This window comes from Streptomyces sp. NPDC030995 (genome assembly GCF_055571215.1).
Map to the genome: position 1 here is coordinate 1 of NZ_JBVIFS010000040.1, position 51,223 is coordinate 51,223.

49 protein-coding genes and 3 pseudogenes are annotated in these 51,223 nt (G+C 72.9%); 30 read left to right on the forward strand and 22 right to left on the reverse strand.

Annotation, left to right across the window (positions count from 1 at the left end):
* Positions 1–116: 116 nt before the first annotated feature.
* Positions 117–896: a DeoR/GlpR family DNA-binding transcription regulator gene (locus ACZ45T_RS34565; RefSeq protein ID WP_468448093.1), complete on the reverse strand. Its 780-nt coding sequence runs from the start codon at positions 894–896 to the stop codon at positions 117–119.
* A 157-nt stretch (positions 897–1,053) separates the two neighbouring features.
* Here ACZ45T_RS34565 and ACZ45T_RS34570 point away from each other — a divergent pair, with 157 nt between their 5' ends.
* From ACZ45T_RS34570 to ACZ45T_RS34580, 3 genes are read left to right on the forward strand one after another with little or no spacing between them, the layout of a single operon-like run.
* Positions 1,054–1,956: an SIS domain-containing protein gene (locus tag ACZ45T_RS34570; RefSeq protein ID WP_468448094.1), complete on the forward strand. Its 903-nt coding sequence runs from the start codon at positions 1,054–1,056 to the stop codon at positions 1,954–1,956.
* Positions 1,953–2,789, forward strand: a complete 837-nt coding sequence (locus ACZ45T_RS34575) for a class II fructose-bisphosphate aldolase (RefSeq protein WP_468448095.1) — start codon at positions 1,953–1,955, stop codon at positions 2,787–2,789. The genes ACZ45T_RS34570 and ACZ45T_RS34575 overlap by 4 nt, the downstream gene beginning before the upstream one ends.
* A 19-nt stretch (positions 2,790–2,808) precedes the next feature.
* The gene (locus tag ACZ45T_RS34580; RefSeq protein ID WP_468448096.1) at positions 2,809–3,336 is read left to right on the forward strand and encodes a hypothetical protein; all 528 of its coding nucleotides are present in this window, start codon (positions 2,809–2,811) and stop codon (positions 3,334–3,336) included.
* A gap of 68 nt (positions 3,337–3,404) precedes the next feature.
* On the opposite strand, the gene ACZ45T_RS34585 is transcribed toward ACZ45T_RS34580, so the two are convergent.
* On the reverse strand, positions 3,405–3,956 hold the full coding sequence (locus ACZ45T_RS34585) for a DinB family protein (protein WP_468448097.1): 552 nt from the start codon (positions 3,954–3,956) through the stop codon (positions 3,405–3,407).
* A gap of 121 nt (positions 3,957–4,077) precedes the next feature.
* On the opposite strand from ACZ45T_RS34585, the gene ACZ45T_RS34590 reads away from it, so the two are divergent.
* A complete protein-coding gene (locus ACZ45T_RS34590) occupies positions 4,078–5,268 on the forward strand; it encodes an acyl-CoA dehydrogenase family protein (RefSeq protein ID WP_468448098.1) in 1,191 nt (396 codons plus the stop codon).
* On the opposite strand, the gene ACZ45T_RS34595 is transcribed toward ACZ45T_RS34590, so the two are convergent.
* Both ACZ45T_RS34595 and ACZ45T_RS34600 read right to left on the reverse strand, forming a co-directional pair.
* Positions 5,265–6,173: an ADP-ribosylglycohydrolase family protein gene (locus ACZ45T_RS34595; protein WP_468448099.1), complete on the reverse strand. Its 909-nt coding sequence runs from the start codon at positions 6,171–6,173 to the stop codon at positions 5,265–5,267. The genes ACZ45T_RS34590 and ACZ45T_RS34595 overlap by 4 nt on opposite strands.
* A gap of 51 nt (positions 6,174–6,224) precedes the next feature.
* On the reverse strand, positions 6,225–6,656 hold the full coding sequence (locus ACZ45T_RS34600) for a CBS domain-containing protein (protein ID WP_468448100.1): 432 nt from the start codon (positions 6,654–6,656) through the stop codon (positions 6,225–6,227).
* A gap of 34 nt (positions 6,657–6,690) precedes the next feature.
* Between ACZ45T_RS34600 and ACZ45T_RS34605 the strand changes: the two are divergent.
* The 3 genes and pseudogenes from ACZ45T_RS34605 to ACZ45T_RS34615 all read left to right on the forward strand — a co-directional run.
* Positions 6,691–7,158, forward strand: a pseudogene (locus ACZ45T_RS34605) (zinc-binding dehydrogenase); the annotation flags it as partial.
* Positions 7,159–7,288: 130 nt separating this feature from the next.
* Positions 7,289–8,212 (forward strand): ABC transporter ATP-binding protein, encoded by a 924-nt coding sequence (locus ACZ45T_RS34610; protein WP_468448101.1) that lies wholly within the window; start codon positions 7,289–7,291, stop codon positions 8,210–8,212.
* Positions 8,209–9,030, forward strand: a complete 822-nt coding sequence (locus ACZ45T_RS34615; protein ID WP_468448102.1) for an ABC-2 transporter permease — start codon at positions 8,209–8,211, stop codon at positions 9,028–9,030. Before ACZ45T_RS34610 ends, ACZ45T_RS34615 begins: the two co-directional genes overlap by 4 nt.
* Here ACZ45T_RS34615 and ACZ45T_RS34620 read toward each other — a convergent pair.
* Positions 8,994–9,197 carry a hypothetical protein gene (locus tag ACZ45T_RS34620; protein WP_468448103.1) on the reverse strand — a complete coding sequence of 68 codons (204 nt, stop codon included), beginning with the start codon at positions 9,195–9,197 and terminating at the stop codon, positions 8,994–8,996. The two genes, ACZ45T_RS34615 and ACZ45T_RS34620, sit on opposite strands and share 37 nt — an antisense overlap.
* 102 nt (positions 9,198–9,299) lie before the next feature.
* Here ACZ45T_RS34620 and ACZ45T_RS34625 point away from each other — a divergent pair, with 102 nt between their 5' ends.
* On the forward strand, positions 9,300–9,737 hold the full coding sequence (locus ACZ45T_RS34625) for a hypothetical protein (RefSeq protein WP_468448140.1): 438 nt from the start codon (positions 9,300–9,302) through the stop codon (positions 9,735–9,737).
* Positions 9,691–10,017 (forward strand): annotated as a pseudogene (locus tag ACZ45T_RS34630) (universal stress protein); the annotation flags it as partial. The gene ACZ45T_RS34625 and the pseudogene ACZ45T_RS34630, both read left to right, overlap by 47 nt.
* A 170-nt stretch (positions 10,018–10,187) precedes the next feature.
* Here the strand turns inward: ACZ45T_RS34630 and ACZ45T_RS34635 are convergent.
* Together ACZ45T_RS34635 and ACZ45T_RS34640 are read right to left on the reverse strand one after the other, a co-directional pair.
* Complete coding sequence (locus tag ACZ45T_RS34635) at positions 10,188–11,435, reverse strand: MFS transporter (protein WP_468448104.1); 1,248 nt, start codon at positions 11,433–11,435, stop codon at positions 10,188–10,190.
* Between the two features lie 5 nt (positions 11,436–11,440).
* Positions 11,441–12,802 carry an FAD-dependent oxidoreductase gene (locus ACZ45T_RS34640; protein WP_468448105.1) on the reverse strand — a complete coding sequence of 454 codons (1,362 nt, stop codon included), beginning with the start codon at positions 12,800–12,802 and terminating at the stop codon, positions 11,441–11,443.
* Between the two features lie 245 nt (positions 12,803–13,047).
* Between ACZ45T_RS34640 and ACZ45T_RS34645 the strand changes: the two genes are divergently transcribed.
* On the forward strand, positions 13,048–13,206 hold the full coding sequence (locus ACZ45T_RS34645; RefSeq protein ID WP_468448106.1) for a DUF6126 family protein: 159 nt from the start codon (positions 13,048–13,050) through the stop codon (positions 13,204–13,206).
* Between the two features lie 151 nt (positions 13,207–13,357).
* On the opposite strand, the gene ACZ45T_RS34650 is transcribed toward ACZ45T_RS34645, so the two are convergent.
* On the reverse strand, positions 13,358–13,693 hold the full coding sequence (locus ACZ45T_RS34650) for an ArsR/SmtB family transcription factor (RefSeq protein WP_468448107.1): 336 nt from the start codon (positions 13,691–13,693) through the stop codon (positions 13,358–13,360).
* A 181-nt stretch (positions 13,694–13,874) separates the two neighbouring features.
* Here ACZ45T_RS34650 and ACZ45T_RS34655 point away from each other — a divergent pair, with 181 nt between their 5' ends.
* Positions 13,875–14,243, forward strand: a complete 369-nt coding sequence (locus ACZ45T_RS34655) for an ArsR/SmtB family transcription factor (protein ID WP_468448108.1) — start codon at positions 13,875–13,877, stop codon at positions 14,241–14,243.
* Between the two features lie 108 nt (positions 14,244–14,351).
* On the opposite strand, the gene ACZ45T_RS34660 is transcribed toward ACZ45T_RS34655, so the two are convergent.
* Positions 14,352–14,600 carry a hypothetical protein gene (locus ACZ45T_RS34660; RefSeq protein WP_468448109.1) on the reverse strand — a complete coding sequence of 83 codons (249 nt, stop codon included), beginning with the start codon at positions 14,598–14,600 and terminating at the stop codon, positions 14,352–14,354.
* A 225-nt stretch (positions 14,601–14,825) separates the two neighbouring features.
* Between ACZ45T_RS34660 and ACZ45T_RS34665 the strand changes: the two genes are divergently transcribed.
* Together ACZ45T_RS34665 and ACZ45T_RS34670 are read left to right on the forward strand one after the other, a co-directional pair.
* Entirely contained in the window at positions 14,826–15,374 is a 549-nt protein-coding gene (locus ACZ45T_RS34665; RefSeq protein WP_468448110.1) for a DUF11 domain-containing protein, read from the forward strand.
* A gap of 91 nt (positions 15,375–15,465) precedes the next feature.
* Positions 15,466–16,137 carry an HAD family hydrolase gene (locus ACZ45T_RS34670; protein WP_468448111.1) on the forward strand — a complete coding sequence of 224 codons (672 nt, stop codon included), beginning with the start codon at positions 15,466–15,468 and terminating at the stop codon, positions 16,135–16,137.
* Here ACZ45T_RS34670 and lysA read toward each other — a convergent pair.
* Complete coding sequence (gene lysA / locus ACZ45T_RS34675) at positions 16,110–17,444, reverse strand: diaminopimelate decarboxylase (RefSeq protein ID WP_468448112.1); 1,335 nt, start codon at positions 17,442–17,444, stop codon at positions 16,110–16,112. The two genes, ACZ45T_RS34670 and lysA, sit on opposite strands and share 28 nt — an antisense overlap.
* Before the next feature lie 13 nt (positions 17,445–17,457).
* The gene (locus ACZ45T_RS34680; protein ID WP_468448141.1) at positions 17,458–17,802 is read right to left on the reverse strand and encodes an SAV_915 family protein; all 345 of its coding nucleotides are present in this window, start codon (positions 17,800–17,802) and stop codon (positions 17,458–17,460) included.
* Positions 17,803–17,941: 139 nt separating this feature from the next.
* Between ACZ45T_RS34680 and ACZ45T_RS34685 the strand changes: the two genes are divergently transcribed.
* From ACZ45T_RS34685 to ACZ45T_RS34700, 4 genes are all read left to right on the forward strand, one after another.
* Entirely contained in the window at positions 17,942–18,943 is a 1,002-nt protein-coding gene (locus tag ACZ45T_RS34685; protein WP_468448113.1) for an oxygenase MpaB family protein, read from the forward strand.
* A gap of 26 nt (positions 18,944–18,969) precedes the next feature.
* Positions 18,970–21,045: a serine/threonine-protein kinase gene (locus tag ACZ45T_RS34690; RefSeq protein WP_468448114.1), complete on the forward strand. Its 2,076-nt coding sequence runs from the start codon at positions 18,970–18,972 to the stop codon at positions 21,043–21,045.
* Positions 21,042–22,604: a phytoene desaturase family protein gene (locus ACZ45T_RS34695; protein WP_468448115.1), complete on the forward strand. Its 1,563-nt coding sequence runs from the start codon at positions 21,042–21,044 to the stop codon at positions 22,602–22,604. Before ACZ45T_RS34690 ends, ACZ45T_RS34695 begins: the two co-directional genes overlap by 4 nt.
* A gap of 95 nt (positions 22,605–22,699) precedes the next feature.
* The gene (locus ACZ45T_RS34700) at positions 22,700–23,704 is read left to right on the forward strand and encodes an alpha/beta fold hydrolase (protein WP_468448116.1); all 1,005 of its coding nucleotides are present in this window, start codon (positions 22,700–22,702) and stop codon (positions 23,702–23,704) included.
* Positions 23,705–23,804: 100 nt separating this feature from the next.
* Here ACZ45T_RS34700 and ACZ45T_RS34705 read toward each other — a convergent pair whose 3' ends face one another.
* Complete coding sequence (locus ACZ45T_RS34705) at positions 23,805–24,254, reverse strand: nitroreductase family deazaflavin-dependent oxidoreductase (RefSeq protein ID WP_468448117.1); 450 nt, start codon at positions 24,252–24,254, stop codon at positions 23,805–23,807.
* Between the two features lie 39 nt (positions 24,255–24,293).
* Positions 24,294–25,496, reverse strand: coding sequence for an FAD-dependent monooxygenase (locus ACZ45T_RS34710; protein WP_468448118.1), 1,203 nt, complete (start codon positions 25,494–25,496; stop codon positions 24,294–24,296).
* 77 nt (positions 25,497–25,573) lie between these two features.
* On the opposite strand from ACZ45T_RS34710, the gene ACZ45T_RS34715 reads away from it, so the two are divergent.
* Positions 25,574–26,206 carry a TetR/AcrR family transcriptional regulator gene (locus ACZ45T_RS34715; protein WP_468448119.1) on the forward strand — a complete coding sequence of 211 codons (633 nt, stop codon included), beginning with the start codon at positions 25,574–25,576 and terminating at the stop codon, positions 26,204–26,206.
* Positions 26,196–26,573 (forward strand): VOC family protein, encoded by a 378-nt coding sequence (locus ACZ45T_RS34720; protein WP_468448120.1) that lies wholly within the window; start codon positions 26,196–26,198, stop codon positions 26,571–26,573. The genes ACZ45T_RS34715 and ACZ45T_RS34720 overlap by 11 nt, the downstream gene beginning before the upstream one ends.
* Positions 26,574–26,590: 17 nt before the next feature.
* Here the strand turns inward: ACZ45T_RS34720 and ACZ45T_RS34725 are convergent, their stop codons facing one another.
* Complete coding sequence (locus tag ACZ45T_RS34725; RefSeq protein WP_468448121.1) at positions 26,591–26,908, reverse strand: ArsR/SmtB family transcription factor; 318 nt, start codon at positions 26,906–26,908, stop codon at positions 26,591–26,593.
* 90 nt (positions 26,909–26,998) lie between these two features.
* Here ACZ45T_RS34725 and ACZ45T_RS34730 point away from each other — a divergent pair, with 90 nt between their 5' ends.
* Positions 26,999–27,997, forward strand: coding sequence for a zinc-dependent alcohol dehydrogenase family protein (locus ACZ45T_RS34730; RefSeq protein WP_468448122.1), 999 nt, complete (start codon positions 26,999–27,001; stop codon positions 27,995–27,997).
* 56 nt (positions 27,998–28,053) lie between these two features.
* On the opposite strand, the gene ACZ45T_RS34735 is transcribed toward ACZ45T_RS34730, so the two are convergent.
* Positions 28,054–29,904 (reverse strand): serine hydrolase domain-containing protein, encoded by a 1,851-nt coding sequence (locus ACZ45T_RS34735; protein ID WP_468448123.1) that lies wholly within the window; start codon positions 29,902–29,904, stop codon positions 28,054–28,056.
* A 225-nt stretch (positions 29,905–30,129) separates the two neighbouring features.
* On the opposite strand from ACZ45T_RS34735, the gene ACZ45T_RS34740 reads away from it, so the two are divergent.
* Together ACZ45T_RS34740 and ACZ45T_RS34745 are read left to right on the forward strand one after the other, a co-directional pair.
* Positions 30,130–31,248: an NAD(P)H-dependent flavin oxidoreductase gene (locus ACZ45T_RS34740; protein WP_468448124.1), complete on the forward strand. Its 1,119-nt coding sequence runs from the start codon at positions 30,130–30,132 to the stop codon at positions 31,246–31,248.
* Between the two features lie 5 nt (positions 31,249–31,253).
* Positions 31,254–32,810, forward strand: a complete 1,557-nt coding sequence (locus tag ACZ45T_RS34745) for an acyl-CoA synthetase (RefSeq protein ID WP_468448142.1) — start codon at positions 31,254–31,256, stop codon at positions 32,808–32,810.
* A gap of 69 nt (positions 32,811–32,879) precedes the next feature.
* On the opposite strand, the gene ACZ45T_RS34750 is transcribed toward ACZ45T_RS34745, so the two are convergent.
* Positions 32,880–33,641 (reverse strand): hypothetical protein, encoded by a 762-nt coding sequence (locus ACZ45T_RS34750; protein ID WP_468448125.1) that lies wholly within the window; start codon positions 33,639–33,641, stop codon positions 32,880–32,882.
* Positions 33,642–33,913: 272 nt separating this feature from the next.
* On the opposite strand from ACZ45T_RS34750, the gene ACZ45T_RS34755 reads away from it, so the two are divergent.
* Positions 33,914–35,026: a calcium:cation antiporter gene (locus ACZ45T_RS34755; RefSeq protein ID WP_468448126.1), complete on the forward strand. Its 1,113-nt coding sequence runs from the start codon at positions 33,914–33,916 to the stop codon at positions 35,024–35,026.
* A 28-nt stretch (positions 35,027–35,054) separates the two neighbouring features.
* Here the strand turns inward: ACZ45T_RS34755 and ACZ45T_RS34760 are convergent, their stop codons facing one another.
* The gene (locus tag ACZ45T_RS34760) at positions 35,055–37,493 is read right to left on the reverse strand and encodes a penicillin acylase family protein (protein WP_468448127.1); all 2,439 of its coding nucleotides are present in this window, start codon (positions 37,491–37,493) and stop codon (positions 35,055–35,057) included.
* A gap of 157 nt (positions 37,494–37,650) precedes the next feature.
* Here ACZ45T_RS34760 and ACZ45T_RS34765 point away from each other — a divergent pair, with 157 nt between their 5' ends.
* The gene (locus ACZ45T_RS34765) at positions 37,651–39,168 is read left to right on the forward strand and encodes a fatty acyl-CoA synthetase (RefSeq protein ID WP_468448128.1); all 1,518 of its coding nucleotides are present in this window, start codon (positions 37,651–37,653) and stop codon (positions 39,166–39,168) included.
* 6 nt (positions 39,169–39,174) lie between these two features.
* Here the strand turns inward: ACZ45T_RS34765 and ACZ45T_RS34770 are convergent, their stop codons facing one another.
* On the reverse strand, positions 39,175–40,029 hold the full coding sequence (locus tag ACZ45T_RS34770) for a YhjD/YihY/BrkB family envelope integrity protein (RefSeq protein WP_468448129.1): 855 nt from the start codon (positions 40,027–40,029) through the stop codon (positions 39,175–39,177).
* 92 nt (positions 40,030–40,121) lie between these two features.
* Positions 40,122–41,429, reverse strand: coding sequence for a phenylacetate--CoA ligase PaaK (gene paaK / locus ACZ45T_RS34775; protein WP_468448130.1), 1,308 nt, complete (start codon positions 41,427–41,429; stop codon positions 40,122–40,124).
* Between the two features lie 107 nt (positions 41,430–41,536).
* On the opposite strand from paaK, the gene ACZ45T_RS34780 reads away from it, so the two are divergent.
* Complete coding sequence (locus tag ACZ45T_RS34780; protein ID WP_468448131.1) at positions 41,537–42,388, forward strand: alpha/beta fold hydrolase; 852 nt, start codon at positions 41,537–41,539, stop codon at positions 42,386–42,388.
* Positions 42,389–42,706: 318 nt separating this feature from the next.
* On the opposite strand, the gene ACZ45T_RS34785 is transcribed toward ACZ45T_RS34780, so the two are convergent.
* Entirely contained in the window at positions 42,707–44,338 is a 1,632-nt protein-coding gene (locus ACZ45T_RS34785) for an acyl-CoA synthetase (RefSeq protein ID WP_468448132.1), read from the reverse strand.
* Positions 44,339–44,526: 188 nt separating this feature from the next.
* Between ACZ45T_RS34785 and ACZ45T_RS34790 the strand changes: the two genes are divergently transcribed.
* The 5 genes from ACZ45T_RS34790 (at position 44,527) to ACZ45T_RS34810 (ending at position 49,127) form a co-directional block, all read left to right on the forward strand.
* Positions 44,527–45,327, forward strand: a complete 801-nt coding sequence (locus ACZ45T_RS34790; RefSeq protein WP_468448133.1) for a crotonase/enoyl-CoA hydratase family protein — start codon at positions 44,527–44,529, stop codon at positions 45,325–45,327.
* 215 nt (positions 45,328–45,542) lie between these two features.
* On the forward strand, positions 45,543–46,502 hold the full coding sequence (locus ACZ45T_RS34795; protein WP_468448134.1) for a Zn-ribbon domain-containing OB-fold protein: 960 nt from the start codon (positions 45,543–45,545) through the stop codon (positions 46,500–46,502).
* On the forward strand, positions 46,502–47,572 hold the full coding sequence (locus ACZ45T_RS34800) for a thiolase domain-containing protein (protein WP_468448135.1): 1,071 nt from the start codon (positions 46,502–46,504) through the stop codon (positions 47,570–47,572). Before ACZ45T_RS34795 ends, ACZ45T_RS34800 begins: the two co-directional genes overlap by 1 nt.
* Positions 47,569–48,744, forward strand: a complete 1,176-nt coding sequence (locus ACZ45T_RS34805; RefSeq protein WP_468448136.1) for a thiolase domain-containing protein — start codon at positions 47,569–47,571, stop codon at positions 48,742–48,744. Before ACZ45T_RS34800 ends, ACZ45T_RS34805 begins: the two co-directional genes overlap by 4 nt.
* Positions 48,745–48,899: 155 nt before the next feature.
* Positions 48,900–49,127: a DUF397 domain-containing protein gene (locus ACZ45T_RS34810; protein WP_468448143.1), complete on the forward strand. Its 228-nt coding sequence runs from the start codon at positions 48,900–48,902 to the stop codon at positions 49,125–49,127.
* Positions 49,128–49,259: 132 nt separating this feature from the next.
* Here ACZ45T_RS34810 and ACZ45T_RS34815 read toward each other — a convergent pair.
* A pseudogene (locus ACZ45T_RS34815) lies at positions 49,260–50,081 on the reverse strand (IS5 family transposase); the annotation flags it as partial.
* Positions 50,082–50,257: 176 nt separating this feature from the next.
* A partial coding sequence (locus ACZ45T_RS34820; RefSeq protein WP_468448137.1) for an FG-GAP-like repeat-containing protein occupies positions 50,258–51,223 on the reverse strand: 966 nt, incomplete at its 5' end.

Consider the following 51,223-nt stretch of genomic DNA (forward strand, 5'->3'; position numbering starts at 1 on the left):
CATCGGGTTCGCTGGGGGGGAGTGGCTCTACCAGGGCAAGTTTTGTCTCAATCCACGCTGTTTCTTTGGATCCTCTTGGGGGTGGGGGGCCGGGTCCCCCCCCACCCACCCGCCCCTCACACCCTCAGCACTTCCACCCCCGCCGCGGCGAAGGCCTCCGCCACGCCCGTCGCCAGGCCCGTGTCCGTGACCAGGACGTCCACCGACGAGGTCGCGCAGATACGGGCGAAGGCGCGCACGCCGAGTTTGCTGGAGTCGGCCGCGATCACCACCCGGCGGGCCCGCTCGCACAGCAGGCGGTTGATCGACGCCTCGTCCTCGTGCCGGGTCGCCGCGCCGTCCGCCGGGTCGAAGCCGTCCACGCCGACCACCGCGGTGTCCACCGCGAGCTGCCCGAGCACCTGCTCGGCCAGCGGGCCGGTCAGCTCGTACGACTGGGGGCGGGCGACACCCCCCGTCAGCACGATCTTGAACTGCGGCCGGATCACCAGCTCGCCCGCGATGTTGAGGGCGTTGGTCACCACCGTCAGCGCCGGCGAGCCCGAGGCCAGGTCCGGGCGCCCGGCCAGGGCCCGCGCCACCTCGGTGGTCGTGGTGCCGCCCGTCAGGCCGATCACCTCGCCCGGGGCGATCAGGGCGGCCACCGCCTCGCTGATGCGGCGCTTCTCGGCCGCGCGCCGGGAGGTGCGGTAGCGCAGGGGGAGTTCGTACGAGACCCCGTGCAGCACCGCCCCGCCGCGCGTGCGGACCAGCAACTGCTGTTCGGCGAGCTGGTCGAGGTCGCGGCGGATGGTCGCGGCGGACACGCCGAGGGTCTCCGCCGCCGGTTCCACCTCCAGCTCGCCCCGCTCCACCAGCAGGTCCAGCAGTGCCTGCCAGCGCTCCTTGCGGGTCATCGGCCGCCCCCTTCGGTGATCCATCGGCCTACCTGGCGACACTAACCCAGGTGGTCATTCCCGTGGCTGCTTGAAGTTGCTTGAAAGTGCCAGCTATCTTGCAGGAAAACGCATGAGGGAACGCATTCAGATCAGCCTGCCGCACGAGGGAGCCTGTATGAGTCACGTCGCGTACGAGTTGGGCACACAGCCCGCATGCTGGGAGCGGGCCGCCGAACTGGCCCCGGCCCAGCGGGCGGTGCTGCCGCAGCCGGGGGAGCGTACCGCGATCGTCGGGTGCGGGACCTCGTACTACATGGCCCAGGCGGCCGCCGTGTTGCGCGAGGAGGCCGGGCAGGGGGAGACCGACGCCTTCCCCGCCTCGGAGTTCCCGCGCCACCGCCGCTATGACCGGGTCGTCGCCCTGACCCGCTCCGGCACCACCACCGAGGTGCTGGACCTGCTGGCCGCACTGCGGGACGCCCGAGTGCCCACGACCGCCGTCATCGGCGATCCGGCGACCCCGGTGATGACCCTCGCGGACGAGCTCGTCGTCCTGGACTTCGCCGATGAACAGTCCGTCGTGCAGACCCGCTTCGCGACCACCGCCCTCACCCTGCTGCGCGCCCACGTCGGGCTGCACACCGCCGCCGTGGTCGCCGACGCCCGCACCGCCCTCACCGAGCCGCTCCCCGCCGAGCTGGAGAGCCGGGGGCAGTTCACCTTCCTCGGCCGCGGCTGGAGCGTCGGACTCGCCCACGAGGCCGCGCTGAAGATGCGCGAGGCCTCGCTGTCCTGGGCCGAGTCCTACCCGGCGATGGAGTACCGGCACGGGCCGATCAGCATCTCCGGGCCCGGCACCGTCACCTGGTCCCTCGACGAGGCCCCCGACGGGCTCGCCGAACAGGTCCGGGGCACCGGCTCCCAGTGGGTGGCCGGAGGGCTCGACCCGCTCGCCGAACTGGTCCGCGTGCACCGCCTCGCCCTCGCCGTCGCCGCCCACCAGCAGCTGGATCCGGACGCGCCGCGCAACCTCACCCGCTCGGTGATCCTGACCACCGGCGAGGAGGCGGTCCGATGAGCCTCGTACCCGCGGGTCCGCTCGTCCTGGAAGCGGCCCGCGCGGGCCGCGCCGTCGCCGCCTTCAACATCATCACCCTGGAGCACGCCGAAGCCGTCGTCGCCGGGGCCGAGGCGGCCGGGCTGCCCGTCATCCTGCAACTGAGCGAGAACGCCGTGAAGTTCCGCGCCGGCCGGCTGCTGCCCATCTCCCGGGCCGCCGCCGCCTGCGCGGAGGCCGCCGGGGTCCCGGTCGGCCTGCACCTCGACCACGTCAAGAGCCCCGAGCTGCTGCGCCAGGCCTGCGACGCGGGGTACAGCTCGGTGATGTACGACGCCGCGCAGCTCCCGTACGCCGAGAACCTGGAGGCCACCCGCTCCGCCGCCGACTGGGCGCACGCCAACGGGCTGTGGATCGAGGCCGAGTTGGGCGAGGTCGGCGGCAAGAACGGCGCCGCCCCGCTGGACCCGCACGCACCCGGCGCCCGTACCGACCCCGACGAGGCGCGGCGGTTCGTCGCCGACTCGGGCGTGGACGCGCTGGCCGTCGCCATCGGCAGCAGCCACGCGATGACCAGCCGGACCGCGGCCCTGGACCACGTGCTGCTGGCCCGGCTGGCCAAGACGGTGGACGTGCCGCTCGTCCTGCACGGCTCCTCCGGGCTGCCGGACGCCGAGCTCGCGGCGGCCGTCGCGGGCGGCATCCGCAAGGTCAACATCGGCACCGCGCTGAACGTGGCCATGACCGAGGCCATCCGCACCCACCTGACGCCGGCGGATCCCCGGCCGTACCTGACGGCCGCCCGTACGGCGATGACGGCGACGGCCGCCGCTATGATCAGCGCCTTGAACTGACCGGTACCGGGGGGCGATCGTGGACACGCAGCGGGGGCGTACGAACCGGCGGCGGTTCCTGCTGATCGCCGGCCTCCCGCTGCTGACCCTGGGCGGCGGCCTGACGTACCTGCTGTGGCCGCAGCCGTACCGGAACCCGGTCCGCACCGACCTGGAACCGCTGAACGAGCGGCTGCGGCCGCACCTGGGCGAGCTGACCGACGCGCACTGGCTGGGCTACGACGTCGACGAGGAGGCGGGCGGCGGGCGGAGCATCCCGAGCCCGGACTCCGAGATCCGGCTCGTCGGTGTCGCCCACCTGCCGCCCGGGGGCGCGTCCGCGATCGTCCGTGCCCCCGGCCGTACCTTCGCCTCCGCCGCGCCGTCGGCGCTGCCCGGCGCGCTGGAGCCGTACCTGCCCGCCGCCGCGGCCTGGCAGCACAGCCCGGAGTTCGACGCGTACGCGAACCGCGAGGCGCCGGACGCGGCCGTGTCCGCCTCGGGCGCGTACCTCTTCGACGTGGCGCGCGATGTCGTCTGCTTCGACGTGCTCTACCGCTACGCCTGACGGCGGGCGGCGGCGGGCGGCTGTCGGCCCTCGGCGCCGGGCGCCGGGCGCCGGGCGGCGCGTGGGTCTCAGATGCCCATCGCCCCGTCGATGCGCTCGCGCAGCAGGTCGGCGTGCCCGTTGTGCCGGGCGTACTCCTCGACCATGTGGATCAGGACCCAGCGCAGCGAGACCTTGCCGCGCCACGCGTCCACCGCATGTATGTCGAGGCCGGGCGCCTCGGTGACGAAGCGTTCGGCGAAGGCCACCTCGTCGTGCCAGGCCTCCCAGGCAGCCGCCACGGCAGCGGGGTCGGACACGGCGCCGTCGAAGTCCCCGTCGGGATCGGAGGGGGAGGAGAAGCGCGGAGCCGCGTCCTGGCCTGCCAGCACCTGCCGGAACCAGCGGCGCTCCACATCGGCCAGATGCCGGACCAGGCCGAGCAGGGAGAGGGTGGACGGCTCCACCGACCGCCGGTCCAACTCCGCTTCCAGACCCGCGCACTTCAGCTCCAGGGTCGCGCGCTGGTCCGCCAGGAAGGCGACCAGCATGCGCCGCTCGTCGCCGGTCGCGGGGCCGGTGAAACGGTCGTCCTGCTCCGGGTCGACGAAGAATTCGGCCCTGCTGCGTGGGTTCGTCATGGCCAAGATTATTTCTCGGCCGCCACCGGGTTTCCGACCCCTTCCAAATTTTTGTAACAGGTTCTAGTGTGACCGCCGCCGCCACAGCGACCGGCTGGACCGCGAGACTCCCGGAGGGGCCGTGCACCTCGAATACACGCCTGAGCAGCAGCAGTTGCGCACCGAGCTGCGTGCCTACTTCGCCGAGCTGGTGCCGGACGACGTCTACGCCCGCTACGAGGACCCAGCCGCGCAGAAGCGGTACTACCGGGAGACCATCCGCCGGCTCGGCGCGGACGGCTGGCTCGGGGTCGGCTGGCCCAAGGAGTTCGGCGGCCGCGGGATGTCCCCGATGGACCAGTTCATCTTCTTCGACGAGGCCGCGCAGGCCGTCGTACCGCTGCCCCTGATGGCGCTCAACACGGTCGGGCCGACCATCATGCAGTTCGGCACCGACGAGCAGAAGGCGTACTTCCTGCCCAAGATCCTAGCGGGGGAGATCGACTTCGCCATCGGCTACAGCGAGCCCGACGCCGGCACCGACCTCGCGGCGCTCAAGTGCAAGGCCGTGCGCGAGGGCGACGAGGAGAGCGGCACCTACGTCGTCAACGGGCAGAAGATCTGGACCACCAACGGCGACACCGCCGACTGGGTCTGGCTCGCCGTCCGCACCGACCCGGACGCCCCCGCGCACAAGGGCATCACCATGCTCCTCGTCCCGACCGCCGACCCCGGCTACTCCTGCACCCTCATCAACACCCTCGCCTCGCACGACACCACCGCCAGCTACTACGAGAACATCCGCGTCCCCGCGAACCGCCGCGTCGGGCAGGAGAACAAGGGCTGGCGCCTGATCACCAACCAGCTCAACCACGAGCGCGTCACCCTGGCCGCGCACGGCACCATGGCCATCCGGGCCCTCCACGACGTCCAGCGCTGGGCCGCCGAGACCAAGCTCGCCGACGGCCGCCGGGTCATCGACCTCTCCTGGGTCCGCGGCCGCCTCGCGCGCACCCACGCCCGGCTCGACGCGATGAAGCTGCTCAACTGGCAGATGGTGGGCGCGGTCCAGGAGGGCACCCTCACCCCGCAGGACGCCTCCGCGGTCAAGGTGTACGGCTCCGAGGCACGCCGGGACGCGTACGCCTGGCTCATGGAGGTCGTGGGCGCGGCCGGCTCCCTCAAGAACGGCTCGGCGGGCGCGGTCCTGCACGGCGAACTCGAACGCGGCTACCGCAGCGCCGTGATCTTCACCTTCGGCGGGGGCAACAACGAGATCCAGCGCGAGATCATCTCCTGGATCGGCCTCGGCATGCCCCGCGTCCGCCGCTAGGTCATGGCCGGGGGCAGCGGTTCACGGGCTGCGTGCCAGGCGGGCGGAAGGGTGGCGACGCCCGTGCGAGCGGCGATGACCCCGCCCACGATGGCGCACGTGGTGTCGATGTCGCCGCGCCCGGCGACGGTGGACCACAGGCCCTCGTGCAGGTCGTCGAGGTGTCCCGCCGCGCACCAGAGGGCGTAGGGCACGGTGTCGGGTCCGGACATCCGGTAGCCGGAGCCCAGCACCTCCGCGGCGTGTCGGACCGAGGTGTGCTCCGGCATCCGGGCCGCGATCCGCACCCCGGACCGGACGTCGCCGACGGGTAGCCGTTCGGCGACGGCCCGGAGGAAGTCCGGCCGCGCCGGGGCGGCCCCGCCCCGGCTCCGCGTGGCCAGCGCCGCGGCCACGGCGACCGCCACCGCCGCGGAGGCGGCCTCCGGGTGGTGGTGTGAGACCGCGCTCTGCCCGGCGGCCTGCGAGGCGACGGCGTCGAGGTCGGCGGCGTGCCAGGCGCCGAGCGGGGCGACGCGCATGGCCGCGCCGTTGCCCCAGGAGCCCTGGCCGCCGAACTGTCCAGAGACCACTTCCCGCCAGGGCTCGCCCGCGCCGATCCGGCGGAGCACATCGTGCATCGAGGCTCCGTAGCCGCGGTGCGTGTCGTCGGCGTAGGCCTCGGCGAGGCGCAGGGCGAAGCGGTCCTGGTCGACGGTGCCGCCGCCCTCGGCGAGTTCCCGGACGAGAACGAGCGCCTGGGCGGTGTCGTCGCTCCACCGCCACAGCGGCTCCGGGGGCAGGAGCCGTGCCTCCAAGGCTGCCGGGCCTTCGCGGCGCAGGATGCCGAACCAGCGGTCACCGAAGGCATCACCGAAGGCGAGCCCGGACAACGAGTCCAGCGCAGCGGTAGGCAGGTTGATCATCGGAGCAGTATGGCAAGGCCACTGTGCCCCCGGCACTCCGATTTCCACGCCTCATGCGGCGGTGGGCGTACGGAGCCGGCAGTGGACGTCGACGATGCCCTCGACCGGGTGGGCGAGGCGTTCTGCCAGGGGGATCAAGTGGCTGTCGCGGACCTGGCCGCTCAGGGTGGCGATCCCTTGGGACACGGTCACTTCGACGGCCTCGTGTGAGAGGGGGAACAGGCGCTCGACGACGGTGCGGCGGATCTCGGTGGTGAGTTCTTCGTCAGTGCGGAGGAAGACCTTGAGGAGGTCGGCGCGGCTGACGATGCCCTTGAGGGTGCCGTTGGCGTCGACGACCGGGAGGCGCTTGATGTGACGGTCGGCCATGAGGCGGGCGGCCTGGGGGAGTGTGGCGTCGGGGCGGATCGTGACCGCGGGGGAGGTCATCATGTCCTCGGCGCGGCTGGAGCCGGCCTTGGCGGTGTCCCCGAGGCGGCGCATCTGTTCGATCAGGCCCGGGGGGTGCTCGTGGAACCGGCTCGCTGCCGCGCGCGACCTCGGTGCCGATGCCACCGCGAGCGCGGAGGAGGAGCCCGAGCGGCTGGTGGAGGACCTGACCGACGGGCTCGGGGCGGACGTGGTCATCGAGGCCGTCGGCGTGCCCGAGGCGTTCGAGATGTGCACCCGTATGGTCCACCCGGTCGGCCGGGTCGCCAACATCGGCGTCCACGGCAAGCCCGCCGTCCTCCACCTCGAAGACCCGTGGATCAAGGACGTCACCATCACCACCGGCCTCGTCGACACCCACTCCACCCCCATGCTGCTGCGCATGATGGCCGCCAGCCGCCTGCCCGGGGCCGAGATGATCACCCACCGCTTCGAGCTGGACCAGATGGAAGCGGCGTACGACGTCTTCTCCCGCGCCGCAGACACCGGCGCCCTCAAGGTCGTGCTCGGTGGACCGCAGCACGACACGGTCGCCGTACCGCCCCAGGAGCAGTGAGTGCCGTGAGGGAGCATGCCGAGCCCCCGCCCGGCGCGACACCGCGCTGGCAAGCGCCATGGGGGCGCCCTCCCAAGGGCTCACCCCGAGTGCGGGGGCGGGGCTCCGGCCGCGGGACCAGACTGGACGCATGGGCGACGGACCGGGACCGACGATCGAGCTGACCGGCCTGACCAAGAGGTACGGGCCGGTGGTGGGGGTCGACCGGTTGAGCCTGACCGTGAGATCGGGTGAGGTGTTCGGATTCCTCGGGCCCAACGGAGCGGGGAAGACGACCACGTTGCGGTGTCTCACCGGGCTGCTCCGGCCGAGCGAGGGACGCGTGCGGGTGCTCGGGCTGGACCCGATCGCCGATCACCGCCGGGTGGCCCCGGATCTGGGGTATCTGCCCGGTGAACTGCGCTTGTACCCGGAGCTCTCCGGAGCGGAAACGCTCGATCTGCTGTCCGCGCTGCAGGGCGCCCCCGTGCCCCGCCGCGGCGAGCTGTGCGACCGGCTGGGGCTGACGCCCGCGATCCTCACCCGCCCCGTCGGAGGTTACTCACGCGGGATGAAGCAGAAGCTCGGCCTGGTGCAGGCGATGCAGCACGATCCGCGACTGGTGGTACTCGACGAACCGACCGAGGGGCTCGACCCGTTGGTCCAGGAGACGTTCTTCACGTTGCTGGGCGAGGCGGCCGCCGCCGGACGCACCGTCCTGCTCTCCAGTCACATCCTGCCGGAGGTGCAGCGTACGTGCGGGCGTGTGGCGATCATCCGGGACGGACGGCTGGTGACGGTCCAGAGCGTGGCCGGCCTGCGCGAGGCCCGTGCCAGGCGGATCCGGCTGTCCTTCGCGGACGGACAGGGGGCACGGCCGCTGGGCGGCGCGGAGCGCTGGGCCCCGCGCTGGCAGGGGGACCGGGTGGAACTGCTCGTGCCGCCGAGCGAGGTGGTGGGCGCGCTGCGCGCACTGCTCGGCCTGGCGGTGGCCGACGTCACCGTGGAGGAGGCCGGGCTGGACGAGGCCTTCATGGACCTGTACCGCGACGGCGCCGGGCGGGAGGAGCCGTGAGACGGCGCTGGCCCCTGTTGTGGCTCGCCCTGTACCGGCGGCGCCGGATGCTGGTCGCCCTGCTCGTCGGGATGGTCGTCTTCGAGGCCCTCATCGTGGTGGTCGCGAACGCGATTCCTCCGGGGCAGCTGTTCTCCGCGGGCGGGAAGGGACCCCCCTCGGCCTACCGGGCGTTCAGCGGTTCCAGCGGCGACGTGTCGATCGCCAGCTACCCCGGCCTGCTGGGTGCCGGCCTCACCCACCCGTTCTGGATCGCCATGCAGCTCACCGCGATCGGTTCGCTCGCTGCGGCCGCCGTGGCGGCGGACGTGGAGTCCGGGACGGTGGAACTGGTGATGGTGCGTCCCGTCAGCCGTACCCGTCTGCTGGCCGAGCGGACCGCGGCACTGGTGCTCGTGGCGCTGGCCCTGAACGTGGCAGCGACCCTCACGGTAGCGGTGGGGGTGGCCCTGTCACCGGACATGCACCACGCGGTGCCGATCGGCGGGGTGTCCGCCGCAGGGGTGATGGGCCTGGGCTTCTCCCTGTGCCTGATCGGGCCGGCGCTGGCCGTGTCGGCGGCGGGCCGGCGGCGCGCCCAGGTGGTCGGCGCGACCATCGCGATCGGAGCCGTGGGTTTCGCCGTCAACTTCATCGCGCTGGCATGGGAGCCGGCGGCCCCGCTGAGGTTCCTCAGCCCGTTCCACTACTACGCCCCGGGCGACGCCCTGGCTTCGGGCGGCGTGCTCTGGCCCCAGCTCGGGATTCTGGTCGGCACGGGTGCGCTGGGCATTCTGTTGGCTCATCTGGCGCTCCAGCGCCGAGACCTCGCGCCCTGAACGGCGCCCGTACCGGCGGTGAGGGAGACGGTGAGGTCCGCCTTGACGTCCACCTTGACGTCCACGACGCCCGGTACGGTTCCGGCGGCGCGCACGACGACGTCTTCCTGGAGGATGGGGACCTTTGGTCCCGGCGGTGGTCCCGGGCGGCCCTCTTCCCCGAGCATCGACGGTGCCAGCGTGAGGGGTGTCCCTCATCGGCTTCTCGGTTGGGAGCGATCGTGGAAAGCACCTTCCGCACCCCGGACACCAGCTCGGTCGTCGTCGGCGTGGACGGTTCGGAGCCGGCGCGCAGCGCCGCACTGTGGGCGGCCCGGGAGGCCGTACGCCGCGGCCGTCCCCTGCACATCGTCTACGGCGCCGACACCGACGGCAGGGCCTTGTACCTCTCGGCGGAGACCATCGAACGGGTCCACGTCAACGGCCGAGTACCCCGGCCTGCACGTGACCACCGAATCCAGCCGCGCGGACGCCGTCAGCAGCCTGCACCGGGCCGGCGGGCGCCACGGCACGGTCGTGGTGGGCAACCGCGGCCTGGGCGGTTTCAACTCCCTCATGCTCGGCTCGGTCGGGCTGGGCACCGCGGCCATCGCCGTGACCCCCGTCATCGTCGTCCGAGTCACCGACGGGGCCGAGGAGACCGGCACCGTCCTCGCGGCCGTGCGCGACGAGCACGACCTCCTGATCGCCCGGTACGCCGCCCGTGAAGCCGGGCTGCACAAGGCCTCCCTGCGGCTGCTGCACGTGTGGAACGTGCTCCGGTCCGTCGGCGAGGTGGTCGGCATGCTCGACGGCGTCGAGGAGATCGCGGGCGGGCACGAAGAGACCTTGCGGGCCGTCACGGACGTGATCCGCGACGAGTTCCCCGACCTGGACGTGCGGGCCGATGCGGAGAAGAGCATCTCCGTGGCCGGTGTCCTGGTCGAGGCGTCCCGCCACGCCGACCTGCTCGTCATGGGCGGCCGCCGCGTCCCCGGGCCCCTCGGACTCGCCCCCAACCTGGGCAAGGCCGCGCACAGCCTGCTGCACCACGTCCACTGCCCCGTTGGCTGGGCGGCCGGATGGAGGCCGCAGCGCGGGGCGACGGGGAGCGGGGCACCCGTCTGGACTGGAAGGTACCTCTGGTCCCACCACCGGCGTGAGCTGACGGATGGCGGTTACGCGGATGCTTCGCCGGCCCGGGGAAGCGCCGAGCCGGGTGAGGCCTTGCCCGAGGCCCCCGCGGCGAGGCAGGCGGCCACGACGGAGAGCGCGGCGAGGCCGGCGAAGAGGTGGGGGTTGCCGCCGAGCGGGCCCACGAGGGCGGCTCCGGCCCAGGGGGCCAGGGCTGCCGCGATGTGGGCGGGTGCGCCGAGGAGTCCGGAGAGGCGGCCGTAGTGGGCGGTGCCCCAGCGGTCGGTGACGGCGGTGGCCTGCAGCAGGGTCAGGTTGCCGCGTACGACACCGGCCAGGACCGCGAGCGCGACCAGCACGGGCATCGGGCCGGGGACCGCGGCGAGGGCTGCCGCGGTCGCGCCGCCCAGGGAGATCAGGACGACGGTGCGGGCGGTGACCGAGGTGCGGGCGGACAGGCCGGCGTAGAGGGTGCGGCCGAGGGTCTGGCCGGCTCCGCCGAGCCCGAGGGCCCAGGCGGCTGTCGACGGGCTGGCGCCGCGCTCGGTGAGGAGTGGGATGAGGCCCATGACGACGGCGTACGTGGCGAAGCCGGACAGGGTGAAGGCCGCGGCCAGGAGGAGGAAGGGGCGGCTGCGGGTGAGGGGGGTGCGGTCGATGGCGGGTGGCGGCGGTGGTGAGGCCGGCCATGGGGCGCGCAGGGCGAGGGCGTGCGCGGGGATGGTGACGGCGGCCAGGATCACGGCGAGGACCGCGTACGTCGTGCGCCAGCTCAGGTGTTCGGCGAGCAGGGCGGTCAGGGGCGCGAAGACGGTGGAGGCGAGCCCGCCGGCGAGGGTGACGATGGTCAGGGCCCGGATGCGGTCGGGTCCCCACCAGCGGGTGAGGGCGGCGAAGGCGGGCGGGTAGAAGGTGGCGGCCATGGCCACACCCGCGAGCAGCCAGCCCACGGTGAAGACGGCCGGATTCGGGGCGGCGGCGATGACGAGGAGGGCGAGGGTCCCGAGAACGGATCCTGCCGTCATCACCGCGCGCGGACCTCGGCGGTCGAGGATCCGGCCGATCGGGATGCCGGCCACGGCGGAGACGAGGAGCGCGAGGGAGAAGGCGGCCGTGGCGGCGGTGACGGACCAGCCGGTGGCGGCCGTCAGCCGCGGGAGCAGGACGGGGAAGGCGTAGTAGAGGATGCCCCAGCCGGTGATCTGCGTGGCGCACAGGGCGGGCAGCGCGGCGCGGGGCCGCGACCGGACCCCCGTACCGGTCGCGGCCCCGCTGCTCCGAAGGTCGCTCACCCCGGTCAGCAGCCGCCGGAGGAGACGGGGGCGCCGACGCCGACGGTGAGCGTGGCGGGGGCGGCGCAGCATCCGCCGCCGGTCTCTTCGGCGGCCTGGGGCTGGTCGAAGAGGCCGGCGCCGCCGCAGACTCCGGTCTCGGGCAGGGTGAGTTCGACCCGCTCGGCGGCTTCGCGGTCGCCGGCGAGGGCGGCGGCGATGGAGCGGACCTGTTCGTAGCCGGTCATGGCGAGGAAGGTCGGGGCGCGGCCGTAGGACTTCATGCCGACGAGGTAGATGCCCTGCTCCGGGTGGGAGAGCTCGTTCACCCCGTGCGGGTAGACGGTGCCGCAGGAGTGCTGGTTGGGGTCGATCAGCGGGGCCAGCCGGACCGGGGACTGGAGGCGCTCGTCCAGGCCGAGGCGGAGCTCGTTCAGGAACGACAGGTCGGGGCGGAAGCCCGTCAGGACGATGACCCTGTCCACCGCGTCGAGACGGCGGCCGTCCTCACCCACGAGCACCAGGCGGCCCTCGTCATCGCGCTCGATGGCGTCGGTGCGGAAGCCGGTGACCGCGTCGGCGTACCCGCCGTCGACAGCGGCCTTCGCCGCCAGGCCGAGGGCGCCGCGGGCGGGGAGCTGGTCGGCCTCGCCGCCGCCGAAGGTGGAGCCGCTGATGCCGCGCCGCAGGATCCACACCGCGTGCGTGCCGGGGGAGTCCTTCGCGAGTTCGGCCAGGTGGGCGAGCGCGGTGAAGGCGGAGGCGCCGGAGCCGATGACGGCGGTGCGCTTGCCCGCGTAACGGGCCCGGACCGCCGGGTCCTTGAGATCCGGGACGCGGTAGGAGATCCGGTCGGCGGCGGCCTTCTCACCGAGGGCGGGCAGGCCGTCGCCGCCGGTGGGGCCGGGGGTGGACCAGGTGCCGGAGGCGTCGATGACGGCGCGGGCGGTGACCCGCTCCTCGGTGCCGTCGGCGTTCAGGATGCTGACCGTGAAGGGCTGCTGTTCGCGGTCGGCGTCGACGATCCGGTCGCGGCCGAGTCGGGAGACGCCGGTCACCGTGGCTCCGTAGCGGACCTTGTCACCGAGGACGTCGGCGAGCGGCTGGAGGTACTTCTCCGCCCAGTCCGCACCGGAGGGGTAGGTCGCGCCGTCGGGGGCGGTCCAGCCGGTAGGGGCCAGAAGCTTTGCGGCGGCCGGGGCGACGACCTCGGACCAGGTGGAGAACAGCCGCACGTGGCCCCACTCGCGGACCGCGCTGCCGGCGGCCGGTCCGGCTTCCAGGACCAGGGGTGCGATGCCGCGCTCGGTGAGGTGCGCGGCGGCGGCGAGGCCGGCCGGGCCTGCTCCGATCACGACGACGGGCAGGGCTTCGGTGGATGCGTTCACGACGGGCTCCCCTATTGATTCGACGTCTGTCGATGTCCTGGTGCCTCAAGCGTGGCACTTGTATCGATGTTCGTCAACATAGACAGCTGTCGAAGTGTGCCGGGTGGGCTAGACTTGCAGAGTTATGCAATTCATTAGTTCGGGGAGGTGGCGGCCGCCATCGAGCACGCAGGCGAGCGAGGGATGCAGGTCCCGGTCCGCCCCTGCACCCGCCCGCACGGGGAACCTGGGAAGGATGACGCGTCATGACGCACGACACCTCTGGCGAAGAGCAGGCTGCCGACCACGAGCGGTGGAAGGAGAAGGGCGTCGCCTTGCGCGCCTTCTTCTACATCTTCGGCACCCACGTGTTCGCCGGGTTCGTCTGGCTGCTCTTCTACCTGGGCCAGCACGCACAGAAGTGAGAAGCGGCCGTCCTGTGGTGTCAGAAGCGCGATGAATCCGCACCAGCGGAAGACGGCCGCCGTATGTGGGGCGCGGCCCGGTGGACCTGCACCGCAATGCGCCGCCCGGACAGGGCGGGCCTAGGGCCCGGCCTGATCCCAAAGACACGCCCTAGCTGCCGCTTGTGGCGCGGAGGTCGGCCAGGAGTTCGGCCTGGCCCTCCAGGACGCCGGACAGGATGCCGCGGGCGACCCGCAGCAGTTCCGCGATCTGCGGGTGGGTGAGCCGGTAGTGCACGTTGGAGCCCTCGCGGCGGGTGATCACCAGGTTGGCCTTGCGCAGGACGGCCAGCTGTTGGGAGAGGCTCGCGGCCTCCACCCCGACCTCCGGCAGCATCTCGGCGACCGCGTGCTCGCGCTCGGCCAGGAGTTCCAGGACCCGGATGCGGACCGGGTGCCCCAGCGTCTTGAAGAACTCCGCCTTGAGCTGGTAGAGCGGCGTGCTCACCTGGGTACCCCTGCCTTGACTGCCCATCTCATCCACCCGGACCGTTCCTTCGCAGGGGCATCCAGTCGCCCCTCCTCGCACCTTGTGACCTCCAGAATTGCAGATCCCTGCAACTCCGGGGGGTCGGGTGGACCGTCTCCGGTACCTGCCGCCTTGCTTCGACATGTGTCAACATAGACGCATGTCGAATGCGAAGGTTTTGCCGCTCCTGGAAGCCGATCAGGCCATCGCGCTGTGCTGCCCGCCGCTGACCGAGCGTCCCATGTCGGCGGACGAGGCGGAGGTCGCGGCGAAGATGTTCAAGGCCCTCGGCGATCCGGTGCGCCTGCGGCTGTTCTCCTCCGTCGCCTCTCACGAGGGCGGCGAGGCGTGCGTGTGCGACATCTCCGATGTCGGCGTCTCGCAGCCGACCGTCTCCCATCACCTGAAGAAGCTGAAGGATGCCGGGCTGCTGTCCTCCGAGCGGCGCGGGACGTGGGTGTACTACCGCGTCGAGCCGTCCGTGCTCGCCGCGATGGGCGCCCTGCTGGCCGGAGCCGCCCGCAGCTGACCCGCCCCCGCAGGGCGCTCACCCGCTGACCCCGCTGACAGGGCCTCATCCATCGGCGCTGTCGCCGGTTGACGCGGATGAGGACGCCTGCGCGGGGCGGCCGCCGGATCAGCCGGGGCCGATCCAGTCCGTCTCCGGGTCCGGGTCCGCGTCCGCGTCCGTCTGCGCGTCCGGGCCCGCGTCGGTCGGGGCCGCGCTGGGGCCGACCCAGTCGGTGTCGGGGTCGGCCGGGGCGGCGGTGGGGCCGACCCAGTCGGTGTCGGGGTCGGCCGGGGCCGCGGTCGGGCCGAGCCAGTCGGCGTGCTGGACGTTGTCCGTTTTCTGGGCGGCCGGTTCTGTGGAGTCGTTCTCTCCCATGGTTACCCCTTGGGTTCGATTCCGTTGTCCTGCACAGAAGATGACGTGCCGCGCGGCCCAAGGGTTCCCCGCGGACGTGCCCGGCCGGGAACACTCCCCTGGCCGTCATCCTGTTGGCCCACGGGTGCCTGACATGCCGTCACCCGGAGGCCTACGCAGCAACCGCTGTCGCGACCTCACGCGCCGCCCGGCAGCTCTCAGACCCGTCGGCGAGGTCCCGCCCGCATGGCGAGCCTGCCCCCGACCTCCGGCCGAAAGGTCTGCACGACCACCGGGCAGATCGACGAGTACCCCCTGCCCACCACCGGCAACTTCCCGGTGAGCATCGCGGCCGGGCCCGACGGCAATCTGTGGTTCACCGAGCTCTTCCGCGACCACATCGGGCGACTGGAGGTCGGCGCCGATCCGCCCACGGCCGACCTGGCGGTCCGGCTGAGCGCACCGGTCACCGTACGGGGCGGCGCCGCGTACGGCTATGACATCACGGTGACCAACTCCGGGCCCTTCAGCGCCGCCGACCTGGCCGTCACGCTGACCCGGCCGAGCGGGGTGCCGGTCACGAGCGCGTCTCCCGGCGCCGACCGGCGCCATCCCACCCAGGTGACCTGGCGGGTCAAGGCGCTGGGCGCCGGACAGCAGCGGGTCTTCCACGTCACCGTGCGAGCCACCCAACGTCCCGGCATCACCGCCACGGCCGCCGTCACCTCCCGTACCCCCGATCCCAACCAGGCGAACAACACCGCCTCGGCCACCACGCGGGTCACCGGCCGCTGACACCGCACCGCTGAAGGGCCGCACCACCTGCCCGGAGCGGGCTCCGGGCCGGACCGCGGCGTCCGCGGCGACGAATGGCATGATCGATGGCGTGACCAGTGAACTTCCTCGGCCCCGCCCCCGGCGGTACGTCCTCTTCGACGTCGACGGCACCCTGATCGACGCCGTGGACAACCAGCGCCGGGTCTGGGGCGCGTGGGCGGAGCGGTACGGTCTGGATCCCGCCGCGGTCCACCGGGTGGCGCTGCGGACCAGGCCTCTGGAGACCTTCGCCGAGGTAGCGCCGGACCGCGATCCCCACGAGTGCCTGGCCGCGCTGCACGAGCTGGAGGACGAGGACGTCCGGTCCGGCGTCTACGGGGCCTTCGACGGCGCGGCGGAGCTCCTGACCGGCCTGCCGGCCGGCTCCTGGGCCCTGGTGACCTCGAACTACGAGCACCGGGTGCGCGGACGCTTCGCCCGGACCGGCCTGCCCTTCCCGGATCTGATCGTGGACGCCGCCGCCGTCGACGAGGGCAAGCCGTCGCCCGTCCCCTATCTCCGGGCCGCCGCCCGCCTCGGCGCGGATCCGGCGGACTGCCTGGTCATCGAGGACGCCCCGTCGGGAGTACGGTCCGGACTCGGCGCCGGCATGACGGTGTGGGGGGTCAACGCCCCGGTCGCGGTGGAAGGCGTGCACCGGCACTTCGGCAGCCTGCGCGAAGCGGCCCGCGACATCCTCGCCTTCGTGAGCCCTCAGCCACCGATGTCCCGGCCGCGGTAGTCGTCCAGCGTCTCGCGCCGGACGAGCAGCCGGACCGCGCCCTCGTGGACCGAGACCACCGGCGGGCGGCCCACGAGGTTGTACCCCGAGGCCATGGACAGCTGGTAGGCGCCCGCGACCGGTACCGCGAGGAGATCGCCCGGCCGGACGTCCGCGGGCAGCGGCACGTCCGCGGCCAGGATGTCGCCCGCCTCGCAGTGGCGGCCGACGACCGTGGCCGTACGGGACCCCGCGGCCGACTGGCGGCCGACGAGGCGGGGCGCGTAGCGGACCCCGTACAGTGCGGGCCGCGGGTTGTCGCTCATGCCCCCGTCCACGGCGACGAACAACCGCTCCCCGGTGTGCTTGACGGCCAGCACCCGGTAGAGCGCCACCCCCGCCGGGCCCACGATCGCGCGCCCGGGCTCGATGGCCAGCCGGGGCACGGGCAGCTCGGCGGCGGCGCAGGCCGCGGCCAGTTCCGCACGGAGCCCCCGCGCGAGGGCGTGGAGGTCGAGCGCGGCCTCGCCGGGCCGGTAGGCGACCCCGTGGCCGCCGCCCATGTCCAGCTCGGGCAGCGTGACGCCGTGGCTCTGCCGGACCCGGGCCATCAGGCCCACCATCCGGCGTACGGCGGTCACGTACGGCTTGACCTCGGTGATCTGGGAGCCGATGTGGCAGTGCAGGCCGGTGAGTTCGAGCTGCGGCTGACCGAGGACGCGGGCGATCGCGTGAGGTGCGGAACCGTCGCCCAGCGAGAGACCGAACTTCTGGTCGTCCGTACCCGTACGGATCTTCTCGTGGCCGCCGGCCGAGATGCCCGGGACCACGCGGACCATCACCTTCTGGTGGCCGCCCGGTCCCACGGCCGCGGCCAGCCGCGCGATCTCCGAGGGGCTGTCGATGACGATCCGGCCGACACCGAGCCGCAGCGCCGTGTCGATGTCGCGGGGCGACTTCGCGTTGCCGTGGAGCACGATCCGCTCGGGCGGGAAGCCCGCGGTGACGGCGAGTTCGAGCTCGCCGGCGGAGCACACGTCGAGCCCCAGGCCCTCCTCGTCGACCCAGCGCACGACGGCACGCGAGAGGAACGCCTTGGCCGCGTACAACACCTCGGCCTCCGGGAAGGCCTCGCGGTACGTCCGGCACCTCCCGCGCACCTCGCCCTCGTCCAGGACGTAGGCCGGGGTGTCGAACCTCCCGGCGACCTCGGCCAGCGACACCCCGCCGACGGCCAGTCCGCCGTGCGGGAGGCGGGTCGTGGAGGCGGGCCAGACGGACAGGCCGTCCGCACCGGCCGCCACCTCGCACAGTTCGGCGATCGTCATGGAGACCTCCTCCTCAGAGAGCACGGACTTCGGCCTCGGCGGCCGCGGGCGCACGCACCGGCACCGGGGTGACGGCGGGGGCCGAGAAGCTCGGGTCGACGGTCACCAGACCCGCGCCGAGCGGAGCCGTCAGGGCCCGGAGGGCGGACTCGGAGAGCCGGATCCAGGGCTGCCGCGCACCGAGCGTCGCGGCCAGCAGGTCCGCGCGGGTGAAGCCGACGGCGGTGCGCTGCCCCAGCGGGGTGCGGAACATCCGGAGCGCCACCTCCGCCGTCCCCGGCCGGACGGGCACGTACAGGGGTCCGGCCGGGGTCCGTTCCTCGGGCTCGGGATCGTCGCCGTAGTGGATCAGGCACATGTGGTCCTCCTGGAGAGCCACCGTCGGGTTGGTGACGCCGAAGCTATGCCCGTCCCCGCACCCTGCGCGCCGTGCCCTGACGCGACCTTGACGGAAATCGGCCCGGTTCATACGGATCGCTGACGGGGATAGTCGGAGGATGGGGAACATCGTGACCGGACCTGGAACCGCACCCGGACCTGGACCTGCACGCGGACCCGCACGCGGACCCGCACCCGGTCCCGGTCCTGCACCGGGACCCGCACCCGGCGCCGACCCCGGCCTGTACGGCCCGTCCTCCGTCACCTGGCAGTGCCACGGCGACCCGATGATGTGGATCGCCGGCGTCCGTGCGCTCTACCTCCAGGCACTCCATCCGCGCGCCGTCCGCGGGGTCATGCAGAATTCAGCTGCGTTCAACACTCAGAGGGGCCGACAGGACGCTTGGGGGCGCCTGATGCGCACCGCCGACTTCGTCGGCACCCTCACCTACGGCACCACCGAGGCCGCCGAGCGCGCCGGCAGCCGCGTCCGCGCCATCCACCGCAGGCTGTCCGCCACCGACCCGGTCACCGGCGAGCGCTTCCCCGTCGACGACCCCGAACTGCTGCTCTGGATCCACTGCGCGCAGATCGACAGCTTCCTGCACGTCCTGCGCCGCTCCGGCGTCCCCCTCACCCCCGCCCAGGCCGACCGCTACGTCGACGAGAACCGCACCAATGCCCGCCTCGTCGGCCTCGACCCGGCCGGTGTCCCCGCCGACACCGCCCAGTTGGCCGCGTACTTCGAAAAGGTGCGCCCCGAGCTCGCCGCAGGCCCCGACGCGCACGCCGTGGACGCGTTCCTGCGCCGCCCACCCGTCCACCCCCTCCTGGTGCCTGGCCGAAATCTGCTGTGGCGCCCGCTCGCCGAGCTCGCGTACGGTTCCCTCCCCGGCTGGGCGCACCAGCTGTATGGGCGGCCCGCACCGGCACCGCGCAGCGTCACCCGGCGCCTGCGCCTCACCGGACGCGTGCTGCGCAGCATTCCCGCAGGTCTACGCTGGCAGCTGCCGCCAGGTCACATCTTGAAAGCGATGCGCCGCCTGGGCCCCGGGAGCCACCCCTCGCCGTACACACTGCGCACATCAGCGGCCATACTGGACCGGCCGGGGAGGGCATAGCGCGACGACGGGGGCGGCTTTAAGACATGGCGGAGTCCAGACTGATCCAGGGCCGGTACCGGTCGCTCGATCTGATCGGGCGCGGCGGCATGGGCGAGGTGTGGCGCGCCCGTGACGAATCGCTGGGCCGGCAGGTCGCCGTGAAGTGCCTCAAGCCGATCGGGGCCGAGCAGGACGCCCACTTCACCCAGGTGCTGCGCGAGCGGTTCCGGCGCGAGGCGCGCGTGGCCGCGTCCCTCCAGCACCGCGGGGTCACTGTCGTCCACGACTTCGGTGACGACAGTGCCGCGGGCGGCTGCCTCTACCTGGTGATGGAGCTCCTCGAAGGCCGCAACCTCAGCCAGCTGCTGGAGGACAACGACGCCCGCCCGCTCCCCGTGGACGTGGTCGTCGACATCGCGGAGCAGATGGCCGCCGCCCTCGGCTACACCCACGACCAGGGCGTCGTCCACCGCGACCTGAAGCCGGCCAACATCATGCGGCTCACCGACGGCACCGTGAAGATCTGTGACTTCGGCATCGCCCGGCTCGCCCACGACATCGGCTTCACCGCCAAACTCACCGGCGGCGGCATGGCCATGGGCACCCCGCACTACATGTCGCCCGAGCAGATCGCGGGCGGCGAGGTCGACCACCGCAGCGACCTGTACTCCCTCGGCTGCGTCCTGTACGAGATCGCCACCGGCGCCCCGCCCTTCGACCTCGGCGACTCCTGGTCGGTGCTGGTGGGCCACCGCGACACCGCCCCCGTGCCCCCGCGCGAGCACCGCCCCGAACTGCCCGGGTACTTCGAGGAGGTGGTCCTCGACCTGCTCGCCAAGCGCCCCGAGGACCGCCCCGGCGACGCCCGCCACGTGCACCACCGGCTCGTCGAGGCACGGCTGGGACCGGGCGGGCTGCCCGGCGCCCAGGCACCGCTCCCGGCATGGGCCCGCGGTATGACCGCCGGGCGCAAGGCCGGGATCGACGCCCGCCCGGCGAGCGGTGAATGGGCCGTGCTCACCGGCTCGTGGACGGCCGCGCGTTCCAGCGGCGAGCACGCCGTGGTCCCCCCGATCGTCCGCCCCGAACCCGCCGAGGACCCGCGGCTCACCGCCGCGTACGGCCTCCCGCGCCCTCCGGGCCCGTGCGTCCCCGGCGGCCCCGAGGCGCTGGCCGCCGACCACGCGCGCGCGTACGCCCTCAGCCGCGCGGGCCGGCCCGAGGACGCGCTCGCCGTGTACACCGCCGTGGCCGAGGGGCGCGCCCGGGTCCTCGGCCCGGACCACGCCGACACCCTCGCGGCCCGCCAGGAGGCGGCGTACGAGATGGGCCGGCTCGGACGCCACCAGGAGGCGCACGACGTCTACCGCGCGGTGCTCGTGGCCCGCGAGCGGACCATGGGGCCGCGCCACCCGGACACCCTGCGCTGCCGTCACAACCTGGCCTGCGCCCTGGGCGCGCTCGGCCGGTTCGCGGACGCCCACGCCACCGCCGCCGAGGTCGCCGCCGAGCGGGCGGCCGTCCTGGGCGCCGAGCACGCGGACACGCTGCTGACCCGGTACGAGGCGGCGTACGCGCTCGGCCGCCTGGAGCGCTGGGAGGAGGCCCTGGTCGCCTTCCACGAGGTCGCCGCCGTACGGGAACGGGTGCTCGGCCGCGACCACCCCGACACCCTGGCCGCGCGCTACGAGGTCGGCATCGCGCTCGGCCGCACCGGGCGCAGCTCCCAGGCGCTCGACCTGTTCCGGGCCCTGGTCCGCGACCGCACGCGCGCCTACGGGGCCGCCGATCCGGAGACCCTGCGTGCCCGGCACGTCCTCGGCGTCAACCTGGGCCGTCTGGAGCGCTGGGAGGAGGCCGTGGCCGAGGCCCGGCAGGTGGGCGCCGTACGGGCCGAGGTGCTCGGCGCGGAGCATGCGGACACCCTGGTCAGCCGCCGCGAACTCGCCGTCGGGCTCGGCCGGCTGGGCCGCTGGGAGGAGGCGCTGCCCATCTACCGGGACCTCTCCGGCATCCGCGAGCGGTCCCTGGGCGACGGGCATCCCGACACGGCCCTGGCCCACGCCGACGAGGCGTACTGTCTGGAGCGGCTCGGCCAGGTGTGCTACCAAGAGCCATGACGACCTTCGGGCGGGACGTGTACGACGACGTGATCGTGGGTGGCGGGCACAACGGCCTGGTGGCCGCCGCGTACCTGGCCCGGGCGGGCCGATCGGTCCTGGTCCTGGAACGGCTCGGGAACACCGGCGGGGCGGCGATCTCCAGCCGCCCCTTCGTGGGCGTCGACGCCCGTCTCTCGCGCTACTCCTACCTCGTGTCCCTGCTCCCGTCGAAGATCGTGCGGGATCTGGACCTGCGGTTCGCGGTCCGCAGGCGCACGGTCTCCTCGTACACGCCCGTCGAGCGCGACGGGCGCCCCGGCGGACTGCTGGTCGGCGGCGGCGAGCAGCGCACCCGGGAGTCCTTCGCGCGGCTGACCGGTTCGGAGCGGGAGTACGAGAGCTGGCGCGCCTTCTACGGAACCACCGGGCAGGTCGCCCGGAAGGTGTTCCCGACCCTGACCGAGCCGTTGCCCACCCGGGACGAGCTGCGGGCCCGGATCGACGACGGGGCCGCGTGGCGGATGCTCTTCGAGGAGCCGCTGGGGCAGGCGGTGGAGCGGCACTTCGACGACGACCTGGTTCGCGGAGTGGTCCTCACGGACGGGCTGATCGGCACCTTCGCGGACGCGCACGACCCCTCGCTCGCGCAGAACCGCTGCTTCCTCTACCACGTCATCGGCGGCGGGACCGGGGACTGGGACGTGCCGGTCGGCGGCATGGGAGCGCTGACCGACGCCCTCGCGGCGGCCGCGCGGGCGGCCGGGGCGGAGATCGCCACCGGGCACGAGGTGCTGCGGATCGACACGGACGGGATCGCTCCGGCCGAGGTGGTGTTCCGTACGGCGACGGGGGAGGGGCGGGTCGTCGGCCGCACGGTACTGGTGAACGCCTCGCCGCGGGCGCTGGCCGAACTCCTCGGCGAGGCGCCGCCGGAGCAGGCCCCCGAGGGAGCCCAGCTCAAGGTCAACATGCTGCTGCGCCGGCTGCCCCGGCTGCGGGACACCGCCGTGGACCCGCACGAGGCCTTCGGCGGCACCTTCCACATCGCCGAGGGGTACGCCGAGCTGGCCCGGGCTTACGCGGAGGCGGCCAGCGGGGAACTGCCCTCCGTACCGCCCTCGGAGATCTACTGCCACTCGCTGACCGACCCCACGATCCTGGGGCCGGAACTGGTGGAACAGGGCTACCAGACGCTCACCCTCTTCGGCCTGCACACCCCGGCCCGGCTGTTCGGACACGACAACCAGCAGGCCCGCGAGGTACTGCTGACCGCCACCCTCGCGCAGCTCGACGCACACCTGGCCGAACCGCTCACCGACTGCCTGGCCTTCGACGCGGACGGCCGTCCGTGCATCGAGGCGAAGACCCCGCTGGACCTGGAGCGCGAACTGCGACTGCCCGGCGGCCACATCTTCCACCGGGACCTGTCCTGGCCCTACGCCGACTCGGGCGGCGGCCGGTGGGGCGTGGAGACCGCGCACCGGGGCGTACTGCTGTGCGGGGCGGGCGCGGTCCGGGGCGGCGGCGTCAGCGGGGTCCCCGGCCACAACGCGGCGATGGCGGTGCTGGGGCACTAGGACACGTCTCAGCCGGTTCGGGCTCCGGAGGCTCGGCCGAGCGGATTGGCCGAAATCAGCCGGTCGTGTGCGCACCTGCTCCTAGAGTCGTACTCATGAGTAACATGAGCGGCGGGAGCAACATGAGTGACATCGTGCGCGCCGGCGGGCAGTCGCGGCGCAAGGTCCTGAAGGCGGCCGTGGCCGGGGTGGGGGCGGCCGCCGCGGTGGGGGCCGGAGCCTCCGCTGCGCACGCGGACGCACGAAGGCGCGGCGCGCCCACCTTCGTCCTCGTCCACGGCTCCGGGAGCAACTCCTACGCATGGTCCGCGGTGGTGGCCGAACTGGGCGTGCGCGGGCACCGGGTGATCGCGGTGGACCTGCCCGGTCACGGTCCGGGCGCGTACTTCCCGGTCTCCTACCAGGCCCCGCAGGACCTGGAGCGGCTGCGCACCGAGCCGTCGCCGATCTCCGAGGTGACACTGGCGGACTGTGCGGAGCACGTCGTCGGCGTCGTGCACGCCGCGCACCGCAACGGCCCCGTGATCCTCGTCGGCCAGAGCCTGGGCGGGGCCACGCTGAACGCGGTCGCCAACCGGGTTCCCGAACTGATCGCCCACCTGGTGTACGCCTCCGCGTTCTGCCCGACGCGGCACGCCTCGGTGCGGGATCTGATGATGACGCCGGAGGCGTCCACGAGCGCCCTGTTCCGGATTCCCGCCGTCAAGACGGCGCCGGAGCTCGGTGTCAGCCGGGTCAACTGGCGCTCGGGCGATCCCGGCTTCCTCGCGGCGGCGAAGGAAGCGCTGGGCGCCGACCGGCCTGACGCCGAGGTGCGAGCGGTCCTCAACATCCTGGAGCCGGACGAGTCCGCGGCGATCGCGGCGGCCGACGCCCGGGGCCTGCCGGCCACGTGGGGGCGGGTGCCGCGGACGTTCCTGCGGTTCACCGAGGACCGCTCCGTCCCGCCGGCGCTTCAGGACCTGATGATCCGCGAGGCGGACGAGGCGACGCCGCGGAACCGCTTCCGCGTACGGTCGTTGGCCACGCCGCACATCGGTCCGCGGGATGCGGCCGTGTGGGCGGACGAGCTGGAGCTCGCGGCACGGACGTGCCGCTGAGGGTGGAGGAGCCGCCCGGCGGGCCCGGACCGGGCCTGCCGGGCGCCAGCCGCGACGAGCCTGCCGGGCAGCAGTCGCGACGTGCGTGCCGGACCGGGACCTACCCGACGGGCTCGATGACCACGATCGGGATCTCGCGGTCCGTCTTGGCCTGGTACTCGTCGTACGAGGGCCAGTGCCGCAGCATCAGCGGCCAGTGCGCGGCGCGTTCCTCGGCGGTCGCCGTGCGGGCCGTGCCCCGGAGGGTTTCGGCGCCGACCTGGATGCGGACCTCGGGGTGCTCGGTCAGGTTCCGGTACCAGAGCGGGTGCGCCGGGTCGCCGCCATTGGAGGCGACGAGGAGGTAACGGCCGTCGTCCTCACCGTAGATGAGGGGGGTGCGCACGGGATGGCCGGAGACCCGGCCCACGGTGGTGAGCAGGAGGGTCTGGGTGCCGTTCCAGAACTGGCCCTGGGCGCCGTTGGAGGCCACGTACTGCTTGACGTGGTCCAGCTGCCAGCTCCCCTCCTTGGGGTCGGTCGGATTCTCCCAGTCGATGTCGGTCGTCATACGGCTCCGCCTGCCTTCGTGTTGAGCGGTCTACAAACCTCACCCACGGGTGCCAACGCCCGCGGGCTCGCCGTCCATTCCGCCCGGGAGGGCGAATCCGTCGAAGAGGCCGTCCAGCGCCCGGAGCGAGACGCGGGCCGGGGTGGCGCGGACGGCGAGGTCACGGACGGCCACCGCGAGCGGGTGGGTGAGGGCGGCGACCCGGCCCGCGCGGCGGGCCCGTACGCGGATGGCCTCGGTGCGCCCGAGACGGGCCGTGCTGTAGGCGGCGAGGGCGGCCGGAACGTCCTTGGCGTCGGCCCCGTCCAGCAGCCGGGCCAGGACGGCGGCGTCCTCGATGGCCTGGCAGCCGCCCTGGCCCAGGTTCGGGGTCATGGCGTGGGCGGCGTCGCCGAGCCAGGCGAGGCGCCCGTGGTGGAAGCGGGGGAGCGGGGCGGCCAGGTCGTACAGGTCGTGCTGGAGCACGGCCGCCGGGTCGATCCGCTCCAGCAGGGCCGGGATCGGGTCGTGCCAGGTGCCGTAGCGGAGCAGGAGTTCGCTGCGGACGTCGGCGGGGCGGTGGCCCGCGGGGACGACGGCGGTGGCGTAGACGTAGATCCGGCCGTCGGCGAGCGGGACGACGCCGAAGCGCTCGCCCCGGCCCCAGGTCTCCGCGGCCTGCGCTTCGGCGCGGCCCGCGGCGGCGGGCAGGACGGTGCGCCAGGCGGTCTCCCCGCTGTAGTGCAGGCCCGGGTGGTCCGGGAAGTACCGGCGGCGCAGCGGGCTGTTGATGCCGTCGGCGGCCAGCACGAGATCGGCGCCGCCGAGGTCGCCGGCCGGGGTACGGACCACCGGGGAGCCCTCGGCGTCGTCCACGGAGGTGACCGCGGCGCCGTACCGGATCGTGCCTTCGGGGAGCGCGGCGGCCAGCTCTTCGGCGAGGGCCGCGCGGTGCACGGCGAGCGGCGGACGGCCGTAACGGGCGGCCAGCGCGGCGGTGTCGGCGCGGTTGAGCCAGCGGCCGTCCGCGCGGCGCAGGCCCATCGCGGCCGGGACGGCGCGGCTCGCGGCGTGGGCGATGTCGAATCCGATGGCGTCCAGGGCGCGCAGGCCGTTGGGGGCGAGGACGATGCCGGCGCCGGCGGCGGTCGGCCCGGGCGCCCGCTCGCACACGGTGACCCGCCAGCCGCGGCGGTGCAGGGCCACGGCCGCCGTGAGTCCGCCGATCCCCGCACCCGCCACGACCGCATGACGTTGAGACATGACACGCCCTCCCTGCCGACACGACCCTCTACATCCGTAGAGGACATGGCTCCACTCTACAGCTGTAGAGTGGAGCCATGTCCACCCCTGACCGCGGAACCGACCGCAGAACCCTGATCGCCGACACCGCGATCGACCTCGTGGCCGCCGCCGGGCTCCGGGGCCTGACCCACCGTGCGGTCGACGGCGCGGCGCGGCTGCCGGCGGGCAGCACCTCGTACTACTTCCGTACGAGAACGGCCCTGATCGGCGCCTGCTACCAGCGGCTGGCGGAGCGGGATCTCGACGACCTCGGCGGGGACGCCGGCGACGGCCGGCCCGCGCTGGGGACGGCGGACCGGGAGGCGGCCGCGGCCGCGCTGGCCGCACTGCTGCACCGCTGGCTGACGGTGGGGCGCGAGCGCCAGCTGGCCCGCTACGAACTCAGCCTGGAGGCCGCCCGCAACCCGGAGTTGGAGCCGCAGCTCCACCGGGCGGGGCAGGGGGCGCGGATCCGGGCCGCGGAGATCCTCGCCGCGCTCGGGGCCGAGCGGCCCCAGGAGGCCGCCGAACTGCTGGTCGCCTGGACGGACGGACTCCTCTACGACCGGCTGGCCGGAGCCTTCGCCCACTCCCGTCCGGCCCCTGACCTCGCCGAACTGACCTCCGTCGTACGCCGGATGATCGACGCGGCCCTCGCACCCGATCTAGGATCCGGTCATGATCGCTGAATTGCAGTGCGTGGTCCTGGACTGCCCCGCGCCGCGCCCGCTCGCCGAGTTCTACGCGTCCCTGCTGGGCGGAACCGTCAACCGGCCCGACCGGCGCTGGTCCGTCGGCGAGGCCTGGGCGACGCTGCACACCCCGTCAGGCATGGTCCTCGCCTTCCAGCGCGCGGCGGATTACCAGCCCCCGCACTGGCCGGACCCGGCCCGGCCGCAGCAGTTCCACCTGGACTTCGGGGTCCCGGACCTGGACCGCGCGCAGGAACAGGTGCTGGCGGCCGGCGCGACCCTGCTCGACGAGGGAGCGGACGGCCGCAGCTGGCGCATCTACGCGGACCCGGCGGGTCATCCCTTCTGCCTGGTCCGCCACTGAGGCGTCGCCGGAACGCGTCAACGCCCTTCGTGCCGGCGTGCGGTGAGGGCGTCCAGCAGTCCGGGGAACGCCTCGTCCATCTCGGCCCGGCGCAGGGTGTTCATGCGCGAGGTCCCGGCGTAGTGCTGTCGGATCAGGCCCGCCTCGCGCAGCACCTTGAAGTGGTGGGTGGCGGTGGACTTGCTGACGGAGAGGTCGAAGGCGCCGCAGGCGATGTCCTGCCCTGTGGCGTCGAGCTGCGTGACGATGCTCCGGCGTACCGGGTCGACGAGGGCCTCCAGTACCTGCTGGAGGTCGAACTCCGAAACATCCGGGTGGGGCGGCGTGCGTTCCATGCCCCCATGGTACGACCTCCATCAAACTTTGACCGCGATCGTACTTCCGTGGCAGGGTGAGCGGCGTTTCTGCGAGCGAAGGACGGTGCCATGGCAAGGACTGTGCGGTTCCACGAGATCGGCGGGCCCGAGGTGTTACGCCTGGAGGACCTGGAGACCGGCGAGCCGGGACCGGGCGAGGTGCGGATCCGGGTGGACGCGATCGGGCTCAACAGGGCGGAGGCGCTGTTCAGGAGCGGGCGGTACATCGAGCAGGTCAAGCACCTGCCCTCCGGGCTCGGCAACGAGGCTGCCGGTGTGATCGAGGCGGTCGGCCCCGGGGTGGCCGGGTTCGACGCGGGTCAGGCGATCAGCGTCGTACCGAGCTTCTCGCACAACGACTACGGCGTGTACGCCGAGCGGGCGATCGTGCCGGCGAGCGCGCTCCTGCCACGTCCGGACGGTGTGGACGCGGTGACCGGCTCGGCGGTGTGGATGCCCTACCTCACGGCCTACGGCGCGATGGTCGAGGTGGGAGGGATGCGGGCGGGCGACGTGGCGGTGGTGACCGCGGCCTCCAGCAGCGTCGGCCTGGCCGCGATCCAGACCGCCAACCGGGTCGGCGCCACGCCGGTGGCCGTGACCCGGACCCGAGGCAAGCGGCAGCGGCTGCTGGAGGCGGGGGCGGCCGAGGTGATCGTCTCGGACGAGGAGGACGTGCCGGGACGCCTGTTGGCGTTGACCGGCGGCCGGGGCGTCGAGTTCGTCTTCGACGCCGTCGCCGGACCGGGTGTGCTAGACCTGGCCCGCGCCGTGGCCGCCGACGGGACGGTGTTCCTGTGGGGCGCGCAGAGCGGGCAGCCGACGCCCTATCCCGGGTTCGAACTGGGCATGCCCGCACTGAACATGCGCACCTACACCATGCTGGAGATCACCAGGGATCCCCAGCGGATGCGCCGCGCCACGGCGTTCGTCACCTCGGGCCTGCGCACCGGGTTCCTGCGCCCGGTGGTGGACCGACTCCTGCCGCTGGAAGAGATCGTGCAGGCCCACCGGCACATGGAATCCAACACCCAGTTCGGCAAGATCGTGGTCACGGTCGACCACTGACAAGGGCGCAGGGCACCACGTGGCCGCGGGCCCGGCCCGATCCGGAAAGACACCTCCTAGTCCGAGGACCGGGTCCAGCCGATGGCTTCGATGCGGGCGGCATCGGCGGGGCGGTCCTCCGCGAAGAGGAGGCGGGCCGGTTCCGCCACGCGGACCACGTCCACGTAGATGCCCCGCCCGACGTAGCGGCCGGTCGCGGTGTGACGGAAGCGCAGCCGTACCTCGCGGCTCGCCCAGGCCGCCGTGAGGGGGGCTTCGAGGCGGTGCCAGATGCGGCCCGACCAGCCGCCCGTGGAGCCCCGCGGCCACTCCTCGGCGCCGCCGCCGGTGGACCGTACGGTGCTGAAGGGCAGCGGCTCCCAGTGCTCCCCGTCAGGCGAGGCCTCCAGGTGCAGGGCGCCCTCGCCGGGCACGGTGTCCCACCACACGGCGCAGCGCAGGCGGGCGGCGGCCGTGGCCGGGGTGAGCGGCGGCAGGGTGAGGCTGCCCGAGGCGCCCGGCTGGATTCCGGAGAACCAGGCCGCGCCGCCGTGCTTCGTACGGACCGGGACGGCGCGGGCGAAGCGGTTGCCGACGGCGACCCGCGGCGCGCTGCCGGCCCGCCAGGTGCGCACGGGGTGGACGGAGTTGCCCAGGAGGACGAGGAAGGAGTCGGTGGAGGGGTCGAGGACGAGGGAGGTGCCGGTGAAACCGGTGTGGCCGGCGGAGTGCGGGGTGGCCATGGCGCCCATGTACCAGTGCTGGTAGAGCTCGAAGCCGAGGCCGTGGTCATCGCCGGGGAAGGCCGTGTTGTAGTCCGTGAAGAGCAGCTCGACGGAGGCGGGGCGCAGGATGCGGCGGCCCGCGTACACCCCGCCGTCCAGCAGGGCGCGGGCGAGGACGGCCAGGTCCCAGGCGGTACCGAAGACGCCGGCGTGGCCCGCCACCCCGCCGAGCGCGTACGCGTTCTCGTCGTGGACCTCGCCCCACACCAGCCCGCGGTCCAGGCCGGACCAGGGCGGGCGCTGCACCTCGGTGGCGGCGGTGACCCGGCGCCAGGAGAGCGGTGGGTTGTAACGAGTGCGGTGCATCCCGAGCGGAGCGGTGATCTCGTCGTGGAGCAGGACGTCCAGAGTGCGACCGGTGATCCGTTCCAAGAGCAGCTGGAGCGCGATGAGGTTCAGGTCGGAGTACCGGTAGACGGTCCCGGGAGTCTCCTGGGGCCGCACGGACCACAGCAGCCTCAGCTGACCCTCGCGTGTGGATTCCTGGTAGAAGGGCGCCCACGAGCGCAGCCCCGAGGTGTGCGTGAGCAGCTGACGGACCGTGATCAGTTCCTTCCCGCCCCCGGTGAAGTCCGGCAGGTACCGGGCCACCGCGGCCTCCAGCTCCAGGCGCCCCCGCTCCATCTGCTGCACGGCCAGGATGGAGGTGAACAGCTTGGTCAGCGAGGCCAGGTCGAAGACGGTGTCCTCGGCCATCGCGATCCGCTCGGCCGCCGGGAACTCCCGGACCCGGTCGGTGCGCCCGTCGTAGTCCGCGTACCGGACGGCGTCGCCCATGGCGCGGTGCAGGGCGATGGTGCGGCCCCGCCCGGCGAGGACCACCGCCCCGGCGTAGTAAGGGTGCTCGGGGGAGGGGCCCAGGAACCGCCGGGCCTCCTCCGCCACCCCCTCCAGGTGCTTCTCCAGCAACCCGGCCTGGCGTGCGGACCCGTACCGCAGGCGCAGCCCCTGGAGCGCGCGCCGCTCGGCCGGATTGTGGCCCGCCGCCCCGGCGCCGGCGGCGGGCAGCGCGGCGTGCAGGACGAGCACCCCGCCGAGCGCGAGCAGCCGCGCTCCGAGCCGGCGGCGGCTCAGCCCGTGTCCGTCGGCGGCCGCCGCCGCTCCTTCATCTGCCTGCGCCTCGACCCCCGTGCCTGCTGCCATGTCCGGCCCTCCTGTCTCCTGTCCGAGTCAGCCTGCGGCGCCGTTGCCGGGGGCGCTGCCCCCGGACCCCCACGCCTCAAACGCCGGCGAGGCTGGATCTGGCGCACGCTACTGGGTATGTGCCCGCCCGGCGGCCAGCCTCCGCATCGACCAGCCCGTAAAGAATCTGACACTGCATCAGAAAATCTCTTCCCTCGGATGCCGGGCTGCGGCATCCTGCGGCCCATGGAGACGGAGCTGAGCAAGAAACTGGGAGTCGAGCACGCCATCTTCGGCTTCACGCCCTTCCCGGCGGTCGCCGCTGCCATCACCCGCGCGGGCGGATTCGGCGTGCTGGGCGCGGTCCGCTACACCGCCCCCGACGACCTCAAACGCGACCTCGACTGGATGCAGGCGCGCACCGACGGCAAGCCCTACGGCCTCGACGTCGTCATGCCCGCCAAGAAGGCCGTCGACGGCATCAGCGAAGCCGACATCGAGGCGATGATCCCGGCCGGACACCGTGCCTTCGTCCGCGACACGCTCGCCAAGCACCACGTGCCCGAGCTCGCCGAGGGCGAGGCCTCCGGCTGGCGGATCACCGGCTGGATGGAGCAGGTCGCCCGGGGCCAGCTCGACGTCGCCTTCGACTACCCCATCAAACTCCTGGCGAACGCCCTCGGTTCCCCGCCCGCCGACGTCATCGCGCGCGCCCACGACCACGGCGTCCTCGTCGCCGCCCTCGCCGGCAGCGCCAAACACGCCCGGCGCCACGCCGAAGCCGGCATCGACATCGTCGTCGCCCAGGGCTACGAGGCCGGCGGCCACACCGGCGACATCGCCACCATGGTCCTGGTCCCCGAGATCGTCGAAGCTGTCGCCCCGCTGCCGGTCCTCGCCGCCGGCGGCATCGGCAGCGGAGAGCAGATCGCCGCCGGACTGGCCCTCGGCGCCCAGGGCGCCTGGCTCGGCTCCCTCTGGCTCACCACCACCGAGGCCGACCTGCACTCCCGCGCCCTCACCGAGAAGCTGCTCGCCGCGGGCTCCGGCGACACCGTCCGCTCCCGCGCCCTCACCGGCAAGCCCGCCCGCCAGCTGCGCACCGAGTGGACCGACGCCTGGGACGACCCGGAGGGCCCCGGCGCGCTCCCCATGCCGCTCCAGGGCCTGCTCGTCGCCGAGGCCGTCTCCCGGATCCAGAAGTACGAGGTCCAGTCGCTGCTCGGCACCCCCGTCGGCCAGATCGTCGGCCGGATGAACGAAGAGCGCAGTGTCCAGGCCGTCTTCGACGACCTGACGAGGGGCTTCGAGCGAGCCATCGACCGCATCAACAGGATCGCCGGCCGAGGCCGCGAGGAGGCGTGAGCGCCATGACCGACAACCAGCCCCCCAACGGCTTCTGGGCCCAGGCCGCCGCCGACCCCGAGCGGACCGTCCTCGTCACCCCCGAGGGTGAGGAATGGAGCGCCGCCCGGCTGCACGCCGACGTCAACCGCCTCGTCCACGGCCTGCGCGCGGCCGGAATGGAGAAGGGCGACGTCTTCGCCGTCGTCCTCCCCAACGGCGTCGAGTTCCTCACCGCCTACCTCGCCGCCTCCCAGGCCGGCTTCTACCTCGTCCCCGTCAACCACCACCTCGTCGGTCCCGAGATCGCCTGGATCGTCTCCGACTCCGGCGCCAAGGTCCTCATCGCCCACGAGCGCTTCGCCGACGCCGCCACCGCCGCGGCCGACGAAGCGGCCCTGCCCGCGAGCCACCGCTACGCCGTCGGAGCGGTCCCGGGCTTCCGGCCGTACGGCGAACTCCTCGACGGCCGGCCCGGCACGGCCCCCGGGGACCGCACCCTCGGATGGGTCATGAACTACACCTCCGGAACCACCGGCCGCCCGCGCGGGATCCGCCGCCCGCTGCCCGGCAAGCTCCCGGAGGAGACGTACCTCGGCGGCTTCCTCGGCATCTTCGGCATCCGGCCCTTCGACGGCAACGTCCACCTGGTGTGCTCGCCGCTCTACCACACGGCCGTCCTGCAGTTCGCGGGCGCCGCCCTGCACATCGGGCACCCGCTGGTCCTGATGGACAAGTGGACGCCGCAGGAGATGCTGCGCCTGATCGACCGGCACGCCTGCACGCACACCCACATGGTCCCCACCCAGTTCCACCGGCTCCTCGCGCTCCCGCAGGAGACGAAGGACGCGTACGACGTCTCCTCGATGCGGCACGCCATCCACGGCGCCGCGCCCTGCCCCGACCACGTCAAGCGGGCGATGATCGACTGGTGGGGCGGCTGCGTGGAGGAGTACTACGCGGCGAGCGAGGGCGGCGGCGCCTTCGCGACCGCCGAGGACTGGCTGAAGAAGCCGGGAACCGTCGGCAAGGCCTGGCCGATCAGTGAACTCGCCGTCTTCGACGACGACGGCAACCGACTGCCCGCGGGCGAACTGGGCACCGTGTACATGAAGATGAAGACCGGCGGCTTCAGCTACCACAAGGACGAGGCCAAGACGAAGAAGAACCGCATCGGCGACTTCTTCACGGTCGGCGACCTCGGACTGATGGACGAGGACGGGTACCTCTTCCTCCGCGACCGCAAGATCGACATGATCATCTCGGGCGGGGTCAACATCTACCCCGCCGAGATCGAGTCGGCCCTGCTCACCCATCCGGCGGTCGCGGACGCCGCCGCCTTCGGCATCCCGCACGCCGACTGGGGCGAGGAGGTCAAGGCCGTCATCGAACCGGCCGAGGGCTTCGTCGCGGGCGACGCGCTGGCCGCGGAGATCCTGCACCACTGCGAGCGGCAGCTCGCCGGCTACAAGCGCCCCAAGACGGTCGACTTCATCGAGACGATGCCGCGCGACCCGAACGGCAAGCTGTACAAGCGCCGGCTGCGCGACCCGTACTGGGAGGGCCGCGAGCGCGCGATGTGACGGGCGTACGGGGTACGGGGTGCGGGGCCCGGGCTCGGCCCTGTACCCCGTAGCCCGTTGGGCGCCGGGTCAGCCCGTGAAGATCCAGCCCAGCTGGCCGCCGGAGGCCTGGCCCTCGCAGTTCGTGGTGTTCGACTCGAAGAACTCGCGCTGCTTGCCGACCATGCAGCGCATCAGCGGCAGGCTCCCCACGCCCGAGGGCTGGCCGGGGTGGAACCAGCCGAGGCGGGAGACGTACGTCTGGCCCTCGCAGTTGATGTCCGCCGAGAGGAAGTTGTCCTTGCGGACGACGCAGTGGTACAGCGGGACCGTGCCTTCGCGCGGGCTCGTGTAGAGCTGGCCGAGGCTGCCCTCGACGGTGTAGCCCGGCGGGACGTTCCACACGGTGCTGATGTGCTCGCCGTTCGGGCCGATGAGCCGGTTGAGGCTGCGGGTGGGGGTGCTCACCGCAGGCTCGCCGCTACAGGTGGCCTTGATCATGGCCTGCCAGTAATTCATGGTGATCTGCTGGTAGACGGGCCCCAGGGTGACCCGGCACTGCGACCCCGAGAAGCCGAACTCGGCGGCCTGCCGGCCGAGGGAGTCGTAGGCCGCGGCCGCCGCGATGTTCTGCGGGCCGCTGCCGATCCCGGTGAGGTGGACGTTCACGGGCCCCACGGCGGCGGAGGCGGCGGCGGAGGCGGCGGCGGAGGATGCGGCGGCGGGGGACGGGACGGGGGTGGCGGAGCCGGGGGCGGGCGCGGCTCCGGCCGGTGCGGCGGCGGTCACGGCCGCCGCCAGCGCGGTGGTCAGGGCGAGGAGGGCGGTGCGTAAGCGGGATGTGCGGCGCAAAGCGGGTCTCCTGGTCGTCGGCCCCGGCGTCGGTGGACGGCCGAGGGGTGAGCGGCAGCGCATACCGCCCGATCGGCGGCATCACCGGCATTCCATCTGCTACCGGCCGCCCGGGGCCAGCCGGTCTTCGGCCGAAGCCGGGGGCGGGGCTCGGCCGCCCCGGCCGCCCGTGCCGTCGCCGCGCCCGGGCTGCCCGTGAGAAAGGCCACGTCGGCGGCTCGGAGGTGCGCTTTGCGCCGCACCAAAGGAACAGTTCTGGCAAGTTGGCTGATATGAGTACGGCAACGCGCAGATCCCCCCTGACCGACTGGACCGTCGCGGTCCCCGTGGTGGCGCTCGTGGCGCTCGTCTTCAGCTGGGGTCGCGAGTTGCCCTCGTTCGCGGTGGCGCTCGTCGCGCTCTGCCTCGCGGGCGCGGTGCTGGCGGCCGTCCACCATGCCGAGGTCGTCGCTCACCGGGTCGGCGAACCCTTCGGGTCCCTCGTCCTCGCCGTGGCCGTCACCGTCATCGAAGTGGCCCTCATCGTCACCCTGATGGCCGACGGCGGCGACAAGACCTCCTCGCTCGCCCGGGACACGGTCTTCGCCGCCGTCATGATCACCTGCAACGGCATCGTCGGCCTGTCCCTGCTCGTCGGCGCCCTGCGCAACCGGGTGGCCGTCTTCAACGCCGAGGGCTCCGGAGCGGCCCTCGCCACCGTCGCGACCCTCGCCGTCCTCAGCCTGGTCCTGCCGACCTTCACCACCAGCAAGCCCGGCCCGGAGTTCTCCACCGCCCAGCTGACCTTCGCGGCCGTCGCCTCGCTCGCCCTGTACGGCCTGTTCATCGCCGTCCAGACGGTCCGCCACCGGGACTACTTCCTCCCCGTGGTCCCCGAGCCGCGCCCCGGCGCGGCCGAGGACCACGACGGCCACGCCGCGCCGCCCACCGCCCGCGCCGCACTGATCAGCGTCGGCCTGCTGATGGCCGCGCTCGTCGCCGTGGTCGGCAACGCCAAGGCGGTCTCCCCGACCATCGAGAAGGGCGTCGCCGACGCCGGCCTGCCGAACGCCGTCGTCGGTGTGATCATCGCCCTGCTCGTCCTGGCGCCCGAGACCCTCGCCGCCGTCCGCGCCGCCCGCCGCGACCGCGTCCAGACCAGCCTCAACCTGGCCTACGGCTCCGCCATCGCCAGCATCGGCCTGACCATCCCGGCCATCGCGCTGGCCTCGGTCTGGCTGTCCGGGCCGCTGCTGCTGGGCCTCGGCCCGATCCACATGGTGCTGCTCGCCCTGACCGTCGTGGTCAGCGCCCTCACCATCGCCCCGGGCCGCGCCACCCTGCTCCAGGGCGGCGTGCACCTCGTACTGCTGGCCGCGTACCTCCTCCTGGCCATCAGCCCGTAAGGGCCGCCGCCAGGAGGAGGGGCCCGGGTCAGCGGCGCTCGCGCGGCCACACCACCTTCAGCACCGGCGAGGTGAGGATGTCCCGCTCGCAGAACCGCGAGGTCACCCAGCGCTCCTGGGAGAACAGCCGGGTCTGGTCGGCGTAGTGGGGGGAGTTCGGGTTCGCCGACTGGCTGTACGTCAGCAGGGTGCGCGCCACGGGGCAGCGGCCGCCGTCCCAGCCGACCGCCTGGATGTGGCTGGAGCCGTGCACGACCTCCGGGTAGCCGCCTGCCGCCGCGTTCCACGGCGCCTCGATCTTGTTCCAGACGCCGAGCGACTCCGTGCCGCCGCCCACCGGCAGCTTCTGCCCGCCGCGGACCACGAACTGGTGCTCGCCGAGCGGGGCGTCCAGCGCGATCCCGGCCGCCCCCAGCTCCGCCACCGCGTCCGCGAGCGCCCGGCCGATGCCGGGCGCCGCCTGGTTGAGCGTACGGGGCGTGCGTACGGGATCGGCCGCCGAGAACGGCACCAGCCACAGGTCCTTGGCCGCCGTCGACCCCGTCAGCTTGCGCCAGAACCGGTCGAAGAGGAGCGCGCCGCGGCTGGAGCCGTCGGCGCTGTGGTCCCAGCCCGCCAGGACCGGGCAGGCCGCGGAGACGTCCACGGCGGCGCCGCCGCTCGTCGTCGCCGTACCTCCCGGCAGCGCGGTGCAGGCCCGCGCGGCGTCGGACGCCGCCAGGTCACCGGCCGGAACCCGGTTGGCGAACTGCTGCTTCTGCAGGTCGCTCACCGTCAGCCCGCCCCGGGCGGCCATCGCCGACACGTCCTCGACCGCGCCGCGCGTACGCATCGAGCGCGGGGCGGCGACATTGCCCCAGATCCGCTCGTACCCGGTCAGCGGCCGGTCGGCATTGGCCAGCCAGGCGCTGTCGTTGGAGTTCTCGGCGTACGGGGCGTCGCGCAGCGTCGGCGCCTTCCCCGGCCCGAACACGCCCGGCTGCACCGCGTCCGGGTCCGCGCCGAGCACGCAGTCGGCGCGCGCACCGTCCAGCACCGCCAGCCCCGAGGCCGGGTACGTGGCCCGGCCCAGCGGGGTGGAGCAGCGCGCGGCGAGCTCGTCGGTGATCCGGGGGAGCACCTGGGTCTGGGTGAAGAGGGTGCCGCCCGCGGAGTCGGCGGCCACCGTGTTGACCCAGGGCAGGCCCTGGGTGCGCGCCAGTGCGTCCTGGATTCCGGCGACGGAGCGGGCCTTGCCCATGGCCAGGGCGGAGTCGGAGCCGCGCAGGTTCGCCGCGTTGGGGTCGTACAGCGCGTACGCCGTCTGCGCCGTCCAGGGCAGCGGCAGGCCCGGGCCCATGCCCGTGATCACCGGCCCGAAGCGGGTCCACCACTGGGTGCGGGTCACCGGTTCGCCGCCCGCGACCGGGACGGTGACGGTCCGCCGGGTCATCGCCTCCGGCTTCCCGTCGACCAGGTAGGCGGTCGGATCGGCCGGGTCGAGCGTGAGCTGGTGCAGGTTGACGGGCGTGCCGGTCGCCACCGTGTGGCTCCACGCCACCTTCTCGTTGAAGCCGATGCCGACCACGGGGGCGCCGAGCAGGGAGCCGCCCGAGACGTTCAGCTCGCCCGGGATCGTCTGCTGCGACTGCCAGAACCGGCGCCCGCCCTGCCAGGGATAGTGCGGGTTGCCGAGCAGCAGTCCGCCGCCGCCCGCGGTGGTGGAGCCGGCGAAGGCGACCGCGTTGGAGCCCATGTCGTACCGGGCCGTGTCGAAGAACTCCCGGGCGGCCTCCGCGGCGGCCGCCGGATCGACCGCCGGGGGCGGGGCCGTCGTACGGGCCGCCGGAGCCGCCGGGGCCGGCGGCTGGGCGGCCGTGATCGCGTCGACGGCGCGCCCCTGGCCGCCGAGGACCGAGACCGCGAAGGCGCGGGCGGCGACGTCGGTGGTGGTGACCGGGCGGACCCAGCCGGCGCCCTTGCAGGCGGGATCGCTGATCTTGTTCTGGGCGAGCCAGGCGTTGTAACCGGCGGCCCAGCCGCGCATCAGCTCCTTGACGTCCTTGCCCGGACCGGCCGGAGCGGGCGTCGCGAGGAGCTTGTCCACCGCGCCGGACTCCCGGACGCCCTTGAAGTACAGGTCGCTGGAGAGGTTGCGGGTGGCGGAGGAGAGCGAGCCATCGGGCGCGGCTTCGGGGCCGAACCAGCGCGAGCGGTCACCGGCGACGGTCGCGAACCCGTCGGCCAGGACGCAGACCTGGTCGGCGGCCTGCGCCCAGCCGGTCCCGAAGCCCAAGTGCGCGTAGTCGTGGGCGAGGATGTGCGGTATGCCGTACTCGGTGTACCGGATGACGGCGGACAGGCCGCCGCCGGAGGGTATCCGGTCCGCGGTCGCCGCCGAGGCCTGCGGTGCCGCGGCCGTCGCGGCGAGCAGCGCGGCGCCGGCGAGCGCGACGCGGCGGAATATCGGGCGGGTGCTGAGGTGCAACGTACCTCCCAAGTAGCCTGCGGACGGGCGTGGTTGCCCGGGATGCAGGCGGCTCGTCCGTGCCCCCACACTCATGCAGGCGGTCGGATGATCTGTCAACATCCCGTTTGGTATCCCGGTTATTGACCTTGGGCGTACGGGGGACGAGGATCGCGCCATGACGGCAGAGCGGGAAGTGCGCCACCACACGGTCGACGGACTCGTACGGGACAGCGCGCGGAGGGTCCCCGACCAGGTGGCCGTCCGCTACCGCGAGCGGACCTGGACGTACGCGGAACTCGACGCGGCCGTCACCACCGGCGCCGCCGTGCTGCGGGAGCGGTACGGGCTGGCCGAGGGCGACCGGGTCGCCACCTTCGCCCACAACTGCGACGCCTACCTCATCGCCTTCCTGGCCTGCGCCCGGGCAGGGCTCACCCACGTCCCGGTCAACCAGAACCTCACCGGCGAGGACCTCGCGTACATCCTCGGCGACTGCGGGAGCGCGCTGGTCCTCGCCGATCCTGACCTGGCCGGGCGGATCCCCGACGGCCACCCCGTACGGGCGCTGCGCGACGCGCCCGGCTCCTTCCTCGCGGACCTGGCCGAACCGAGGCCGTACGCGGCCGCCGGCCCGGATGCTTCGCGGCTGGTGCAGCTGCTCTACACCTCGGGGACCACCGCCCTGCCCAAGGGCGCGATGATGACCCACCGGGCCCTCGCCCACGAGTACGAGAGCGCCATCGACGCGCTCGACCTGTCCGAGGAGGACCGGCCGCTGCACTCACTGCCGCTGTACCACTCGGCGCAGATGCACGTCTTCCTGATGCCGTACCTGGCGGTGGGCGCGCGGAACACCATCCTGGACGCGCCGGTCGCGGAGCAGGTCTTCGACCTGGTCGAGGCCGGGGAGGCGGACAGCCTGTTCGCCCCGCCGACGGTGTGGATCGGCCTGGCCAACCACCCGCAGTTCGCGGTGCGCGAGCTGGGCGCCCTGCGCAAGGCGTACTACGGCGCCTCGATCATGCCCGTTCCGGTGCTGGAACGGCTGCGCGAGCGACTGCCCGGGCTCGGCTTCTACAACTGCTTCGGCCAGAGCGAGATCGGCCCGCTGGCCACGGTGCTCGGGCCGGAGGAGCACGAGGGGCGAATGGACTCCTGCGGGCGTCCGGTGCGCCACGTCGAGGCGAAGGTCGTCGACGAGGACGGCAAGGACGCCGGGGCCGGCACGGCGGGCGAGGTGGTCTACCGCTCGCCGCAGCTGTGCCTCGGGTACTGGAACGACCCGGCGGCCACCGAGAAGGCCTTCCGTGACGGCTGGTTCCGCTCGGGCGACCTCGCGGTGTGCGATGCGCAGGGCTACTTCACGGTGGTGGACCGGGTGAAGGACGTCATCAACTCGGGCGGGGTGCTGGTCGCCTCGCGGCAGGTGGAGGACGTGCTCTACACCCACCCGGGCGTGGCCGAGGCAGCCGTGGTCGGACTGCCCGACGAGCGCTGGATCGAGGCGGTCACGGCGGTGGTGGTGCCGCGCGGGGAGGTGACGGAGGCGGAGCTGATGGAGTACGCGCGGGACAAGCTCGCCCACTTCAAGGCCCCGAAGCGCGTGCTCTTCGTGGACGCCCTCCCGCGCAACGCCAGCGGCAAGATCCTCAAGCGGGAACTCCGCGACCGCTTCGCCGAACCGTCCCCCTGACGGAGCTCAGCCCGGTTCCGGGTGGTGGGGCGGGAACTGCTCGGGGGGCAGGAGTCCGCTGCTCCGCAGGCGGCGCAGGGTGAAGTGCTCGTGCAGGAGGCGGCCGACGAGTGCGCCGCCGTAGACGACGAAGCCGACGCCGACAAGCCAGGACTGGACGACCAGCAGGGTCCCGAAGGGGCCGTACGTCACGGCGTTCGACGCGATGAGCGGGGAGAACACCAGCTGCGAGAAGACCCGCAGCCCCAGCAGGCCGAGACTGGTCGCCACCGCGCCCGGCACCAGGGCCCGCCAGCGGACCCGGCCGCCGAGCAGCAGGCGCTGCGAGCCGACGAAGAACAGGCAGGTCCCGAAGAGGTCGCCCAGCGTGCCGAGGATCGTTCCGAAGGCGTCGTTCGACGGCGCCGGGATCTCCACGAGCAGGGCGAGGTAGCAGACCAGCAGGGCGAGCCACACGACGTGCCGCCACATGGTGTGCCAGCGGGCGGTCGGCAGGTCCCAGACCTTCTCGTAGCCGGTCTGCACGGCCGAGCCGAAGGTCAGTCCGAACACGGCGAGGGCGGCGAGCCCGAAGGCGGTGGTCCGCTCCAGCGCCAGGTCCGCCGCGCTGAACAGCATCTCGACCTTGGCTCGCGAGGACTCCGTCACCCCGAGGGCCTGACCGAGCCAGCGGCCGAAGCCCGAACCGCTGCCCGGTGAGGCGGCGGCCACGACGATCAGCAGCGGCACCAGGGTGAGGAACCCGAGGGCCGCGAAGCCCATCGCCCGGTGCATGAGCTCCATCTCCCGGCCGCGGCTCCAGGCCAGCCCGGCGTGGGAGCCCTGGAGCCGGTCGTATAGCTGCCGGAGGATCGAGGTCACGCCCTGTGCACTACCCGCGAGGGCAACCGGGCTCCCGGGAGCCACCCCGAAATAGGCCCGAAGGGGTGGTTTCAGCCGCCCGATCGCGTGTCTCAGCCCTCCCCGGCGCCGCGCAGGTCCACCAGCCGCTTGAGCTTCCCCACCGAACGCTCCAGCGTCTCCGGGTCGACCACCTCCACCCCGACGGAGACCCCGATCCCCTCCTTGACGGCCCGTGCCACCTCGGCGGCCGCGGCCTCCCGCCGGCCGGCGTCCGTCTCCCGGCGCGCCTCCACCCGTACCGTCAGGGCGTCCATGCGGCCCTCCCGGGTCAGCCGCAGCTGGAAGTGGGGAGCCAGGCCGGCCGTGCGCAGGAGGACCTCCTCGATCTGGGTCGGGTACATGTTCACCCCGCGCAGGATGATCATGTCGTCGCTGCGGCCTGTGACCTTCTCCATGCGGCGGAAGGCGGGCCGGGCCGTGCCCGGCAGCAGCCGCGTCAGATCCCGCGTGCGGTAGCGGATGACGGGCATGGCCTCCTTGGTGAGGGAGGTGAACACGAGCTCGCCGGGCTCACCCTCCGGCAGGACCGCGCCCGTCAGGGGATCGACCACCTCGGGATAGAAGTGGTCCTCCCAGATGTGCAGCCCGTCCTTTGTCTCCACGCACTCCTGGGCCACGCCCGGGCCCATGACCTCCGACAGGCCGTAGATGTCCACCGCGTCGATGTCGAGCCGGTCCTCGATCTCCCGGCGCATCTCCTCCGTCCACGGCTCCGCGCCGAAGATCCCCGTCCGGAGCGAGGTGGCGCGCGGGTCGATGCCCTGGCGCTCCATCTCGTCCAGCAGAGTCAGCATGTACGAGGGGGTCACCATGATGACCTCCGGCCGGAAGTCCTCGATGAGCCGGACCTGGCGGTCCGTCATCCCGCCCGAGGCGGGCACGACCGTACAGCCGAGGCGCTCGGCGCCGTAGTGCGCGCCGAGGCCGCCCGTGAAGAGCCCGTAGCCGTAGGCGATGTGGACGATCTGGCCGGGCCGCCCGCCCGCCGCCCGTATCGACCGGGCGACGACATCGGACCAGGTCGAGAGGTCCCCGTCGGTGTACCCGACGACCGTGGGTCGCCCGGTGGTGCCGCTGGAGGCGTGGATGCGGCGCACCTCGGTGCGCGGCACGGCGAACATGCCGAAGGGGTACTGGTCGCGCAGATCGGCCTTGGCGGTGAAGGGGAACAGGGCGAGATCGGCGAGGGAACGGCAGTCGTCGGGATGCACCCCGGCCTTGTCGAAGGCCTGCCGGTAGAACGGCACCCGCTCGTAGGAGCGGTGCAGGGTCGCGCGCAGCCGCGTCAGCTGGAGGGCGGCCAGCTCGTCGCGGCTCAGCCGCTCGCCTTCGTCGTGGAGATCCGCGTACACCGCCATGCCGTCACCTCATCCTGAATCAACCGAACGATCATTCGGTAGATTGCCAGGGCCCGGCAGGTTAAATCAATGACTCGAACGAGTGATCGTCTGTTGTGATGGGCCCCATGCCTTCCTTCATCACGCACGACGGAACCGAACTCGCCTACCACGTCCAGGGCGAGGGCGAACCGTTGATCTGCATCCCGGGCGGCGCCATGCGGGCCTCCGAATACCTCGGCGACCTCGGCGGGCTGGCCGCCGGACGCCGCCTCGTCCTGCTCGACCTGCGCGGTACAGGAGACTCCGCCATACCGGCTGACGAGTCGACGTACCGCGTCGACCACCAGGTCGCCGACGTCGAGGCGCTCCGGGCGCACCTCGGCCTGGAGCGCATGGACCTCCTCGCGCACTCCGCCGGCGGCAACCTCGCCCAGCTCTACGCGGCCGCGCACCCGCAGCGGCTGCGCCGGACCGTCCTGGTCACCCCGACGGCGTGGGCGGTGGACCTGCCCGTCACCCCGGAGCAGCGGCTGGAAGGGGCCCGGCTGCGGGCGGGAGCCGAGCGGTACGACACGGCCATCGAGGCCTACGAGCGGATCCTCGCGGGCGCCGGTGGCAGTGACGCGGACTGGGACCTCGCCGCGCCGCTGTTCTACGGGCGCTGGGACGAGACGGCCCGGGCGCACTACGCGGCGAACGCGCGGCAGCAGAACGAGAAGGCCGCCGACGCCTACGCGGGCCCGGGGGCCTTCGACCCGCCCGCCACCCGGGAGGGGCTGCGCCGGGTCACGGGCGAGGTCCTGGTGCTGGCCGCGGAACTGGACGGCAACCCGCGGCCGGCGCTGGCGGCCCGGCTCGCCGCGCTGTTCCCGCAGGGCTCGCTCGAGGTTCAGGCCGGGGCCGGGCACTTTCCGTGGCTGGACGACGGCGTCTGGTTCGCGGCTCGGGTGGAACGCTTCCTGGCGACAGGCGGCTGACCGGGGCGGGTTGCCCGGCGGGCGGCTCGGGGTGCGCGGCTCGGGGTGCGCCGCTCGGGGTGCGCCGCTCGGGGTGCGCGGAGCCCGGCTGCGCCGGGACCCGGGGCTCTGCCCCGGACCCCGCGCCTCAAACGCCGGCGAGGCTGGATTGGGCCCGGCGAGGGTGGATGGCCTGGCGAGCCTGGATTTGGCTCCGCGAGGCCGGATGGTGTGGCCGGGCTGGATTGGGCCCCGCGAGGCCGGATGGTGCGGCGGGGCTGGATTTGGCCTGGCAAAGGTGGATTTGGCCGGCGATGCCGGATGGTGCGGTGGGCCGGGTCAGTCGGTCGTGTCCGCCTCCGTCGCCACCGCCTTCGCCCAGCGGTAGTCCGCCTTGCCGCTCGGGGAGCGTTGGATGGCCGGTGCGATGACCAGCTGGCGCGGGATCTTGTAGCCCGCCAGCCGGGTGCGGCAGTGGCTCTGGATCTCGTCCAGGGTCGGCTCCGGGGAACCCGGCCGGACCTGGACCACCGCGGCCACGTGGCTGCCCCAGGTCGCGTCCGGGACCCCGGCGACCAGGGCGTCGTACACGTCCGGATGGGACTTCAGCGCCTGCTCGACCTCCTCCGGATAGACCTTCTCGCCGCCCGTGTTGATGCACTGCGACCCGCGGCCGAGCACCGTGACGATGCCCTGCTCGTCGACGGTCGCCATGTCGCCGAGGAGCACCCAGCGCTCCGCGCCCTTCTGGAAGAAGGTCTCGGCGGTCTTCGCCGGGTCGTTGTAGTAGCCGAGCGGTACGTGTCCGCGCTGCGCGAGGCGCCCCGGCTCGCCCACCGCCACCGGCTCGTGCGTCACCGGATCCACCACCTGCGTACGGTCGTTGACCACCAGGCGGAAGCCCTTGTCCGGGCCGGAGTCGTCCGTCGCCCGGCCGTTGGACCCGGACTCGGACGATCCGAAGTTGTTCAGGAGCAGCACGTTCGGCACGAGTCGCTGGAACTCGGCGCGCACCGTCTCCGACATGATCGCCCCGGACGAGGAGACGCTGAACAGCGACGACAGGTCCGTGCCCTTGAGCGGGCCGTTCAGGGCGTCGATGAGCGGCCTCAGCATCGCGTCACCGACCAGCGACACGCTGGAGACCTTCTCCTTCTCGATCGTCCGGAGCACCTCCTCGGGCGCGTACTTGCGGTGGATGACCACCCGCTGCCCGTAGTTGAAGGCGATGAACGAGGTCAGCGTCGACGTGCCGTGCATGAGCGGGGGAGCGGGGAAGAAGGTGAGCCCGGCGCCCTTCGACGCGACCCGCTCGGCCAGCTCCTCCGGCCGCTTCACCGGCTCGCCCGAGGGCTCGCCGCCGAAGAGCCCCGCGAAGAAGAGGTCCTCCGCCCGCCACATGACGCCCTTGGGCATGCCGGTCGTACCGCCCGTGTAGATGATGAACAGGTCGTCGGGACTGCGGGGCGGGAAGCCGCGCCCGGACGATCCGGCCGCCTCGGCGTCCGCGTACGTGACGGGCGCTATCGAGGGCTCCGGGGCCCCCTCGGGCACCTCCCCGACCCGGATCAGGTGCCGGAGCCTCGTCGTCTGCGGCAGCGCGGCCGCGACCCGCTCGGTGAACTCGCCCTCGAAGACGAGCGCGGCGAGATCGGCGTCGTTGTAGAGGTAGACCAGCTCTTCCTCCACGTACCGGTAGTTGACGTTCACCGGGACCAGCCGGGCCTTCAGGCAGGCCAGCACGGTCTGGAGGTACTCGATGCCGTTGTAGAGGTGCAGGCCCAGGTGCTCCCCGGGCTTCAGGCCGCTGTCCAGCAGGTGGTGCGCGATCCGGTTGGCCGCCGCGTCCAGCTCCGCGTACGTGAGGCGGCGCTCGGCGCCGGTCCCGGGGTGGTCCACGTACACGAGGGCCTCGCGGTCCGGGACCACGTCCACGACCGACTCGAACAGGTCGGCAAGGTTGTACTCCACCGTTCCTCCTGACCCGAATGTTCCCGACGACTGGCCCCGTGGCTGGTCTGCTCCGGCGGTCATTAGAGCGTCGGAGACGGCAACTGGGAAGGGCGCCGCCCAAGAAATCTGACTGGGTGTCAGAAAACTATTGAACTGCACCCTCCCCTACTGCAACCTGTTCTAGGTCTTGAGACGGGAGGACGGCAATGGGTGGGACAGAACACCTGACCGTGGAACGGCACGGCGCCACGCTGGTGCTCACCATGAACAGGCCCGAGGCGAAGAACGCGCTCTCGCTGCCGCTGCTGGTGGGGCTGTACGACGGCTGGCTGGAGGCGGACGCCGACGACGAGATCCGCTCGATCGTGCTGACGGGCGCGGGCGGGGACTTCTGCGCCGGCATGGACCTCAAGGCGCTGGCCGGGAAGGGCATGGCGGGGGACCAGTACCGGGACCGCCTCAAGGCCGACCCCGACCTGCACTGGAAGGCGATGCTCCGCCACCACCGGCCGCGCAAGCCGGTGATCGCGGCGGTGGAGGGGTACTGCGTGGCCGGCGGGACCGAGATCCTGCAGGGCACGGACATCCGGGTGGCGGGGGAGGGGGCCACCTTCGGGCTCTTCGAAGTCAAGCGGGGGCTCTTCCCGATCGGCGGCTCCACGGTCCGGCTGCCGCGGCAGATCCCGCGTACGCACGCCCTGGAGATGCTGTTGACCGGGCGCCCGTACACCGCCGAGGAGGCGGCCTGGATCGGGCTCGTCGGGCGGGTGGTGCCGGAGGGCAGGGCGCTGGAGGAGGCCCTGGCGATCGCGGAGCGGATCAACGAGTGCGGGCCGTTGGCGGTGGAGGCGGTGAAGGCGTCGGTCTACGAGGCCGCGGAGCTGACGGAGCGGGAGGGCCTGGCGGCCGAACTGCTGCGGGGCTGGCCGGTCTTCGACACGGCGGACGCGAAGGAGGGGGCGCGGGCGTTCGCGGAGAAGCGGCCCGCGGTGTATCGGCGCGAGTAGCTCCGCTGGTGGCGTGCCGTGCCGTGCCCGTGCCGGAGGCGGAGGCGGGGGTGCGGCGCCGTTGCCGGGGCTCCGCCCCGGACCCCGCGCCTCAAACGCCGGCGGGGCTGGAAATGGCCCGGCGGGGCTGGAAGGGGCCCCGCGGGGCTGACTTGGCCGCGGCCGGCGCTCGTACCGACCGCTCGTACCGGAATCAATCGCATCGGAGAGCCACCATGACAGCTGCCTCCCCACCGGAGGTGCTCCGCGCGCCCCTCGTCGTCGAGTTTCCCTTCACCCGGTCCCTCGGGCCCGTGCAGAGCGCGTTTCTCACCGGCCTGCGCGAAGGTGTCGTCCTCGGGGTGAAGACCACCGACGGCAAGGTGATGGTGCCGCCCGTCGAGTACGACCCCGTCACCGCCGAGGAGATCCGCGACCTCGTCGAGGTCGCCGCCACCGGCACCGTCACCACCTGGGCGTGGAACGGCCGGCCCCGGCCCAACCAGCCGCTGGACACCCCCTTCGCCTGGGTGCTGGTCAAACTCGACGGCGCGGACACCGCCCTCCTGCACGCCCTCGACGCGCCCGGCCCCGACGCCGTGCGCACCGGCATGCGCGTGCGCGTCCGCTGGGCCGCCGACCGCATCGGCGCCATCACCGACATCGCCTGCTTCGAACCGTACGAGGGCCCGGCGGCCGGGGAGGCCGCCCCGCACGACGGCGACTTCGCCGACGCCGTCACCGGCATCGTCGCCGAGGCCCGCCTGGACTACGTCTACAGCCCCGGCCGCGCCCAGACCGCGTACATCAACGCCCTCTCCGAGCAGCGGAACGTCGGCGAGCGCTGCCCCTCCTGCCGCAAGGTGTACGTCCCGCCGCGCGGCGCCTGCCCCACCTGCGGGGTGGCCACCACCGACCAGGTGGAGGTCGGCCCGGCGGGCACGGTCACCACGTACTGCATCGTCAACATCAAGGCCAAGAACCTCGACATCGAGGTCCCGTACGTCTACGCCCACATCGCCCTCGACGGCGCCGGCCTCGCCCTCCACGGCCGGATCGGCGGCATCCCGTACGACCAGGTCCGCATGGGCCTGCGCGTCGAGCCGGTCTGGACCGAGGGCGGCCGCTACCCCGACCACTACCGCCCCACCGGCGAGCCGGACGCGGACTACGACGCGTACAAGGAGCTCATCTGATGCCGAAGACGCCGCCGAGGTACGCCCGTGAGGTCGCCGTCGTCGCCTTCGCCCAGAGCGACCACCGCCGCGACACCGCCGAACTGAGCGAAGTCGAGATGGTCATGCCGGTCCTGCACCAGGTGCTGGCCGCCACCGGCCTCAAGGCCGGCGAGATCGGCTTCACCTGCTCCGGCTCCAGCGACTACCTGGCCGGCCGGGCCTTCTCCTTCACCATGACCCTCGACGGGGTCGGCGCCTGGCCGCCCATCTCCGAGTCGCACGTCGAGATGGACGGCGCCTGGGCCCTCTACGAGGCCTGGGTCAAGATCCAGACCGGTGAGGCCGACACCGCGCTCGTCTACTCGTACGGGAAGTCCTCGCCCGGTTCGGTACGCGACGTCCTCACGCGCCAGCTCGACCCGTACTACGTGGCCCCGCTCTGGCCCGACTCCGTGGCCCTGGCCGCCCTCCAGGCCCAGGCGCTGATCGACGCGGGCGAGACCGGCGAGCCCGCCCTGGCCGCCATCGGGGCCCGCAGCCGGGCCTCCGCCCGGGGCAACCCGCACGCCCAGCTCGCCGGTGACGTTCCGCAGGGCGACTACCAGGTCCAGCCCCTGCGCACCGGGGACTGCCCGCCCATCGGCGACGGCGCAGCCGCCATCGTCCTCGCCGCGGGCGACACCGCGCGGCGGCTGTGCGAACGCCCCGCCTGGATCACCGGCATCGACCACCGCATCGAGGCCCACAGCCTCGGCCTGCGCGACCTCACCGACTCGCCGTCCACCCGGCTCGCCGCGCAGCGCGCGGGCGTCTTCGAAGCCCCGGTGGACACGGCCGAACTGCACGCGCCGTTCTCCTCCCAGGAGGTCGTCCTGCGCAAGGCGCTCGGGCTCGGCGACGGTGTCACCGTCAACCCGTCCGGCGGCGCCCTCGCCGCCAACCCGATGATGGCCGCCGGCCTCATCCGCATCGGCGAGGCGGCCGCCCGCATCCACCGCGGCGAGTCCGACCGGGCCGTCGCCCACGCCACGTCCGGCCCCTGCCTCCAGCAGAACCTGGTCGCCGTCCTGGAAGGGGACGTTCGGTGAGCACTACGGGTAAAGAGCCGGTCGCGATCGTCGGGATCGGCCAGACCAAGCACGTCGCCGCCCGCCACGACGTGTCCATCGCCGGACTGGTCCGGGAGGCGGCGGCGCGCGCCCTCGCGGACGCCGAACTGACCTGGGCGGACATCGACGCGGTCGTCATCGGCAAGGCCCCCGACTTCTTCGAGGGGGTGATGATGCCCGAGCTGTACCTGGCGGACGCGCTCGGCGCGGTCGGCAAGCCCATGCTGCGCGTGCACACGGCCGGTTCGGTCGGCGGCTCCACGGCCCTGGTCGCTTCCAACCTGGTCGCGGCGCGCGTCCACCGGACCGTCCTCACCCTCGCCTTCGAGAAGCAGTCCGAATCCAACGCCATGTGGGGCCTGTCGCTGCCCGTCCCCTTCCAGCAGCCGCTGCTCGCCGGCGCCGGCGGCTTCTTCGCCCCGCACGTGCGCGCGTACATGCGGCGGACCGGCGCGCCGGACACGGTGGGCTCGCTGGTGGCGTACAAGGACCGCCGCAACGCGCTGAAGAACCCGTACGCGCACCTGCACGAGCACGACATCACCCTGGAGAAGGTCCAGGCCTCGCCGATGCTGTGGGACCCGATCAGGTACTCCGAGACCTGCCCCTCCTCGGACGGCGCCTGCGCGATGATCCTCACCGACCGGGCGGGCGCGGCCCGTTCGCCGAAGCCGCCCGCGTGGGTGCACGGAGGGGCGATGCGCAGCGAGCCCACCCTCTTCGCGGGCAAGGACTTCGTCTCGCCGCAGGCGGGCAAGGACTGCGCGGCCGACGTCTACCGGCAGGCCGGGATCACCGATCCGCGCCGGGAGATCGACGCGGTGGAGATGTACGTGCCGTTCTCCTGGTACGAGCCGATGTGGCTGGAGAACCTCGGTTTCGCGGCGGAGGGCGAGGGCTGGAAACTCACCGAGGCCGGGGTCACCGAGCTCGACGGGGACCTCCCGGTCAACCCGTCCGGTGGCGTCCTGTCCACCAATCCGATCGGCGCCTCCGGCATGATCCGCTTCGCCGAGGCGGCCCTCCAGGTCCGCGGCCAGGCCGGGGAACACCAAGTTCCGGACGCCCGCCGGGCCATGGGGCACGCGTACGGTGGCGGCGCGCAGTTCTTCTCGATGTGGCTGGTGGGGGCGGAGGAACCGACCCGCTGAGCGGACCGCACCGCGGCGACAGGGCGGCGACGGGTCTGCGACAGGGGTGGCGGACCGGCCACGGGTGACTCACCGTGGCCTGTGCGCCACCCGCTGCGGTGGCTAACCTGGCCCCCGGACGACGTACCGGGAGGAGCACGCACGTGGCCGAGAGCATGACTTCACAGCCCCTCGCTGGCTGGGGCAAGCCGGACCTCGATCTCACCGAGGCGGACTGGCAGTCGAGCAGCCGGGGAGCGGGTGACGTCCAGATCGCCTTCGTCGAGGGCTTCATCGCGATGCGCAACAGCGAGCGCCCGGAGAGTCCTTCGCTGATCTTCACGCCGGACGAGTGGCACAGGTTCGTGCTGAACGCCCGGGGCGGGGAGTTCGACCTGACGTGACCTGACCTGACCGGCGGCACACGGCGCACCACCGGGCGGCGCCACCGCCCCCCGGTGGCCGCCGGGCCCTCCCGGCGGGTCGGCGGGCTCACCTGCCGCGGCCGGGTGCCGGCCGCGCGCCGTCCCGGACGGCCACATCAGCAGCGATACGAGGGGGGCGGCTGCTTGGTAGGACTCGGCGGTCTTGTCGTAGCGGGTGGCGATGCCGCGCCACTGCTTGAGGCGGTTGAAGCACCGCTCGACGACGTTGCGCCGCTTGCAGACCTGCTTGTCGAAGGCCGGCGGACGTCCGCCATGGCTGCCGCGTCGGAGCCGGTTGCGAATGTGTCAGATCGTTCCAGGATGGTGTGCGGGATGTTCCGTCGCCGCAGCCAAGTGCGGATGGCTTTCGAGCTGTAGCCCTTGTCGCCGATGACGTGATCAGACCTGACCCGGGGCCGGCCGGGCCCAGAGCGGGGCACCCGTATCGCGTCCATCACGGCCGTGAACTGGGTGCAGTCGTTGGTGTTCCCGCCTGTCAGCACGAACGCGAGCGGGCGGCCCGATCCGTCGCAGGCCAGGTGGATTTTGCTGGTCAGACCGCCGCGGGACCGTCCGAGGGCCGGGCTGCGGAGCCCCTATTTCGGGCTCCGGCGGCGTGCTGGTGGGCGCGGACCATGGTGGAGTCCACCGACACCAGCCATGCGATGTCGCCTGCCGTGTCCGCGTTGGCCTGGGCGGTCTGGAGCATCCGCTCGGATGTTCCGTCCGCCGCCACCGGCGGAAGCGGGTGTGGAGGCTGGCCCAGGAGCCGTACCTCTCGGGCACGTCCCGCCAGGCGACCCCGGTGCGGAACTTCCACACGATCCCGTTGAGGACCGTCCGGTCGTCCAGCCGTGGCCGCCCCAGCACGGGCCGGGGCAGCAGTGGCTGCACGAGTTCCCACTCGGCATCGGACAGTTCATAGCGACGTATCACCACTCCGTGATCCACAATCCAAGATCATTTTGACGAGAGACTCTAGCGGCCCGGCCCCGCGCCCGAGCGGCGCCCCCGCACGCGTACGCACCACCGGCCCCGGCGTCTGTCTCGACGCCGGGGCCGGGGGCTTTGGTGCGGGGGCGTGGCGGATGCATGCCCGACCGGGGGAGTCAGCCTGCGAAGTCCTGCGTGATGTAGACGGTGCCGTCAGCGGCTTGGTCTATGCCGACTCCGACCAGCTTGTAGTTGACGGTGGGCGGGGGGTCGTAGCCCGCGATGTCACCGTTGGAGTACGGGTTCTTCGGGTCATCGGGGTCGCAGCCCATGATGTTGTACTTGTGGCCCCACTTGGACGCCTCGTCGTGGTTCATCCAGTCGTCCATCGCCTTGTCGAAGGTGTCTCCCTTGCCCCAGTGGACGTTCTCGCCCTGGGCATGGGCAGCCGATGCGCGCAGGTCTCTGTGGATGCGCCCCGTGGTCGCACCGTCGTTCGTGTCCCAGGGCAGCGAGTCGTCACTGCCCACGTGGCCGCGATTCTCGGTGTCCGCGGCCGTGAGGTTCGGGTGGCCGGCCAGGTCCTTGCTGTGGACGCGCGCGGTTTCCGTGAGGTCCGGATCGGCCTTCAGCGGGGCGCACCCGAACTTCTGACGCTCACTGTTGATCAGGTCGAGGAACCGCTGCTCCTCCGAGGGCGCCGGCGGATTGGGGTCGCCGTTGGCCCAGGATGCGGCGATGTCGCTCTTCCCGTCGCCGTTGAAATCCCCGGCGGCCCACTTGGTTGTATCCATCCAGCCACCCGCGTTCGTGGCCCAGTGACTGCGCTTGAAGCCGGAGCCGGTCGACAGGCTCACCGTTATTGTGTTCGAACCGCCGTTGTTCCAGACAGTGGCAAGGTCGGCCTTCTTGTCGCCATTGAAGTCCCCGGCAACCCACTGGGTTCCGTCAATCCAGCCACCATCTCGGTCGCTCCACTGCGACCACCCCGGGAACCGAGAGCCATCAGACAGATAGACCGCAGTGGACAGGTTGCCGCCGTTGTTCCAGGATGCGGCGATGTCGCTCTTCCCGTCGCCGTTGAAATCCCCGGCGGCCCACTTGGTTGTATCCATCCAGCCACCCGCGTTCGTGGCCCAGTG

What these genes read in the sequence shown, in the direction of transcription:
- ACZ45T_RS34680 (WP_468448141.1), bottom strand. Translation starts at nt 17,802, where the DNA reads ATGTGCCTGATCCACTACGGCGACGATCCCGAGCCCGAGGAACGGACC.
- ACZ45T_RS34685 (WP_468448113.1), top strand. Translation starts at nt 17,942, where the DNA reads ATGGGGAACATCGTGACCGGACCTGGAACCGCACCCGGACCTGGACCT.
- ACZ45T_RS34710 (WP_468448118.1), bottom strand. Translation starts at nt 25,496, where the DNA reads ATGTCTCAACGTCATGCGGTCGTGGCGGGTGCGGGGATCGGCGGACTC.
- ACZ45T_RS34665 (WP_468448110.1), top strand. Translation starts at nt 14,826, where the DNA reads ATGGCGAGCCTGCCCCCGACCTCCGGCCGAAAGGTCTGCACGACCACC.
- ACZ45T_RS34660 (WP_468448109.1), bottom strand. Translation starts at nt 14,600, where the DNA reads ATGGGAGAGAACGACTCCACAGAACCGGCCGCCCAGAAAACGGACAAC.
- ACZ45T_RS34725 (WP_468448121.1), bottom strand. Translation starts at nt 26,908, where the DNA reads ATGGAACGCACGCCGCCCCACCCGGATGTTTCGGAGTTCGACCTCCAG.
- paaK (WP_468448130.1), bottom strand. Translation starts at nt 41,429, where the DNA reads ATGGCGGTGTACGCGGATCTCCACGACGAAGGCGAGCGGCTGAGCCGC.
- ACZ45T_RS34740 (WP_468448124.1), top strand. Translation starts at nt 30,130, where the DNA reads ATGGAGACGGAGCTGAGCAAGAAACTGGGAGTCGAGCACGCCATCTTC.
- ACZ45T_RS34570 (WP_468448094.1), top strand. Translation starts at nt 1,054, where the DNA reads ATGAGTCACGTCGCGTACGAGTTGGGCACACAGCCCGCATGCTGGGAG.
- ACZ45T_RS34730 (WP_468448122.1), top strand. Translation starts at nt 26,999, where the DNA reads ATGGCAAGGACTGTGCGGTTCCACGAGATCGGCGGGCCCGAGGTGTTA.
- ACZ45T_RS34720 (WP_468448120.1), top strand. Translation starts at nt 26,196, where the DNA reads ATGATCGCTGAATTGCAGTGCGTGGTCCTGGACTGCCCCGCGCCGCGC.
- ACZ45T_RS34595 (WP_468448099.1), bottom strand. Translation starts at nt 6,173, where the DNA reads ATGATCAACCTGCCTACCGCTGCGCTGGACTCGTTGTCCGGGCTCGCC.
- ACZ45T_RS34780 (WP_468448131.1), top strand. Translation starts at nt 41,537, where the DNA reads ATGCCTTCCTTCATCACGCACGACGGAACCGAACTCGCCTACCACGTC.
- ACZ45T_RS34705 (WP_468448117.1), bottom strand. Translation starts at nt 24,254, where the DNA reads ATGACGACCGACATCGACTGGGAGAATCCGACCGACCCCAAGGAGGGG.
- ACZ45T_RS34575 (WP_468448095.1), top strand. Translation starts at nt 1,953, where the DNA reads ATGAGCCTCGTACCCGCGGGTCCGCTCGTCCTGGAAGCGGCCCGCGCG.
- ACZ45T_RS34765 (WP_468448128.1), top strand. Translation starts at nt 37,651, where the DNA reads ATGACGGCAGAGCGGGAAGTGCGCCACCACACGGTCGACGGACTCGTA.
- lysA (WP_468448112.1), bottom strand. Translation starts at nt 17,444, where the DNA reads ATGACGATCGCCGAACTGTGCGAGGTGGCGGCCGGTGCGGACGGCCTG.
- ACZ45T_RS34655 (WP_468448108.1), top strand. Translation starts at nt 13,875, where the DNA reads ATGTCGAATGCGAAGGTTTTGCCGCTCCTGGAAGCCGATCAGGCCATC.
- ACZ45T_RS34645 (WP_468448106.1), top strand. Translation starts at nt 13,048, where the DNA reads ATGACGCACGACACCTCTGGCGAAGAGCAGGCTGCCGACCACGAGCGG.
- ACZ45T_RS34600 (WP_468448100.1), bottom strand. Translation starts at nt 6,656, where the DNA reads ATGCGCCGCCTCGGGGACACCGCCAAGGCCGGCTCCAGCCGCGCCGAG.
- ACZ45T_RS34735 (WP_468448123.1), bottom strand. Translation starts at nt 29,904, where the DNA reads ATGGCAGCAGGCACGGGGGTCGAGGCGCAGGCAGATGAAGGAGCGGCG.
- ACZ45T_RS34795 (WP_468448134.1), top strand. Translation starts at nt 45,543, where the DNA reads ATGACAGCTGCCTCCCCACCGGAGGTGCTCCGCGCGCCCCTCGTCGTC.
- ACZ45T_RS34620 (WP_468448103.1), bottom strand. Translation starts at nt 9,197, where the DNA reads ATGCTCGGGGAAGAGGGCCGCCCGGGACCACCGCCGGGACCAAAGGTC.
- ACZ45T_RS34755 (WP_468448126.1), top strand. Translation starts at nt 33,914, where the DNA reads ATGAGTACGGCAACGCGCAGATCCCCCCTGACCGACTGGACCGTCGCG.
- ACZ45T_RS34585 (WP_468448097.1), bottom strand. Translation starts at nt 3,956, where the DNA reads ATGACGAACCCACGCAGCAGGGCCGAATTCTTCGTCGACCCGGAGCAG.
- ACZ45T_RS34610 (WP_468448101.1), top strand. Translation starts at nt 7,289, where the DNA reads ATGGGCGACGGACCGGGACCGACGATCGAGCTGACCGGCCTGACCAAG.
- ACZ45T_RS34810 (WP_468448143.1), top strand. Translation starts at nt 48,900, where the DNA reads ATGACTTCACAGCCCCTCGCTGGCTGGGGCAAGCCGGACCTCGATCTC.
- ACZ45T_RS34565 (WP_468448093.1), bottom strand. Translation starts at nt 896, where the DNA reads ATGACCCGCAAGGAGCGCTGGCAGGCACTGCTGGACCTGCTGGTGGAG.
- ACZ45T_RS34690 (WP_468448114.1), top strand. Translation starts at nt 18,970, where the DNA reads ATGGCGGAGTCCAGACTGATCCAGGGCCGGTACCGGTCGCTCGATCTG.
- ACZ45T_RS34700 (WP_468448116.1), top strand. Translation starts at nt 22,700, where the DNA reads ATGAGTAACATGAGCGGCGGGAGCAACATGAGTGACATCGTGCGCGCC.
- ACZ45T_RS34715 (WP_468448119.1), top strand. Translation starts at nt 25,574, where the DNA reads ATGTCCACCCCTGACCGCGGAACCGACCGCAGAACCCTGATCGCCGAC.
- ACZ45T_RS34745 (WP_468448142.1), top strand. Translation starts at nt 31,254, where the DNA reads ATGACCGACAACCAGCCCCCCAACGGCTTCTGGGCCCAGGCCGCCGCC.
- ACZ45T_RS34790 (WP_468448133.1), top strand. Translation starts at nt 44,527, where the DNA reads ATGGGTGGGACAGAACACCTGACCGTGGAACGGCACGGCGCCACGCTG.
- ACZ45T_RS34800 (WP_468448135.1), top strand. Translation starts at nt 46,502, where the DNA reads ATGCCGAAGACGCCGCCGAGGTACGCCCGTGAGGTCGCCGTCGTCGCC.
- ACZ45T_RS34695 (WP_468448115.1), top strand. Translation starts at nt 21,042, where the DNA reads ATGACGACCTTCGGGCGGGACGTGTACGACGACGTGATCGTGGGTGGC.